The organism is Clostridium fungisolvens (assembly GCF_014193895.1).
Classification (GTDB): Bacteria; Bacillota; Clostridia; order Clostridiales; family Clostridiaceae; genus Clostridium_AR; species Clostridium_AR fungisolvens.
Window position 1 is genome coordinate 2133841 of record NZ_BLZR01000001.1, and the last position, 57671, is coordinate 2191511.

The window sequence follows — 57671 nt, forward strand, 5'->3', positions numbered from 1 at the left end:
TACTGTAGAATAAATTATAAAATTTTCAAGGTAGCTAAACCTAGATATTTCAATGCTTTTAGAAGCTGTTTAGAGTTAACAGTAAAAAATAAAACTTATTCGTCTGCCAAATTTTCCTCATATTCATTCGGAAAGGCAGATGCGTTAAAAAGCTCACTGAAGAAGGTCGCTTCAGCGACTTTTTTACTGTATAGAAAAGTATAATTTTTTTGTTAGCTAAACCTAGCAATATCAAATGCTTAGAACAGCTGTTTAGAGTTAACAGTAAAAAATAAAACTTATTCGCCTGCCAGATTTTCCTCATGTTCATTCGGAAAGGCAGATGCGTTAAAAAGCTCACTGAAGAAGGTCGCTTCAGCGACTTTTTATAAGAGTAAGATGAATTCTGCAAGTCAATGTAAAGGAGGTATTTAAGTGGATAATTCAGATAAAGTATTAATAGAAGTAAAGGAAGTAAAAAAATATTTTCCTGTTAAAAATAGATTAATAGGAAGTGAAAAGAAGTTTGTAAAAGCTGTAGATGGGGTCTCCTTTGATATAAAGAAAGGTGAAACCTTTGGTCTTGTAGGTGAATCAGGCTGCGGTAAATCTACTCTTGGAAGGTCAATTACTAGACTTTACGATATAACTTCAGGTGATATATTTTTTGATGGAACAAATATCGCAAAATTTAATAAAAAAGAGTTAAAACAATATAATAAAAGGATGCAAATCATCTTTCAAGACCCATATTCATCTCTTAATCCTAATATGAATGTGGAAGAGCTAATCAGTGAACCTCTTGTGCTTCATACAAATCTTTCTAAAAATGAGAGAACTAATAAAATCCATAGTTTGCTTGAAGTGGTTGGACTTAAGAAAACAGACATGGAAAAGTTCCCTCATGAATTTAGTGGAGGACAGTGTCAAAGAATTGGAATTGCAAGAGCTATATCAACTAATCCTGAGTTCATATTATGTGATGAACCCATATCAGCCTTAGATGTATCTATTCAAGCACAAGTGGTAAATATGTTAGAGGATTTACAAAAGGAACTTGGACTAACTTATCTTTTTGTTGCTCATGATCTTTCAATGGTAAGACATATATCAGACAGAATCGGTGTAATGTATTTAGGTAACATTATTGAGATTTCAGAAAGTAATGATTTATATAATAATCCTCTGCATCCATATACAAAGGCATTACTTTCAGCTATACCTATAGCTGATCCGCTAAAGGCAAAAGCATCTCAAAGACAAATAATTGAAGGAGACATACCAAGTCCAATTGATATTCCTTCTGGTTGTAGGTTTCACACAAGGTGTCCATATGCTAAACCAATATGCAAGGAAATAGCACCTCAAATGAAGGAAGTAGAAAGCGGACATTCTGTAGCATGTCACTTATATTAGAACAAACTAGTCTTATAATGAACTATTCCTTGTAAAGTAGACAAGGAATAGTTCAGAGAGGCTAGTTTTTTTATTTATTAAGAGATAAATGAAATGTAATATTTATATAAAAAAATGGGTGAACCCCCTTAAACGTTAAAACTGCACTCGTATATTATTAGGTAAAGATTTATGAGTAGGACAATGGATTTAAAATAGGGGAGGGCAATAAGATTTAAATATGATAATTATGCGATGATATAATTATCTTTTATAAGATATGGATGTAAGGGTGCAAATACACAAGATAATAAGTAGTAGGAGAGATTTACATGGAAACAAAAACACTTAAAACTTTATATTGGAATTATTTTACGGCGATACCTAACTTTTTTGATTTTATCGATGCTGACGTTAGTGAAGTATTTGGTAAAAAGGGTAGTTTTATAGTTTTCAATATAGTTAGTTTAGGAAAAATTAATGAAAAGTATGGAAGAGATTTTGGTGATTTACATACAAAAGCTTTAATTAAAGCAATTATCAGTATTTCATCAAAGTATAAGAAATCATATTGCTTTAGATTTGGAAGTAATGATTTTGTAGTTATATTGCCTAATTATACTACAAAACAAATTAACGATATTTCACTTGAAATAAAAGAAGAATATAAAAATAATGTAAGTTCTTTAGGTCTTAATAGATCGCAGTTAAATAAATTTATAATTGAATATAGAAAAGAAATTACTTCAATAGAAGATTTTATGAAAAGTTATTTAACTTTGCCAAGGTACTTTGAATCGCAAAAGGGAGTAACAGGAATATAATGACTAATTATATGATAGATTGTTTAATTATAAATTACTTAGTTCATTTAGGTAATTTATATAATATCTATATTAAAAGAAGTAAATTAAGCAAGCTTTTGAGTATACTTAAATAATTAGGAGGTTTTGAATGGAAATAAAGGCATTTGATAATGTTTACGGTAATTATTCTTCATTACGCCCCAATTTCTTTGATTTTCTTGAAGCTGATGTAAGCAAAATATTTGGGAAAAAAGGTGCATTTATAGTTTTTAATATTTCTAATTCTAAAAAAGAAGAAGATGAATTATACATAGAAAATATTTTCAAGTTAATTAGGAACGTAATTTCCACATATTCAAATATATATGGCTTTATAATAGGGATAAATGACATAATAATTACCTTTCCAAACTATAATTTCGCTGATATCGAAAGAATATCTTTTAAAGTGGAAGCTAGCTTAAATAATATAATGAATACTCAAGAAAACTCACATATGAATTTAAATAAATTTGTTCTGCAATATAATCAAGAGATAACATCTGTAGAAGATTTTTATGAATTACTATTTAATAATGCGATAAAGCTAGAAGAAAATAAAGAAGTTTCTAGAAAGAAAATAAAACGCATAATACATATGTTAACAAATAATATAAGAAATACAGTTCATTCTTATAAATATGCAAACGAACTTGCATTTATAGATGATGTATCAGGTGTCTCAAATCATCGAGCTGGAAAGTTATTTTTATCGAAGTTAATTGAAGAATATATAGAGAGTAGAAAAGGTTTTGGAATAATGTTTATAGATGGAGATAATCTGAAACGTTATAATAATGTAAGTTATGAAGCTGGAAATCAGATGATTAGAAATCTTAGTACTATAATAAAAAGCTCTATAAGAAGCGAAGATAAGGTGTTTAGATGGTTGTCAGGGGATGAATTTGTGGTGATACTGAGGGAAATAGATGAACAAAATACTTTAAAGTTGGCTGAAAGAGTAAGAAGAGCTGTTGAAGTTCAAACTAAGAATTATATATATCCTACAACTATTTCAGTAGGAGTAGCACACTATCCAAGTGATGGAAAGACCTTAAGTGACCTTTTAAATAGAGCTGAAAAAGCAAATTCTTATGCAAAATCCATTGGGAAAAATCGTGTGATAAAGTGGAATAATTCAATGGTTGATTAAATATATAAAATACTTTTGAACATAAAAATCGCTGAAGAAAGCTCACTTCAGCGATTTTTTATTGTTTTTTAATTATAAAAATAGATTTTACAAATTACTCTGTTTTGAAGTTCTTTACTGCAGCTGATAAATTAGTTGAAAGACTTTTTAATTCTTTCATATTTTCCATAATATCATTAATATTTTTATTTTGAATTTCTGTTAATGCGGTAACCTCTTCAGAACTTGCGGAAGTTTCCTCACTTACTGCTGAAATGCCCTCTATTACACTAACGGTTACAGATGTACTAGCTTCAATTTCACTGATTTGATCTGAAAGGAACTCAATATTTTGGAACATTTCTGAAGTAGCATTTTCTATAGAGATAAATACCTTTTCTGCATCTTTTACTGCTCTTGTCTGATCTGATATCACATTTCGTGTCATATCAACATTATTGGCTATATTGTCTATATTTTTCTGGATATCATTTATTACTTCTGATATAGCCTTAGTTTGTTCTGAAGACTGTTCAGATAATTTTTTTATCTCTTGCGCCACCACTGAAAACCCTTTTCCCGCTTCACCAGCTCTAGATGCTTCTATTGAAGCATTAAGAGAGAGAAGGTTTGTTTGGTTAGAAATTGCTCTTATTATATTTGTAACTTGATTTATTTTTTCCGATTGCTCCTTGAGAGCTTTAACATCTTCTACAACTTTTGTGAAATCCTTATGAGTAGTTTCTGAAGTCTGTCCTAAAACAGTTGTTATTTGGCTACCTTTTTGGATTTCCTGTTGTGTGCTAGCTGCTATTTTTTGTATGGCCTTAGCAGAGTTATTTGTATTGTTAGCTGAAGTATATATTTGTTTAATTGAAGTACTTCCTTTATCTATATCTTGTGCAAGTGATTGATTAGAAATAGCTATTTCATTTATTGCTGTAGATATATCATTATATGAAGTCTTACTTTCATTCACTTCTTTAGATGTTTCTTGTAGTGATTTGTCAAGAATAACAGCACTCTTCTTTATATTAGTAGTTAGTTCCTTAAGGTTTGATAGCATGTTATTAAATCCATTAGCAAGAGATGCAATCTCATCTTCACTTTGAACTATAACAGGATTTATTACTAGGTTTCCATTTTCAACTTCTTCCATGGCTTTAGCAATATTTATTATTGGTTTAGTAGATCTTCTAACTACAAGTAAAACTATTAATATTGATAGTATCAATGTTATAGCTCCAACCTCAAATAATACCTGCATTGCTTTTACTTTTGCTCCTTGGAATTCAGCTGTGTTTCCATTTAAAGCAATGATCATATCCCATGGTTTATAGTATGTATAGTATGCAAATTTAGATTTTCCATCTTGAGTATATGATACTTGTTTAACCTGAGACATCCCATATTCTTGCATTGTAAAGTTGGATATATTATCAACCATTTCTTTAATTTGAGATTGACCAAGGAGGTTTGTGCCTACGAGGCTTTTGTCATTGTTATAAACAACAACACCTTTTGAATTTACAACAAAGCCATTACCGTTTTGGCCAACTGTACGACTTACAATATATTTATTGAATGCATCTTTTGCGCTTTCTTGATCAGTTGCAGTTTTATCTAATCCAGAGGCAACATCCCAAGCGCACATAACTCTCTCCATCATTTGTTCAGATAATACTTTGTTAGATTCACCGACAATTACAAAGTAGCTTGGTACCCCAATTGCAACTAAGGTTGTAACAATTAATCCTATTACAATTAATACTAATTTAGTGCTAATGTGTTTTCTCATATTTCCTCCGTTGTAAATGATAATTATTATTATGTAACTAATTATATCAAGTATATTTTTATTATACAATGTAATTTAATTGGTATTATTGCCTTGCGTTTGAGTAGAGGTGAACTAAAAAAACGCTAAGAGGAGTTCTTTAGCGTTTGTACTATTTACCAAAATATTAACTTTTATTCTTGCCTAATTTAGCCAGTAAACTCACTTTGATAGTGATGTAATAAAATCATCTATCATAAGTTTGAAACTATCATTCACGTCTACAGCACCTTGAAAATACCCAAGAGAATGTGAAGAAACAAAACCATGTAATAAACTTCTTAATGCCCTGCTTTTATGAACTATAATTGTTTCATCTTTAATATAATGAACTAAAATCTGATGAATAATAGCTGTTGTGTCCTTAGCTAAGCGTGTTAATTCTTCATCAGCTGTACTAGGGATATTCATGAATAGCCAATAACCTGTTCTATTTTCAAAAGCGAAATCTCTATATACATAGGCAAACTTTCTAATAGCATCTTCACCGCTTTTACCTATCAATGTTTGCATAAGTTTTAAGTTTAATCTATTTAAAAGATATACAGTCATTTCTTTTCTTAAGTTATCCATATTAGCAAAATGATTATATAATGAGGGGTACTTTATACCCAGTTTTTCAGCAATTTTTTGAAAAGTAACTTGATTTAGTCCAATTTCATCTGCTAATGAAAAAGCAACTTCAATTATTTTCTCTTTGGTTAAATTTCTTTTTTGCATTTGATTATCACTCCTTTTGGATAAGTTTCAATAGGAAGTAGTTTATCTATATATTAATAGTTTAACATTATATAATATTTAAATCAAACTATGGAGTATAGTTACTAAACTATAAAATAGAGTTTGATATTAATTTGTGAAAAATTAATAATATTATATGGAGAAAACTTAAATTGTATTACGTGACTCACTCTTATATAGTAGCATATACAGTAGCTAGATCATCTTAAAATTAGAAAAATTTAATAATAAAAAGTAGTGGTACCCCCATAAAATAGAGAATAGATACGTATAAAATACTAGGCGAAACTTTGAAACATCAGTAAATGGGGGTAACTATGCTTGAAGTTGGACATATTTTAGATGAAAAATATGAAGTTATAAAAATAATTGGTTCTGGAGGTATGGGCACGGTTTATTTATGCAAAAACATACGTCTGGACAACTTTTGGGCGATCAAAGAAACAGAAAAATGTGATGAGCTAAATATAGATATTTTATCAGAGTGTAATATACTAAAGAACCTGAATCATCCTGGAATTCCTAGGATAATTGATATATTTTATGAAAGGAACTATTTTTATTTAGTAGAAGATTATGTAGAAGGAAAAACTTTATTTGAATATATAAAGGATAATCAAGATATTAAACTAGAAACCGTTAAAATTATTATTCTTGAAATTAGTGAAATAATAGATTATTTGCATAGTCTTAATCCACCAATAATTTATAGAGATTTGAAACCATCTAATATAATAATAAATCCAACAGGAAAAGTTTTTCTTGTGGATTTTGGTATATCAAAAATTTATAAAGTAGATAGCGATAGTGATACAATATGTATGGGATCAAGTGGATATGCTGCACCAGAGCAACATGGATTGGCACAATCCTGCAGACAAACAGATATTTATGGCATGGGGATGGTTATGTATTTTATGCTTACGGGTAAAGTTCCGTTTAGTGGTGCAGAACCATTATTTGATGAAAATTACGATAAGTGTATAGATAAAGATGTTATAAGAATAATAAAGAAATGTGTACAGCCTGAAATTAAAGATAGATATTCTTCTGTTTGTGATCTAAAAAAAGAAATTATTGAATTATCAAATCATGAAGAATATGAAAAGACAGTTCTTTTAAATAGTTCAAAGGGAAAAATCAAAAAGGTAAAGAAAAGATTTAAGATAAAAAAGATTTTTTTAATTATACCTTTCTTATTAATTTTATTATTTGCTTCAATGTATCTTTTAAGAGAAAGTGGTGCAGGTAATAATGGTGATAATGGAATAAATAAATCTAGTGTTGAAAATGCAGTGCAAAGTGTACCTGAAGAGACAAAAGAAACTAATGATCAAGTACAAAATGATAATTCAGGAGATACAACTAATGATAACAAACTGCAAAATCAAACAACTGATAATATTGTTAATAAGCAAACTCCAGATAGTCAACAAACTAATTATAATCAGCACAAAGGTAAAGGGAATGGTAAGAAGAAAAAATAATATAGCTTATATAAAATTAAAACTAAGTAATTTTTTATAGAAGTTGGAGAATTAAAAGCTCCAACTTTTTTCTATATACGAAAATATAAAGTTTTTCTAAATTAGAAAATGTAGTTAGAGAACTAACTATTTAATCAAACATAGTTGACACTTTAGAAGGAAGAACATATACTATAATAGTTATGAAAATATAACTATTATATAAACATAACTAATATTTAATTGTATCTTTTTTATGGAGGCATAAATGGATAAACAGATATATGATGAAATGATTGAAAATCTATATTGGGCATTTCCTTTGCTTAAAACTAAATTAGTGAAGCCTTTTGATAAAGAGGAAAAAGAAAAAGAAAATGACCTAACAGGAACTCATATGACTATACTTTTTATGGTAAAAGAAAAAGGAAGCATATGCATATCAGAAATTGGGAAACACTTGGGGATTTGTAAAGCAAATCTTACACCTCTTGTTCAAAAATTAATAGATAAAAGCTATATAGAAAGATTCGTTGATGACAAGGATAGAAGATACACTTTTATCAAACTTACAAGTGTCGGAGAAGATTTCCTGGATAACAAAAGATATAAAGTGCAAGAGTTTTTAAAACAAAAAGTATCAGATTTAAGCGAAGCAGATTTAATGACACTATCAGCTTCAGTTGCAGGATTAAGAGAGATTTTAATGAAAATAAAATAATTCGTAGAGGAGTGTAATTATGGACAAAACAAACAGATTAGGGGAAGAGAAAATTTCAAAACTCCTTGTTACTTTTTCAGCACCAGCTATTATAGGTATGCTTGTAAATGCAATGTACAATGTTATTGACAGAGCTGTAATAGGTCATGGGGTAAATGAGCTTGGAATCGCGGGAATAACAATTGGATTTCCTATTCAAATAATAATGATGGCTTTTGGTATGCTTATAGGAATTGGAGCAACTTCTTTAGTATCAATTCGTTTAGGGGAAGGAAAAAAAGAAGAAGCTGAAAAGATTATGGGTAATGCTGTTACTTTACTGGTTGTTATTTCTATTGTTTTAACAATTTTAGGATTGATATTTCTTGATCCTTTACTAAAGGCTTTTGGTGCAAGTGAAGCTGTATTACCATATGCAAGAGATTATGTTAAAGTAATTCTTGTAGGAATGATTTTTGGTACACTTGGCTTTGGTATGAATAACTTTATTCGAGCTGATGGAAATCCAAAGATAGCAATGCTTACAATGCTTATAAGTGCTTTAATTAATGCAATATTAGCACCGATATTTATATTTATATTCAGATGGGGAATGGTAGGAGCAGGTCTAGCTACTTCTTTAGCTCAAGTAGTGTCAAGTACTTGGATAATGTCATATTTTCTTATGGGAAAGAGTTCACTTAAACTTAGATCAAAAAACCTAAGGTTAGATTCGAGAATAGTAAGAAAAATTTTAACCATAGGTACACCACCTTTTGCAATGCAATTATCAAATAGCTTACTAAATGTTATTTTGAACAAAACTCTTATTGTATATGGTGGGGACTTAGCTATTTCTGGAATGGGAATTATTAATAGTATTCAAACTTTGATGTTAATGCCAGTAATAGGGGTTAGCCAAGGTTCTCAACCAATAATAGGATACAATTATGGAGCTAAAAAATATGATCGTATAAAAGAAACTTTGAAGTTAGCAATATCAGGAGCTACAATTATTGTAGTTATTGGTTTTGTATTAACTAGATTGTTTCCAAATCAATTTATTGGTATATTTGCTTCAGATGAAGAATTAATTAAGTTCGGAACACATGCACTATTTATATTCTTTTTATGTTTACCGGTTACTGGATTTCAGATTATTGGAGCTAATTACTTCCAAGCGGTTAGTAAGATGAAGCCTGCTATGTTTTTAACTTTATCTAGACAGGTACTGATACTTATACCAGCAATCTTAATATTATCTAAAATGTTTGGATTAGATGGAGTTCTTTATGCAGGACCTTTAGCTGATTTTTCTGCGGCAGTTTTAACTGGAATTTGGTTGTGGAAAGATTTAAAACATCTAAATAAAGATGAAGATGAGGATGAAGATTTATTGGTTCTAGAAGATTAATAATTTATATATAATATATTAAAAAATAAAAGAAGCTGTATCAAAAATTTTGGTGCAGCTTTTTGATATGCAAGAAGCATAAGTATATTTTAAGCAAAGATAGATAACTTAAAATTAAAAGCTCATTCTATAATGTTTTATCGTATAATGAAGTATCATAGTAAATTATATAGTTACATCCTTTGGAGGAATTAATAGTATGAAGAAAAAATATGGATTAATAATTATTTCTATTTTTCTTGTATTGTTAATGATAGGTGATATCTTTGTAAGTTCATTTTTTTATGATTTAGCAATAGCAAGAAATAATAAGGCTTTTTTATCAACAAGTGAAGATATGCCAGTATCAAATACTGATACTAAACCTAAAGTTAGTGGAAGTGAAAGATGGATAAATGAAATTGGTTATGAAACAGTAAGTATAAAGAGCTTTGATGGTCTTAAACTTGTTGGTTATTATATTAAGGCTAAGAATAAGACTAGCAAAACTGCAATTCTAGCTCATGGTTATGGTGGGAGAGGTAAATCAATGGGGGACTTTGCAAAGATTTACTATGATCTAGGCTACAATGTGTTAATGCCGGATGATCGTGGACACGGGGTTAGCGAAGGTAACTATATTGGCTTTGGATGGGTGGATCGGTTGGATTATTTGAAATGGACTGATTTTGTATTGGAGGAAGTAGGAAAAGATGCCCAGATTGTTCTTCATGGTGTGTCCATGGGTGGCGCTACTGTTATGATGGTAAGTGGTGAAGAATTACCTAAACAGGTTAAAGTCATTGTAGAGGATTGCGGATACACATCTGTGGAAGATGAATTAGCTTATCAACTTAAAAGAATGTATGACTTGCCAGAGTTTCCTATTATTCAATCCACAAGCTTACTAACTCAGATTAAAGCTGGGTATAACTTTAGTGAAGCATCGGCTCTAAAGCAAGTTGAAAAGACCCAAATACCTATGCTTTTTATTCATGGTTCTGATGACGTTTTTGTACCTACAAGTATGGTGTACAGTTTATATAATGCTTGTAAAAGTGATAAAGACATACTGGTTGTTGAAGGTGCAGAGCATGGTTTATCCTTAACTAAAGCTCCGGATGCATATAAGAATAAAGTTAAAGAGTTTGTTGGAAAATATATAAAATGATAGTGAAACTTAAATTTAAACCTACTTGATTGACTTTTTTATTGACATAAATGGAAAGCATAATTATGATTAATTTAATTAGAAGTATAACCAAATTTAGGAGAGTTTAAATGGACATTTTAGAAGCAATAGAAAAAAGAAAATCTCGTAGAAGTTATTTGTCTACACCAATAGCAAAGGATAAGATTGAAAAAATCGAAAGTCTTATATCTAAATATAATGAAGAAGGCAGTATATCAATACAATTAATTGAAGATGGAAGTCAGGCATTCAATGGATTAAGAAAGAGCTATGGAATGTTTTCAGGTGTTAAGAGTATATTGGCTCTGATTGGGAAAGTCGATGACCCTCATTTAAGTGAGAAGTTAGGATATTATGGTGAACTTTTAGTGCTTGAGGCAACTAAATTAGATTTAGGAACTTGTTGGGTTGGGGGTTCTTTCGATAAGAAAACTCCAATTGGTAAACTGAGAAATGATGAAATTTTAGTTTGCGTTATACCAATCGGAAATGTTGAAGAAACCCAAACTATAAAGGAAAAACTCATATATAAAGCAGCACATGGAAAAACAAAAGCAGTAGAGGAATTTTACACAGCAGTTGGAGAAGTTCCTAAGTGGTTTTCAGAAGGAATAAAAGCTGTGCAGAAAGCACCTTCTGCTAAGAACACTCAAAAGGTTAGGTTTAATTATAATGAAGGTAATATAACAGCTGGCATTGAGAATACTTACGTCTTTGATTTAATTGATTTAGGAATAGCAAAGGCACATTTTGCAATAGTAGCAGATGGGTATTTTGAGTTTGGTAATCCAGGAAAGTTTTATAAAAATGAAAAATAGAATTAGAAATTAATGAAAAAACCTCTGAAGACATGTTAGATAAGTCTTTAGGGGTTTTATAACATTCAAAACCTTATTAAAGTATACTAACTAGAGTAAATTACATGGTTATTAACATAATAGTATATTGTGTTGTAATTATATGAAAAATATACAATTAAATGTCGGAAAGAAGAGGGATTTCATAAAGTATGAAGAATTATAGTAAAATATGAAAATTTTTCTATCATGTGGAGGAACTGGTCGGATGTTTGAAACAACAGCTGTTGACAATATTAAATTTGAGGACGAAGAAAAAAGTAATAAAATATTAGATTTCGATTTTAATAGTTTTAATTATATACCTAGTGCAATTATAGTTCAAAAGAATAATAAGATAGTTTACGTTAACGAACCACTGCTTGAAATAATAGAGTGTGATTATGATTGGATATTGGGAACATCAATCAATGAATTGATTGGAAAAGAAAATAACAAAGTATCTATTAATCAGATGAAAAAACGTTTAACTATAGAAGATGGTGAATACAAAATCAAAAGTCCTAGAGGAAATGAAATTTATATAGAACTAAAATGTAAAGCTGAAAGATTTGAAGATAGTACTTTTCTATTTGTAGATATAAGGGACGTAAGTAAAGAGAAAAGAAAATATGAAGCCATTAAAAATCGTGGTGAAAGATATAATGATATTCTTGAAAATCTCCCTGTTAGCATATATATAACGGTTGATGGAAAATTTGAGAAGGTCAATAAAGAAGGCTTAAGATTGTTAGGTGTTGAAGATTTTGAAGATATAAAAGGTAAAAGTATGATGCCTTATACTCACCCTGATGATGTTTATCATATTAAGAATAGAAAAGATATACTATACAATAAATTGAAATCAGTATATTTTGAAGAGCAAAAAGTTATTAGAAAAGATAATGAGGTACTGATAGTGGAAGCAGCTTCATTCCCTTATACTGTAAAAGGATCAAAAGGAGTTGTGACCACTATTAGAGATATATCAGAGAGAAAACGATTGGAAGTTGAACTTCATGAAAGCAGAGAACTGTATAAAAATTTGATTGATATATTACCTATAGGAATAAGCATACATGATGCAAAAAGATTTTCTTTTGTCAGCGATTCTTATGTTAAAATACTGGGTTATGACAGTGCAAATGAATTGGTCGGGCAGAAATTAAGTAAAGTTGCAAGTAAAGAGTTTCAAGAGGTTGTTACTGAAAGATTAAATTCTCTTTTAGCTTGCAATATGGTGTTGCCACCAATTGAATATAAATTTATTACAAAGCAAGGTGATTTAATTGATGTTGAGGTTATATCAGTGAGATTTTCACACAATCAAAAAGTAAATATTATTTCTACCGTTAGAGATATTACAGAGAAAAAGAAAGCTGAAGAAAACAAATTGCTATTAGAGAAAACTTTAGAGTATGACAGATTAAAAACTGAGTTTTTTTCGAATATTTCTCACGAATTGAGAACTCCCTTAAATATATTACTAAGTTCTTTACAGCTTATAGAATTATATGTTGTTGATGATACAAATCCTAAAATAATGGATATAAAGAAATATTCTAATGTTATGAAGCAAAACTGCTACAGATTGCTAAGACTTATAAATAATTTATTGGATATAACGAAAATAGATTCTGGATATTATGGGTTAAATTTTCACAACCACAATATTGTAAAAATAGTTGAAGATATAACACAATCTGTTGCGTGTTATATGAAAGAAAAAAACATCCAAATCATATTTGATACTGATATTGAAGAAAAGATAATTGGGTGTGATGATGATAAGATAGAGAAAGTAGTGTTAAGCTTACTTTCAAATGCTGTAAAATTTACTAAACCTGGAGGGAAAATAGATGTAGGAGTCCACGACCTTGGGGATAGAGTGAAAATAAGCGTAAGGGATACAGGGATTGGTATTCCAAAAGACAAACTAGGTTTAATCTTTGAGAGATTTATTCAAGTGGACAAGTCACTATCTAGAATAAGCGAAGGTGCAGGAATTGGATTGTCTCTAGCTAGGGCTTTGATAAAGATGCATGGTGGAACAATTAGTGTTACAAGTGAATATGGAAAGTTTACACAATTCGATATTATACTTCCTCTAAAAAATATTGAAAATGAAAACGTAATATTAAATTCAGATGAATATTTGGATATATGGATAGCGAATAAAGATAAAGCTGAGAGGGTTAACATAGAATTTTCTGATATTTATATCTGACTTAAAGGGGGGATATAGTTGTGTTGAACAATAAATACGAGTTAGTCAATAAGGATACTAATCAGAAAATAAGTATAAATATAATAATTACATTTATAGTTGTATTATTTATATCCCTTATTATATCTATAGGGATATTCTATAAATTTTGGTCATGGGATAAAGAATTGGTACATACGACTCTTGAATTATTAAGTGTTTTTATGGGAGTATCTACTTTTTTAATAATATGGAACAGACATAGTTCGGAAGAAAGTATAAACTATATATTAGGTTTTGGATACTTGATAGTTTCAATAATGGATGTGGTTCATACTTATTTTTATAAATATATGATTTTACAAAATGTTGCCAATAGTGATGCGTCTTTAAAATATTGGTTGATAGCAAGAATTATAGAAGTAATTACTTTATTGATATTTTCATATGTACCATATAAGAAAAATGGTAATAAATATATCGCTATGCTTAAAACCTTAGTAATTATATTTTTTCTATTTTATATATTGCAGATAAATAAAGGATTTATACCTTCATTCTATACTATAAATGGAATTACACTTTTAAAAATAATTATAGAGTATTTTGTAATTTTAGTAGCTGCGTTAACTTTATATAGATTGAAAAATAATCTCGTTACAAAGCAATTGATTAATTTTAAGTTTCTTTATATATCAATACTTTTGATAATTCCTTCAGAGGTGTGTTTTACACTTTTCAAAAGTCCTGATTCTATTTGGGTGGTATATGGTCATGTTTTGAAGATATGTAGCTATTATTATCTTTATAAGGCAGTGTTTCAAAGTTTGATTAATTATCCTTATGATAAAATAAATGAAAATAATCAAAGATTATCCGATATTCTTAATGCAATACCAATACCTATTCATACTTATAATTTAAATAATAAAATTGATTTTGTTAATAAAAAATTTGAGGAACTTTTCAAATATTCAAAAGAAAATATTATAGGTTTGGGTGATGAAGAAATATCAAAGATTTTACGTAAGGTAGGAAATAATTATGAAAATTCCTTACCATATCGAGTAAATAATAATGAAGAGAATACTAAAAATATAATTAGAACTTATTTAGATTCACATAACAAAGAAATAAAAGTTCTAATTAATGCTCATAAGATTAAAGGCGGAGTTCTTGTTATTACAAATGATATAAAACAAGAACAACAAATCGAAAATCTGAATTTGCAGGCACAAACTATATTAAATTCTATATCAGTACCTACAATGATAATTGATTATAATGGAGATATAATTGCATGCAATAATTATTTTGCTGATTTAGTAGAAGTTGAGTATGAGGATATAAATAAAATGAACATATATGCACTGAATAATATTCTTAAATTGAATAATAATGAATTTCGCAAAATATTTTGTCCAATTAATTTTAAAGCTGACAAAATCGACTGTATTATTGTGACTCCAAAAGGAAATGAAAAAAATATACAGATAAATACTTCAATAATAAAGAATATTTATAATGAGATTATTGGACTAATGATAGTTGTACAAGATGTATCTAAGATGAAAGAGAATCAAATAAAATTGATAAATCAAGAAAAATTGGCGTTGCTAGGGCAGATGGGAGCTACCATTGTTCATGAAACAAGAAATTTTTTGACCACTATAAAAGGAAATAGCCAATTGATACAGTTATATACTGATAACGAAAGAATCAAAAGGTTTGCTAATAAGATAAATTCGGATACTGATGAGGTAAACAGAATTATAAGTGACTTTTTAAACTTATCAAAACCAAGAGAAACTGAATTAGAAGAAGTAGCATTTTATGATTTGATTTCATCAATGAAAAGCACTATAGAAACTTCATCATTAATGAGTAAAGTGCAAGTGTCTTTGAAGCTAGATTATGACGAGAGGTATATATTGTGCGATGAAACACAAATCAAACAAGTAATACTGAATATTTGCAAGAATGCAGTTGAGGCTTTGGAACAGGTCTCAAATCCTAAATTACTTATAAGTACAGGATATAATGAACAAGCTAAGGAAGTATATATAAAAATAGAGGATAATGGCAAAGGTATGAGTGAAGATATAATTAAAAAGATAGGAACACCTTTCTTCACAACTAAGAAAACAGGCACTGGTCTTGGTCTTAATGCATGCTATCAAATTATTAAAGAACATAAAGGAAGGATTCAAATAGAGAGTAAGGTTGGTATGGGAACTATTTTTACAATAATTATTCCATATTTGGATGAGGATTAAATTTAAAAAGACTATAATTTCTAATATTTAAGTAGAAATTATAGTCTTTTTAATGTTAAACTTTTTAGACACTAAAGTCAAAATTGTTACCAGATCCCTGACCTTTATTATTTGATAAAGATTCAATATTAGAATACAAATTATATGGATTAGAAGATAAAATAGTTGAAGTATTCGAGGTATACGTTCCATTTTCAATTCCATTATACTGATTCAAGATATTAATAGTCGATAATTCTGAGGTAGAGTCACCAGTTTCTAGAAGAGGTAAGATATTTGAATTAGTATCAGCCGGGATATTATTTAAAGAGTTAGTATCAGTTGGTATTGATAAGTTACCAGAACTATCATAGCTTAAAGGAATTCCGTAAGTTGGTTCAACTTTTTTATAAAGATCATCTAATTGTGAAGTGGGACTTTTTCCCGAATACGTAGATTCTTCATAATTTCCTTTAACTGCAGAATCCACATTACTGATGAGCATGCTACTGCTTTCATACATTGAATCACTTGAATTTATTGAATTCCATAAGGAAGACATATTATATGTACTCATAATACTACTGACATCCATATACTTTCACCTACTTTCAATTTTATTTAATATTATTTTCGTATTGTAAACACTATTGTTGAGCAGAAAATGTGGAAATTCATAAAATGTTAACCAAATTTTTTAGATTCAATACTTATTGTAGAGAAAACCAGTTCGAGATATAATAGAAAAATAAAAAAGAAGAATATTATCTACCTTTAATCATATGCATTTGGAAAGGCAGATAAACGAAAGGTTCACTGAAGAAGATCGCTTCAGCTACTTTTTTAAAGTTTACTAATGAAAATCGAGGAGAAAGTATGTATCCTTTTAGTATATTAAATAACGTAGTATTTTTAGATATTGAGACAACTGGACTCAATCCATTAGAAGATAGAATAATAGAAATTGGTGCAGTTAAAATAAAAGATAATATTGTTACTAAGTTTAGTAGTTTAGTAGATCCAAAAATGGAAGTTCCATTAAATATTCTTGATTTGTGTACTGGAATAAATCAAGAAGCATTGGAGAGTGCACCTGAATTGGATGAAGTTATGAACAATTTGGTTGACTTTATTGAAGAATTTCCGATAATTTGTCATAACGCAGCTTTTGAAAAGAGTTTTCTTAAAGTAGAAAATAAGTTTTTGGATTCATTGGAGCTTATAGCTATTCTTTTTCCTGAGTTTCATGAATTTAATCTCCAATATTTGATGAAAAAACTTTTACCTAAGAATAGGATAGAAATACATAGAGGACTTAGTGATTCAGAAGATACTATTGAAGTCGTTAATTATGCCATAAGTATGTTTTACTTTGATAATGGTTTTACAATCCCAATGAGTATCACAGAGCTAGAAGCATGGGATTGGTATAGGTTTATAACAAACATAAATATGGATGATGTTAAGAATTTTATTTCCAATATCCCCCAGAAAACTAAAGTGGAAAATCAAAAAAAATATACTGTCTTTGCTCTTAAAGACTATGAAAAACTTTTCGAAAATGAAGATATATGGAAAAGAAATAGAAGTGGCTATAAGCTTAGGCCTCAGCAAAGAGATGCATCTAGGTTCATAAAAGAAGGGTTAGAAGGAAACAAGTTTACTATTATGGAAGCTCCTACTGGACTTGGAAAAAGTATGGCGTATTTATTGCCTGCTTCTATTTATACTCATCTAGAAGAGGAAAAAGTTATTGTTTCTACAAATACAAAAGGACTTCAGAATCAATTGGTTGATAAGGATATTCCAAACCTTTTAGAGGCTTTGAACTTGAAAAATGATATTAGCTATACATTAATAAAAGGGAAAAGTAATTATTTATGCTATTATAGATTTGAAGATATAGAGTATCCAAAAGATATGAAAAACCTCATAGGTTATATCTATTTAAAGAGATTAATTACAGAAAAAAGCTTTGGTGATATAGAAGAAATTAATTATCTAATAAAAGAGAAGTTTAATTTAAGTGGCTTACTAGAGCAGTGTTTTTGTGATTCAGAGCTTTGTGATGTAGATAGCTGCAAATATCGAGATATGTGTTATTATGCTTCTAAGGTGGAAGCGTTAAAAGAAGCTCAATTAATAGTAGTGAATCATTCTTTATTAGTTAAGTGGCCATATCAGAGTGTAGCTCCACTTGAAAACATCGTAATTGATGAAGCACATAATCTTGTACAGGAAGCTTATGAGGCTTTTGAGGAGACACTTGTATCTTATGAATTTTATAAGTTTTTAACAGAGATATATGATGAGGAAGGGAAAAATGGCTTCTTATATTACCTATCACTCAGAGCAAAAAATAATAATTTGCCTTTAAAAAATATACAAATAGGAATAAATCATTGCCTAGAACAAATAGAAAATGTAGGATTAGCTTTTGATAGCTATATAAATTCTAACTTAATAAATAGAGATTATAATATAAAAGAACACTTAAACAAAAATAATCCAAATATGACGGGGATTATAAAATGTTTACAATATTTAAAAGAAGATATTGCAGACTTAAATTTAAATATTGATAAAGCTGTTAATGTTTTGAAAGAGATAACTGCTCTAGAAAAAGATAAACGGCTAAAGATAATGATTGAAAAAGTTGAAGTAATAAGCGGATATATTAAGCTGATTGAAAATGTAATTGAACAAAGTAAAAATGACCACTGTTTTTATTTTGAAGTTGAAAAAAATCTTAAGTGGTGGAAAATTTCAAGCATTCCTTTAGATGTATCAAGTGATTTTTATGAAAAAGTGTTGAAAGGTACTAAAAGTTGTTTATTTATATCTGCTACATTAAGCACAGATAATGGATACAATAATTTGAAAAATAATTTAGGAATAAGCATAGCTAAATCACAGCATAAAGAAATAATAGAGGTACCTCCTATAGAACCGGTTTTTGATTATAAAGGAAGAAGCGCAATATACAGCTTTGATAGCATGGACCCAAATGATATTGGCGCTTTCTCAGAAGAAATGAAAAGTTTTGTTTTAGAGCTTTTAAATAATATTGAAGGAAATATAATTATTCTCTTTACAAGTAAAAAAAGATTACAAGCTTTTAAATCTGCTGCTGCATTGGAACTTAAAAATTTAGATGTAAGAATTGTAGAAGGAAAAAAAGACATAGAAAAGCTTAAATCCAGAGAAAAAAGGTTTATACTATTGGGTTCAAAAGGCTTTTTTGAAGGAATAGATATTCCAGGAGACACTATGACTAATGTAATCTTAGATAAGGTTCCCAATATTAATAGTAAAGAACCACTATATAAATCTTTAGTAGAAAAGGGGCTTGAAAGAGGAAAAGATTATTGGCAATCTTATGCTAATGTTAATTTTCCAATTGTATCTATTGACCTAAAACAGATTTATGGAAGAATTATAAGAACAGAATATGATTATGGAGCACTTTTTATTATGAGCAAGTTTGATAGGAATAACTCAACAATTAGGAAGCTCGAAAAACAGTTGCATGGTGTTCCTATAGTAAGAAAAGAACAAGAAGAAATTTTTAAAGATTTGAAACTAAGAACATTAAGATGGAAACAAATGAATCTTTACAAAATAATGAAGGAAGTTAAAAATACTTTATTTGAAGAATTAAAAAGAAAAAAACAGGAAAATAACAGTTCATCTATTAAAGATGTTGAGAGTTACGTGAATAATTTTATGCTAGAAGAATATGAAAAAAGAAATTTGAAGTATGATGTACATATTTATTTCACTGAGCAATTAATGATATATATAAACGGAATAAAAATAAATCTAGGGAACAATAAAAAAGCAATAACACAGTACTTTGAAGATATTTTATGTTTTTAAGTTTGTTTTAAATTAAAGGTGTCTTGCAATACCAATTGCAGATGCCTTTAAAATTTAAATTAAGATTTTTATGTAATTGTATACATTCTTCGACACATATTGACAAAAGAATTATAAAGTTTTATTATAATAATATGTTTAAGAGATTAAACCAATAAACGGTTGGAGGTTAGTATGGATAATAAGCCAAATAAGGAACAAATTATAGATATATTTAGGCAATGCATTCCTTTTTTTAATGTTTTAGCTGATGAAAACAGACAAAATATAATTATGCTTTTAGCAGAAGAAGAAGAAGGACTTAATGTAAATAAGATTACTGAAGGAATTTCACTTTCTAGACCTGCTATTTCACATCATCTAAAGATATTAAAACAGGCAGGTTTTGTAGGAATAAAAAAAGTAGGTACTGAAAATTTTTATTTTCTTACGTTAAAAAGCCCAATAGAAAAAATTAAGCTACTTATGAGTTTTATAGAGGGCACTTGTCATTTTAGATAAATTTTTTTGCGTCGTTGGTTTAATTGATTAAACGAATAAACATAAATAATATTATCCATTTTAACCTCCGTGTTAAAAAACTTATCTTATATGATAAGAAAAATAGTAATACAAGTTAAGGGAGGTAAAAGAATGAACGGAAAAAATAAGACAAGCAGTAAAAAAACGCTAATTATCATTTTAAGCATAGCATTAGCAGCAGTAATGTTCATACCAATGCTTTATTCTTCTATTTACCTTGGAGCATTCTGGGATCCATATGGTAGGCTTGACAATGTACCAGTAGCCTTTGTAAATATGGATAAGTCAGTTACTAAGGATGGCAAGGAGTACGCAGTAGGAAAGGAACTTGAGAAGAATCTAAAAACAAATGATAAAGTAGCTTGGAAGTTTGTGAGCTATGAAGATGCTCAAAAAGGCGTTAAAGGCACTGACTATTATGCGATGATAGAAATACCTGAAGATTTTTCTCAAAAAATTGCTGCTTCACAGGATGGAACATTTAATACTCCTGAGGTAATTTATGAAGGAAATAAAGGAAGAAACTTTGTATTTTCTCAAATATCAGAAAAGGTAGCAGAAAGTATTAAGACTGAAGTAAGTTCAAGTATTCAGAAAGAGATCTCTAAAGCATTAATTGACAGTTTGTATGATGTTAAGGTTTCTATCAAAGATGCTGGTGACGGTGCATCACAGTTACAAGATGGTACTCAGAAGCTTTTAGATGGTAGTAAAACCTTAGCTGATGGACTTGGGACTGCTGCAAGTGGATCAGGACAATTAAAAGATGGTTTAATGCAAGCGAGTAACGGAGCTGCAACTCTTGAAAATGGAACAAAGCAATTATTAGATGGAAGTAATACTTTATCAAGTGGACTTAATCAAGCTTCTAATGGATCAGCAGGTTTAATATCAGGATTAAATACACTTGCTAATGGAGAAGCTCAAGTTGTAGATGGTTCTGGAAAATTAATAGATGGATTAAATACATTTAAGCAAAACTTAACAGCTAGCAATGATCAGATACCTAAACTTGTCGGTGGTGCTAAAGCCCTTAGTGATGGAACTGCTGCATTAAAGGCTGGGGCAAAAGATTTAACTTATGACAATGTTAAAGCATTAGCAGATGGGATTAATTTAGAAAGTGGTGCTATTAGCAATGCAAATAGTAAGATTGATCCAAGCCTTCTAAATGATATAAATAATTCTAGTTTAACAGATATTGATAAGCAAAAAATAGCTTTGTTAATCGGAACTATTAAAAGTTTAAATACTGCTAACCAAAATAACAACATAGGTGGACACCTTTCAGATTTAGCTGAAGCAGTAAAACCGCTACCTGATACTTTACAACAGTTAAGTGACGGTTCTAAGAATCTTTATTCTGGGATAAATCAATTAGTGAGCGGTCTATCAGAAACTCAAAACAAAGCAGCAGTCGGTGTAGATCAGCTTATAGCTGGAGCAAAAGCAATTCAAAATGGTAGCTCAGCTTTGCAAGCAGGTTTAAATACAGCAACTGAAAAAACTGGTGAGTTATCTAGTGGTTTGAATCAATTGAGTATTGGCTCAACTTCTTTAAGAGATGGCTTACAATCTGCCAGTGCTGGAACTACTAGTTTAAAAGACGGGTTAAATACAGCGGCAGTAAAAACAGGAGAATTAACAGATGGACTTAATAAATTAAGCAGCGGTTCAGTAGCGCTGAAGAATGGATTAAATGATGCTAATGATGGAGCTGCTAAACTTAAAGATGGACTAATTAGTGGTTTTGATAAAATGAATGAAAACTTGAAGTTTAACTCTGATAATATGTCTAAGTTTGTATCAGCACCAGTTACCCTTAAGGATAACTCAATAAATGATATTAAGTATTATGGAGAAGGACTTGCACCATACTTTGTATGTCTTTCTTTATGGTTAGGCTCTATGTTCATAAACCTTGTATTATCAATAGCAAAGAAGCTTAATGTGACTGAGAATAGGTTTATTAGGAGCTTTGGTGGTAAATTTGCATTTGGTGCAATAATGGCAACTTTACAAGCCTTGATTTTAAGCTTTGCGTTAGTTAAGGGATTAAACATTGATGCTACAAACATAACAAGTTTTTATGTAAGTAATATCTTTATTGCAATTGTGTTCTTTAGTGTAATGTATGGAGTATCTCATGCTATTGGGGTAATAGGTACGCCAATAATGTTCATTATATTCCTTTTACAACTATCATCTTCAGGTGGAACTTTCCCAATAGAGACAGCTCCTACTTTTTATAGAGTTGTTGGACAAATCTTCCCGATGACCTATGCGATAAATACACTTAGAATGATTATCGGCGGAGTAAATACTGCAGTTCTACATAAAGACATAATTATACTTCTAACATTTATGATTGCTTTCTTAGGCGGTGGCTTTACTTTAAGAGTAATACTTAACCTGTTTAAGAGCAAAGATAACGATGATGATGCTCAAGAGTTAAATGCAGCATAGATAAATAAAATAATTTAATGATATATAGAAAAAAGGTAGTTCAAATCGAACTGCCTTTTTTGCATTTCAATTTATTATTTTAAAACTAATTTGCTAATTCATACTACTCAGTCTATTTATTTTAATATTGTATAGAAGAAAGAACTTTGTTTTATCATAATCTCAATTAAATGTAGTTATATACAGCAGAAAATACATATAATTATAATTTTTTAAAAGTGAAAATACTATCTGATAATAGTGTGTAATTGAGTCTTATTAAGTAATTAACATGGATTTATAATTTACTTTATTGGATGTTAACCAGCTAATTATAAAATTATAAATTGACATACTATTTTATAATAATGTAAAATAGTTTATATAAGTATGAAATGTTTATTATCTAAAATAGTATGAAAGGGGTTATTATATGAGACAGTACAATGATAAGATTAATTATAGTGATAAAATGATTGCGCATTATAAATTTGATGATTTAAACCATGTAGGCAAAGATAGTTCGAATAATGGAAACCATGGAGAAGTATTAGGAGAAGCAAAGCCAATTATTAAAACAGTTGCTGGTAAAATCGCTGCAAAGTTTCAAGGAGGGAAACATAAAACCTCCTACATAAGTCTACCTTCCAATTTACTCAAAGATGTAAATGATAACACAGGATTAACAATATCAACATGGGTATATTTAGATAAAGGATTAAGTGTGTGGGAGAGAATTTTTGATTTCGGAAAAGGACCAGCAGGCCCATATTTATTCTTAACTCGTAATTTACGTGGAGTATTAAATGCAGGAGCTGATATTGTTGCTGATGCTGGACAAACTTATCCAATTGGAGAGTGGCTACATGTTGCATATACGATTTTTGGCACTGAGGGAGGAACTTTAAGTAATGCTGGCCCAATCGTATACGTTAATGGCAGGGTAGTAGCTAACGGATTAATAAGTCAAACCTCTAGCGGAACTTATGCAAAGCTTAGAGAATGGTTTGATACCTTTAATAAAGAAGAAAATTATAGCAGTAATAGCATAGGTAAATCTCAACATGAAGTGGATGTTGATTTCTGTGGTTCACTTACAGATTTTCGTGTTTATAAAGCAGCTTTAAGTGAAGATGAAGTGATTGAGGTTATGTGTGAAGCTCTGACTGATGAAGGAATAGTAAATTTAGCAAAAGATAAGTACTTATCATTTCCAGCTTCAATTTTGTCTAATGATGTAACTTTACCTACAGCTCTTATGGGTGGAAAAGTAAATGTTTACTGGGAATCAAGTAATAAGGATGTTTTAACCGATGAAGGTGTAGTAAAGTCTATAGAGAAACCTCAAGGAATAACAATTACTGCTAAGTTGCAAAAGGGGAGTTATTCCACAGAAAAGTCTTTTGAAATATCTGTTCTTCCAAAAGATCTGCCACAATATATGCTAACAATTGACGGAAGCAAGGAAGTTGTTGATATAAGCGAAACTTTATATGGTCTATTTTATGAAGATATAAATAATGCTGCAGATGGTGGAATTTATGCAGAACTCGTAAGAAACCGTTCCTTTGAAGCTTTTTCTTTTGACACTTATTCCATAGAGTCGGGAGAAAATGCAGTATCTACTGGAAGAAATCATACTCCATTAGAAGCTTGGTACGGAGATTTAGATAAGGTTAAAGTTAAAAATGAAGGGGGATTAAATGATTTCTTTAAAATAGAAGATAAAGAAATTAACTCTTATTATGTTACAGTTGCTAGCGGCGCAACTATATATAATAGAGGTTTTTCAGATACAAATAACTATTGCTCTATGTTCATAAGAAACGACGCAAAATATGACTTTACAATTTGGGCAAAGGCAGAGAAAGAATCTACTATAACACTTGAATTAAAAGATAGTGATAATAATGCAATTAGTGATGTGGCGGTAGTTAAGGTAGAAGGAAATAATACTTGGAAAAAGTATGGTGTAGAAACTAAAGTTGTATTAACTGGCTCTAAGTCAGTACTTGGTCAGCTTGTGTTAAGCTTTGAAGGTGAAGTATCAATTGATATGGTATCTTTAGTTCCTGAGGATGTTTGGGGGGTGTCTGAAGAAAAATCCTCAAAGACTGCTCACTTTAACTATAATGGGAATCCAAATTATAGATTGAGAAGAGATTTGGTTGAGTCCTTAGTAAAGCTTCACCCAACCTTCTTACGTTTTCCAGGAGGATGTATTTCTGAAGGGTCTTTTATATGGGACAATGTTTATGATTGGAAGGATTCTGTAGATGATGTTGAGTTACGTAAGGAAAACTTTAATGTATGGGGATATGGTATGACTATGGGTCTTGGCTATATGGAATACTTCCAATTAGCTGAAGATCTAAATGCAACACCACTTCCTGTAATGGCTTGTGGTGTTTTATGTCAGGCTCGTTCAGATTATGCTAACCCAGCAGGAGGAGCACTTAGAGATAGATATATCAATAACTTTACTGACCTTATAGACTTTGCAATAAGTACTGACTTTGAAAATAATAAATGGGCAAAGCTACGTAAAAAAATGGGGCATGAAGCACCTTTTGATCTTCATTATTTAGGAGTTGGTAATGAAAACTGGGGGACTGAATTCTTTGCTAGTTTTGAAATTTTTAAGGCAGCAATTGATGAGTATATGGAAAAGAATTATCCTGGTTATGTGTTATATATTATATCAACTGTGGGAGCTCAAGCAGATGATGATGCGTATCAAAATGGATGGAAGTTCTTAAGTGGTAATTTAACCGGAACTACAAAGGTAAGCTTTACTGATGGAAAGATAAGTACTGAAGAAGAAGTTTCTTGGTATAAGAAACAAAGTCATTACATGGAGACAATAGCAGATGAACATTATTATCGTTCAAACCAATATCTTTTAAATAATGTTGATAGATACAACTATTATTATAGAGCCTACAATTCTGATGGCAGCTTAAATGAAAAAGAAACTTCAAAGGTTTTTGTTGGAGAATATGCTTCAACAGATAAGAATACATTATCAGGAGCAATAGCTGAAGCAGCAGTAATGACTGGGTTTGAAAACAATTCAGATGTAGTAAGGCTTGCGGCAACAGCACCGCTATTTAACAAAGTTTTGACTGACGATGTTTACAGATGGACACCAGATTGTATTTGGTTCGATGATGAAACAGTATGGCACACACCAAACTATTATGTACAACAATTATTTGCTAAATATATAGGAATGAAGACATTAAAAACGTCTTTCTCTAGTTATCAAAAAGGTGAAAAGAAAGAACTAGTTTCATGTGGAGGTATTGAAATTGCCACTGGAAATGCAGAAATTGCTATAAAAAATGTGAAAATTCTTTGTAATGAAAGTGGAAAAATAATTTTTGAACAAGATTTTACAAAGGAATTAAGTGAGATTTGGAATGTGATTCCTGGATCTGCAGGTTATACAATTGATTCAACAAAAGGTCTAGTTCTTAAAGCTCAAGCATCGGGACTTAATGGATTATATATAATGAATGATAAATGGAAAAACTATAAAGTAGAAGTCCTAGCCTCTAAAATTCAAGGTATTGACGGATTCTATGTTGGAGTAGGACTAACAAACGTTGAACTTGAAAGTAAAAATGTATTAGAGTACGCAATTGCTTACGGTGGTAATGCAACTGGTGTGAAGGTGTTTAAAAATGGGGTAGAAGGTTATACTTTAGGTGATTATTCATCCAGTACAGCGTCAGGGAATTTAAGAGCTGCAACATATGAGGAAATAAAGAACGGTATAGAATATTCTATTACTGTAAATTATGGTGGGGTTCACGGTAGTAATTTAATTTGCTCGTATAACGATGGTGTCAATTTTAGTAAAGTATTAGATTACAAGCTGGAAGCTTATAATAATCAAGTATTTAATTCAGTAACACGAGATTCTGAACATGTTTATATTAAACTTGTAAATGCAGACAATTTCCAGAAAAAAATAAATGTAGATATTAAAGACATTTATTTATCTGATAGAGCTAAGGCAATTGTATTAACAGGAGAAGAAGATATTGCCCATCTACCTAATGTAAATAAGAAGAATGATGAAAAGATAATTCCAGTAGAACTAGATATAAAATTAATAAACAATAGTGTAACATTGGATTTGCCATCAAACTCTGTGAATGTATTGGTTTTTGATATAATATAAGGCTTTGTGTTGAAATTATAGAAGTAAAATTAGTGGCAGGTAGTAAATCAAAACTACCTGCCCTTGTTATTCTGTTAAATGTAACAAAACAAAATCTATGAATACTTAAATTTTCGTATAAGAAAAAAGTTGTAATTATGCTTTGTTATAAAGATTTATGGATACTTATTAATAGTGAAAAAAATTATATAAAATTAAGTTTTTCTTAAGGTTCAAAGTAGAGTTCTATAGTTTACTTTAAGTTTAATGGGGAGTATCATATATTTATAAGTTATGCAAATTTATGTAAATAATGGTTATGGGAGGGCGAGGAAAGTGTTTTTTTTACCACAAGTTTTACCAACAATTTTCGTTGTAAATAAAACTGACCAAGATCTAGAAAATATATTTTTTACTATAGATGATTACAAGGCAAAGGATCCTAAAATAAAAAGAATAAAATGTGGAGAGACGAAGACCACAAGTATATATAACAAAGGATATGCTGGAACGAAAGCATTATATTTATATCATTATGACAAAAATAACGTGAAGCATCAGTATATAATATATGATCAAATAACCGCTAGTTATTGTAATAATATACGAGTACTAATCACAAGTATAGATAAGACAGGCTCTTTACATTTCAGTGTCACCTTAGATTATGACAATATTAGAACTCATTAATATTAGAACTCATTAATATTAGTACAGTTTAAAGTAACATAATTAGTAATGAGTAAAGAGGTATATTATGGGGGGTTATAAAAAATAAGAGGAGGAATTAACATGCCAGGATTTTCTGGAACAATGATAATGCAATCATGGCCTAATATTTATGTGGCTAATAAGACTGGAAAGCAGCTAAATGATATCTATTTTACTATGGATGGATATACAAAGCCAGATGTTAAAGTTAAAAAAGTGAAGAGTGGAGCAACTACGATAACTGCAATATATAATAAAGGATATGTTGGAACAAGAACACTCTACTTATATCACTATGATGAAAGTAATTATAAGTGCCAGTATGCAATTTATGATAAATTAGTTGCTAATTATTCAAACAATATAAAAGTAACTATAAAGGATATAAAGGAAGATGGCACATTAGTATTAGATGTAATAATCGATTATGATCCATTGAAGACTCACTAATGAATGAAAGAATAGAATAAGGTTCCTGTAAGTTACCTAATATACAACTATAGTTGAACCACTTCGTGATTAGATTTATATTTTCAAATTATCCGTTTATAATGCATAGGGCTTTGAAAATAGATTTCGAATTGAAGTGTTTCATCTTTATAAAATAAATAGTTGTAATTGTGGTTGTTACAGGAACCTTATATTCATTACTAGAACATTCTATTAGTTTATCATCTAAATAAAAGTTTTTCAGAAGTTCCTTTGAGCTTTAAAGCAGTATCTGTACTTTGCATATCTATTTTAAATTGTTCAGAGATATCATAAGCATTGTAATAACCTTTATTTAACATATAATTAAAAATCTTTTCATGTGTAGAAATAGCTGCATTCAAGTGATTTCTTAAAGTTAGCCTAAGTTCAGGGGTGGTTGCTTCAGTTAATGCAATGGAATAACTTCTCACAGCACTTTTTGCTGAAAGTAAAAAATCTGTTGCAATAAGTTGATCACTCATCTTGTTTAGACCAGTAAGATTTTCTATTACCGAATTCATAAAATCACCTCCTTAAAAACTTGCTTATTTTAGTAGATTTCTTTTGATTTATATAAAAAAAACATTTTGTTGAAATAAAATGTTTGCTTTAAAAATATTGAAAAATCGTTTCTGTATTTTTTTATTGATTGTACTTAGCTACATAAGATTGTTCCATATATGCTCTTAATTCTCCAATCTGAATTTGTTCAGCAGAAACGCTTTCCTTCATAATTGATTTTAGTTCGTTATCTTCTACTAAAGGCGACATAGTAATTGCCTTTGTTAAACTAAGATTCTTTAGCGTTAATAGTTCATGCAATTGTAAAGTTTCATGAGGTGTAATAAATTGCTCATTCATATAGTAACCTCCTTCTTTAGATAACAATTTATGGTTTTAAAATAACCTTAATACAATCTTCAGTTTTTGTATCGAAAGCTTTATATCCATGAGGAGCATCATCAAGCGGAAGCCTATGAGTGATAATATCACTTGGATCGATTTTTCCCTCATTAAGGAGATTGTAAAGTATTGGCATGTAAGGAATTACAGGTGCTTGGCCTGTTCTTATATTTATATTACGGTTTATTAAGTCTCCAAGAGGAAAAGCATTGTACCTTCCACCGTATACGCCTGTAACTTGTATCATTCCACCTTTTCTGACTGCTTGAGTTGCTATATTAAAGCCTCCAAGAGCACCGCTTTGAAGTTTTAAGCCTGATCCAACAAATTCCATTGGCGTCATTTTTCCATCCATTCCTACGCAATCAATAACAACATCCGCACCTCCGTGAGTTATTTCCTTTAAATATTCACCGGTATTGTCATGTTGTTCAAAGTTGACAGTTTCTACTAAGTTATACTTTTCAGCATGTTTCAAACGATAATCTATGTAATCAACTGCAATAACTCTTTCTGCACCGTGTAACCATGCAAACTTTTGGGCTAATAAACCTACGGGTCCACAGCCTAAAATAACTACAGTATTGCCAGGTTTAACTCCAGCATTTTCAACACTCCAATATGCTGTGCCCATGGCATCTGACATAAGAAGTAAACTTTCGTCTTTTACTTCGCAGTCTTCAGGTATGCGGAAAGGGGTAAAGTTTCCATAAGGAACTCTTAAGTACTCAGCTTGACCGCCAGGATAACCTCCAAAGGTTTCTGAATATCCGAAAAACCCACCATTTTCACCATGAGGGTTTGAATTATCGCACATACAAGTTAAATCATGTTTGCAGTAATAACATTCTCCGCAGCTTACATTAAAAGGTACAACAACTTTATCACCTTTTTTTAACTTGGTTACATCTGGACCAACTTCTTCTACAATACCCATTGGTTCATGGCCTATTATATAATCTTGATACATATTAGGGACCATATCATGAATAAGATGTAAATCTGATCCGCAAATAGCTGTATTTGTGATTCTTACAATTATATCATCAGCTTTTTGTATTGATGGTGCTGGTACATCCTTTACCTGTACGTTTTTAATACCTTGAAATGTTACAGCTTTCATAAATTTTTACCTCCTTCTTAAACATATGGAGTTGCGAAATCCCCAAGTCTGCTCGTATCACCAGGGAAAAGATTTAAGCTTGCAATTTGTACTGCATTTCTTGAAGATTCCATATCCATTTGAAATTGCTTTTCCAAATCAACTGGGTGAAACCAACCTTTTCTAATCATGAGAGCGGTTAATTCTTCATGTAAGTTTATTGCATCATTTAATTGAGCATTCAGAGCGACCCTTACCTCTGGGGTAGCAGCTTCTGTTAAAGCAATAGCATAGTTTCTTACTCCGTTTTTGGCATTTAATAAGAAAGCGAGGGCCATAGTTTCATCTACCATCTTCGGCATTCCTTCTGCATTTCTTACTTCCAAATAATCATTAATCATATTTTGATTACACCTCCTATCTCAATTTTGGGGCTTTTCCGAGTAGACCTTGTAAGTCATTTATAGCTGGAATTGACAATCTAACATCTTTCTCTAATAAAGCCTTTAATTCTTGATCAAAAACTACACCTTCCATCATTTTAGATGTTGTCATACAAATAGTTTTGAAGTTGAGTAGTTCATGTAATTGCATAGTTTCTGCTGGTGCAAAAGTTTGTTGTTCCAAAAGATTCACCTCCTATGTTTGTAACAGATTTATTATTCCACTTACGAAAATTCGTTATACTTAAACAGAATGAACATTGATAATGAAATATATAATAAAATAGGTATTTTTATGGCGACACGTTATTGCATTTATTTTCCATTTAATATTAATTGTGTTAAAATTATTTTATGGGTTCAATTAAAGATACTCACTTCAAACTGAAACTTATTTTTAAAATTATTGAGCGATCTCGTATGAGAATTTAAGAATATAGATTTTATTATGAAGTAGTTTATCTATAAAAGGTTTTAAAATAAAAATTATTAAATGAAGGTTAAAATCAATTTTAAAAAGAGGTGAAGTGGTATGAAATTTAATGAGAATGATCTAAAAGAATTATTAAGTGAATGGCAAGATGTTTTGAGATTAAGAGATTGGGATATTCAATATGAATTTGTTGAAAAGGATTGGAGAAAATCAGGTGATGTAAAGATAAATTCAGAAGATAAAAAAGCTATACTTTTAATAAATAATTTTAATCCTAAGGCAACAAATTTAGAGGAATTAGTAATACATGAACTTTTGCATATTAAATTATGGGGGATGGATCAAATGATAGAGGAACTTATTTATGAAGTTTTCGGAAAAGACATGCAGGATTCTAAACTTAATTTTGTATATACACAGTTTATGAAACTTCTAGAGAATACAACTGAAGATCTAACTAAAGGGTACGTTACATTGGGGGCAAAAAATAAGGAGCTATCTTTTGGTAAATTAAAGAAGGAAGTTGATGAAGAGGTTGGTATTTGAATGAATAATAAAGTCTAAACATAAATTGTTTGGAAGGATTTACATCTAATTAATATATTTTTCCCTATTGCTTGTATATGTTAAGATAAATTATAATTAAATTATAATAATTAATATAACCATAGGTAAATTTAAGCAATTTATGCTGAAATTTATAGTTGTAACTCAAATTAATTCTGTTTATACTATAAATTCAATGTTTTAGCTAAATAAGTTTTGTTTAAATTTAGAATTGAATCGTTTGAAGGGAAGGTATACATGATTAAATTTATTAAACGGTTACTTTATATTTCTCCTATCGTATTGTTATTTGCACTTATATACATTCACCCAGTGAATGCCTTAGCTGTTGATAACACTGGTGAAACAATAAGTGTTAAATATTCGTCCCATGTTCAAAATGTAGGATGGCAAAATAGTGTTTTTGATGGACAAACTTCTGGAACAGTTGGATTATCTTATAGACTTGAAGGCATAAAAGTATCTATTGAAAATCCCATATCTGGAATGAAGATAAAATATCAAACCCACGTTCAAAATGTAGGATGGCAAGATTGGGTATACGATGGACAGTTTTCTGGGACCTCTGGTAAAAGCTTAGCTCTAGAAGGTATAAAGATAATGTTAGAAGGGGCACCTGTTGGCTATCATATTCAATACCAAGCTTATGTGCAAAGTATAGGATGGCAGAATTGGGTACAAGATGGCCAGCTTGGAGGTACAGAAGGTAGAGCTTTAAGACTTGAAGCGATGAAAATAAGAATAGTTAAAGAAGATTCATCTCTTTATGGTAAATTAGGGCTTACATATAGGACGCATGTTCAAAATGTTGGCTGGCAAGATTATGTTTACGATGGACAATTTAGTGGAACAGAAGGACTTTCTTACAGACTGGAAGGGATAAATATAGCATTACAAAATCCAACCTCTGGAATGAAAATTAAGTATCAAACTCACGTTCAAAATATAGGATGGCAAGGTTGGATGTATGATGGACAGATGTCTGGAACCTCAGGACAAAGCTTAAGACTTGAAGCTATAAAGATTGCATTGGAAGGAGCTCCAGCGTGGTTACATGTAAAGTATCAGGTTCATGTTCAAAATATAGGATGGCAGGATTGGGTTAAAGATGGACAAGCTGCTGGAACTGAGGGACAAGGATTAAGACTGGAAGGAATTAGAATATTAATAGTAGATGAGAAGGAAGTTGTTTACTCAAGCTACAACATATCGCTTTCAAGTATGCTAGATAAGCAAATGGCTGATGAACCTGCAGTTGATGTAGTAAATAGTACCACAAAGCAATGGGAATGGAGATATGCGCAAATTCAAAACGGCATTCAAGGATATTATTTGTGGCAGCCGCAGCAAAATTCTGATGGAAGTACAACTAATATTCAAAAATGGACCAATTCTCCTGATGGATACCAGTACATAAAACAAACTGTACAAAAGAACATAGACCCAAGTTACATAATAAATGACCCTACATATATATATCAATTTATAAAGTTAAGCTATGTTGATGGAACAACCGCTAGTGACCTTAATAAATTATTTAGATCAGATGGCGTTCTTGCGAATAAAGGCCAGGTTTTTATTGATGCAGCTAAGGCTAATAATATTAATCCTATTTATTTAGCAGCACATGCTATTCTTGAAACTGGAAACGGAACATCAGATTTAGCTAAAGGTACTGATATAAATGGTTCAGATGGAGTTAAAAAAGTTTATAATTTATTTGGTATACTAGCTTTCGATGGAAATGAAATAAATGGAGCATATTATGCATATAGTCAAGGGTGGACAAGCATTGATAAAGCAATATACGGAGGCGCCAATTGGATTGCAAAAGGATACATAAACAATGCCACCTACAAGCAGGATACTATCTATAAGATGAGATGGAATCCTCAAAATACCGGAACCCATCAATATGCTACAGATGCAGAGTGGGCCAGAAAACAAACAATTTATATAAAAAAATGCTTTGATATGGTACCAAATGCAAAAATAATATTTGATGTACCAGTTTATAAATAATCCTTCATTATAGGTGTAAAATTATAAAGATATGCTATATTACACTAGTTATCATATTTGTGTAGTATAGTATATTTTTTTGTTGTAAGAAAAGGTGTAAAAATTTAAAGTTACCTAAACCTACATATTTGTTTCGTTTTAAAGTTCTTTATGGCAATACAGTAAAAAAATAAGTTTATTCACTTGCCAAGTTTTAAACATATGCGTAGTGGTAATCAGATACATAAAAAAACGCTAAGATATAACTTAGCGTTTTTTTAGTTACAGATTTATCATGTTATAAACTTAATTATTATTTATAATTCTTATTCTAAGGCCTTCAATTGGAAGCGCCAAACCTGTGGTTCCAGCTGTTTCCCCATTCTTGACCCAATCCATCCAACCTATATTACTAACATGAGCCTGATATTGAATTGTATAGTTTGATGGTGAGTTTTCAAGCCATATTCTTATTGCTTCAATTCTAAGACCTTTACCCACGGTACCGGCAATAGTGCCATCGTAAGCAATATCTTGCCATCCAATATTTTGGATATGCGCTTGATATTTTATCTTCATGCCAGCAGGAGGTGCTGGTAAACTAAGCTTTACTGCTTCTAACCTAAGAGACTTACCAACTGTACCTACAAGATTGGTAGGATCTGCATCTGTTTGCCAACCTATGTTTTGTATATTTGATTGGCTATTTATTTTAATTATATCACTGTCTTTTACCAGTTTTATTCTTATTGCTTCTACTCTTAGCCCTCGCCCAGAAGTTCCAGACATCTCCCCATCTTGGACCCAATTTTGCCATCCAATATTCTCAACATGAGCTTGATACAGTACATGATAACCGCTTGGTGCATTTTCTAAACTTATTCTAAAGGCTTCCATTCTTAATCCAAGTCCTGAAGTGCCTGCTAAACTTCCGTTATACACCCAGGGCTGCCAACCAATATTTTGTATATGGGTCTGATATTTTATTTTCATATTACTTGGTGCGTTACTAAGGTATATATTCATAGCTTCAAGCCTTAGTGATTGTCCACTTGTTCCTGAAATTGAACCATTAGAAACATAATTTTGCCAACCGATATTTTGTACGTGAGTTAGGTAATTTATACTTATAGATGTATCGGGCAAGGTTGTAGTATTAAAACTAAAATTAGTTGTCCACTTATTTAAAGAACCTGAGTCATCATATACTTTAACATATAAATATGAATTTGTCCCTTTTGATAATGTATAGTCGCTACCAGAGAAATAGTTGCTTTGTAATTCAGTAATAGAATTTAGTGAACTATCAAAAATGTCGGCTTTGAGATTCGTTGGATTTTGAGAAATAAATTTTAATTTTACTTGAGTACTGTTACTATTAAATGAAAGTTTGTACCAAGTTGAATCAAAAGGTACCACTATATTACCACTAAGCTGCTTACTTGAATTAACATCAATTGCATTTGTATATGTATTGTCATCACCAGTACTATTGTACACTGGTTTTAAAGTTGTTGCTTGTCCGTCTATAGCCTTAGTAACATCTATTATTCCTGCTCCATAAGATTTATCAATTGTATTATTTGAATAGGAATAGTTTTTTAAATTAGTCTTTATAGATGATACTGTTAGGTTTGGATTATTTGATGCTAAAATAGCTAATTGACCAGATGCTACTGCTGTGGCCATTGAAGTTCCTGACATATATTCGTAATTGTTGCTGAATGAAGGCACTGTAGAGAGAATATTTACTCCTGGAGCTACTAAATCAATCTTATCACCGAAGTTAGAGAAACTGGCTAATTCATTAGCTTCATTTGTTGCTCCCACAGAAAGCACATTATCATAAGCTGCAGGATAACAAATACTTTTTAAACCGTCATTTCCAGCGGCTGCAACTAAGATAACTCCTTTATTACTTGCATAATCAATAGCATTCTTTAAAATTTGGTCTGAACTTGAACTTCCTAGGCTAAGATTTATAATTTTGGCACCATGATCAGCAGCCCATATTATTCCTTGAGAGATTGATAGAGTATCTCCCTCGCCATTTGCATCTAGAACTTTAACAGCTAGAAGTTTAGTTGATGGAGCAATACCTGTAATACCTTTACCATTATTACTTATTGCTGCAATAGTACCTGCAACATGTGTACCATGACCTTCATTATCATTATAAGAACCAGTTCCAGTATAATCTATTCCACCAATAACTTTGTTGGCAAGATCCTCGTGATTGTAATCTATTCCTGTATCTACAACCGCAACGGTAATATTAGAACCTGAATTATATTGTAAGGCGTTCAATATATTTAAGTCGTTTATATACCATTGATTTGCCAAATAACTATCATTTGCTGATATATTTTTAATCTGATATTTAACATTGTTTAAATCTGATTTCTTATATTTTATATTTGGTTGCACAATTTCGATGGTTGAATCATTTTTTAATTTCTTAAGCAAATAATCATAATCTGCTTTTGAGGAGGCTGTAAACTTTTTTAAATTAGGCTTAATAGATTGAGTTTGAGATTGTCCAGAAACTGTTGTTTTGTACTTAACTATTAAATCATAATTTTTGCTTGTTTCATTTATACTTAAAGCCTTAACTGTAGTTTTATTCATGACTAAGCTTGATATCAAGGCAATAAGCATGAAGAATATAAAAAATTTTTTTAACATAAAAATCACCTTTCATTAAGTATAAACTTGGAATTTAAATTATGGAATAAAGTTTTATTTTTTGATTTTATCAGGTTAACAAATCATTGGCTGAACTAAATTTTTGCTTTTAAAAGAAATCATATACTTTAATTATCGATGAAAAATTAAAGTATATTATATATAAATAAGGAATATCTAGTTCCAATAATGGATATCTAAGGGAGTACAATAGTGTTTATCAGTTGAGAATAAGTGTATGTCGAAAATATGCACATTTATATTGTTTAGGCATAAAATACATTATATTAATTGATAATAGAGGTAATTATGGAACGAACAAAAGTAGGATTGAGCAATGAAGAAGTAATGCATTATAAACAAAAATATGGTTTAAATGAGTTGTTTAAAAAAGAGGATACTGGAATTTTAAAAAAATTTATAGATGTCCTTAAAGAGCCAATGCTTTTATTGCTTTTATGTACTACAATTATATATTTTATGCTTGGAGAGTTTCAGGAAGGCATTGTTATGCTTATATTTGTCCTGTTCGTTTGCTCTATAACCTTCTTTCAGCAATGGAAAACTGATAGGACAATGAATGCCTTGAAAAACTTAGTTTCTCCAGAGATACAAGTACTTAGAGATGCAAAGAAAATTATAATTAAAAGTTCCGAATTAGTTCCAAATGATATTATTTATATCTCCCAAGGAGAAAGAATTCCTGCTGATTGTGAAGTAGTTGAAGTATCTAATTTATATGTTGATGAGGCTATTCTAACAGGTGAATCAGAGCCAGCTTATAAACAATGTAAAAAGCAGTGTAATGGAATAGATGATTATTGGAAGGAATATATGCTTTATGCAGGGACATTAGTAGTTTCTGGAACATGTGTTGCTATTGTTAGAAAAATCGGAACAAGTACAGAGTATGGAAAAATAGGTAAATCCATATATGAAGCAAAGGAAGAAGATACTCCATTACAAAAAAAGGTTGGGAATCTTGTTAAAATATTAGCAGTTATTGGAGCAGTATTATGCATTGCAGTAATATCGTTATCTTATATTAACACACAAAATCTTATTAAAAGTATATTGTCAGGAATAACTTTAGCCATGGCAATAATACCAGAGGAATTTCCTGTTGTGCTAGCTGTTTTTCTTTCAATGGGTGCATTTAGACTTGCTAAGAAAAATGTAATTATGAGAAAAATTTCAGCAGTGGAAACCTTAGGTTCTACTACAGTTCTTTGTGTAGACAAAACGGGGACAATTACTGAGAATAAGATGAAAGTAAGTAAAGTTTTTTATAATAAAAAATTATTCGATGATGTGAATTATCTAAGTAAAGAACTTTCAATGGTTAGTATATTAGCTTGTCAACGGGATTCAACTGATCCACTTGAGAAAGCAATTATTGAAGTTGCAAAGAAAAACATAGCAGTTTATGAATTGGAAAATCTCGAAATATGCAAAAAGTTTGATTTCAATTCTAATACTAAGAGAATGGCAAATGTTTATATTATGGATGATAATTATTATATATCAGCTAAAGGTTCTCCAGAGGCTATAATTAGACTTTGCAAATTTAATAAAGAGGAATTAGGGGAGATTAAGCGGGAAGTAGATTTTTTTGCATCAAAAGGACTTAGAGTAATAGCACTAGCCGATGGGACAAGTGAAAAACTTTTTGAGGAATTAGAAGATTATACTTTGAGTTTTAAAGGAATTTATGGTCTTCAAGACGCACCAAGAGAAGGAGTTCTTGAAGCAATAAAAAGTTGCAATACTGCTGGTATTAGAGTTGTTATGATAACTGGTGATTACTATAAAACTGCGGTAGCTATTGGTGAAGAGATTGGATTGAAGTTTTCAAATAGTTCAATAACTGGAGAAGAAATTGATCACATGACTGATGTTGAACTAATGAATGCAGTCAAAGAGTGCGATATATTTTCAAGAGTCATTCCAGAGCACAAGATGAGGATTATAAAAGCACTTAGGGACAACGGTGAAATAGTTGCTATGACAGGTGACGGAGTAAACGATGCTCCTGCTTTAAAGAAAGCGGATATTGGAATTGCTATGGGTGGTAGGGGTACTGAAGTAGCAAAAGAGGCTGCTGATATGATTTTACTTGATGATAACTTTACTACAATCGTAGATTCAGTTAGAGATGGAAGAAGAATATTTGATAATATAAGAAAAGCAATGATATATATATTTATAATTCACATTCCTATAATAACTCTTGCTCTTTTTTCACCAGTTTTTGCACTACCTCAAATTTTACTCCCAATGCACATAATGCTTTTAGAATTAATTATAGATCCAACCTGTTCAATAATTTTTGAAATAGAACCTGAGGAGCCTTATATTATGAATCAGCCACCTAGATCGCCCAAAGAACCTTTATTAACACAGGGAATGGTTAAGAAAGTGCTAATGCAGGGGACAACTTTGTTTTTAGCAGCATTTTTACCTTTTCACTACTTAGTGGATAGCGGAGTTACTGTAGAATATGCAAGAAGTTTCTCGCTTACAACATTGATAGTAGGTAATATAATATTGGTTTTGGTTAATAGTTCTAATACTAAACCAATTACTGAAGTACTATTGGATAATCGAAATAAATCAAGAATTCTGATAAATATAATATCAGTTGTAGTTTTAATCTGTATTATATATATGCCAATGCTACAATCGTTATTTAAAACATCGTCCTTAGCTTTAAAAACGTTTACAGAAGCGCTTGTTCTAGGGGGTATCTCAACAGGTTGGTGGGAGATCGTAAAACTTTTTCATAGAATTAGAAAGTTATGATGAATTCAAATCCTTAATTAATAAGAAAACTATTTCTACACAGTAGGCCAAAAGTAAAATTATATGTAAGTTGTAGCACTGATTAAATGTTGGTGCTATAATTTACATATTAGTTTTTATATGGAAGATAAAATGTATTATAAGCATTTTATTATAGGAGGGTTTATGGAGTTTAGCAAAAGCTTACAGGAATATAGTTTTGAAAGAGTGAATCAAGAAACCATTAATTCATTGGTTGACTTAGAATTAGAACTTTGGCCAGATAATGAAAGAGAAAGTTTGTTAAGAGATACTTTTGTTCTACTTGATAATTCAGATAATAATATTTTTTTGGTTTGTAGAAAATCTAATCAAAATGTAGGTTTTATTCATGTTTCATTAAGACATGATTATGTTGAGGGAGCTGATTTTAGTCCAACTGGTTTTATTGAGGGGATTTACGTTGAAGAAAGTTTTAGAGGTATAGGTATTGCGAGAAAGTTAGTTGAATGCGGAGAAGTATGGTGCCGTGAAAAAGGTTGCAGACAGCTTGCTTCTGATATTGAATTGAATAATAAAGGGAGCTTTGATTTTCACAATAGTATTGGTTTTGAGGAAACAAATAGGATAATATGTTTTTTAAAAAATATTTAAAGAATCCTAAATTTGATTAACATACGTTAATGGCTATTATAAAAAGAGATCACTGAAGAAGGATGCTTAAGTGATCTCTTTGTTGCAGTATAGAAAACATAAAATTTTATGTCGTTTAAACCCAGAGCTTTCAATACTTTTAGAAGCTTTTTATGATGCAATTTCTATACATTCGAAGTTGATTTTGCCTGTTCCTATATCATAAAGTAATCCAGAGATTGCCCCTAAATCCTTTGCTAGCAATGGGAAAATTGAATAATTAGCTTTTACAATTATTTCCCGCATTTGAAGGTAATCTGTCCAAGAACCTAATTTCTTATTTTCTGAAAACAATAAATTAAATCCATTAACTATAGCAGTATTAAATGGAGGTATGATTGTAGGGTGTATAAAGTATAGTATATTTGCCACAGCAGGTCCTAATCCTTTTATTTTAAGTTTGTCCAATTTTACTATTTCTTCTATTATTTCATCTTCACGAGATGATAAAAGACAAGTTTCTAAAAAATTAGCAAAAATTTGTTTGTTTTGTTCATTTTCATAAATATCAGGTATACCTAACTTAGGCTTCCAATAGAAAGGGTGAGCAGCTCCTTTAAATATTTCTTTTTGCTCAGTGATATAGCCTAAAATAAATTCCAGGGGTGATCCCTTGAAGTTATTACCAAAAGAATGACTTCTTGTCGAATGAATAAGGTCCAAAACTCCATTTTTTATGGAAGGAAATGCTTTTATCCTTACTTCATTACTAATAAACCAAGTGTTGTAGGTTGATTGTTGATTTTCTTTATAGTACTTCACTATTTTAGCCAAATTATTATGATACATATTTGTCCTCCTATCTTGTCAAAAAACTGTAAATATATTAAGTACATACATAATAATACCATTTATTGTAAAACAAGTGAATAACTAATTACCAAAATAATACAGAATTATAATTATAGATATGATTAGTAATATATTTAATCTGATATGGGAACAATTTTTTTAGATTATAAAGTATTATATTGAAATTAAATAAAAATGTTATTTTTTTAATAGAATAGAAGGAAAAATATATGTATATGAAGGTGAAAGAATGAAATTAAGACCATTACATATTGTAATTTTATCAATCCAATCTATTGCAATGCTTTTAAACTTATATTCAATTTTTATTAAAAAAGTTCAAGATTATAACGGACATATAATAGCTTTTCTATTGATTGCGTTTATAATGATCTTAAGTTTGAAATCTTGGTCCTTATCTGAGCAGAATAAAAATAAAGTATAGAAATTTAAATTTTATAATCACAGAACATGACATAACAGTGTCATGTTCTGTTGTTTATAATAGAATTAAGGATATAAATTTAAGTAAGTTGTATTCTATGAAATAATGTATACTTATTTATGATTAGTAGAAAGGGTAGTGTATTATGGCAGAACTTTTAAAGGATGTATACAACGAAAGTTTTTTAAGATGTTTTGGAGAAAAAGTTAAAGGTTCATATGTAGATTTTAATATAGAAATGTTTGTTTCTGAAGTATTGAAGGAGAATTGGGATGAACTTGCTTTAAAACAGAGAATGCGGAGAATAACAGAAATTCTTGGTGCAGGGTTGCCTAGCAGTTACTATGAAGCACTTAAAATAATGTTTTCAATAGATGAAGAATGTGTAGGTTTCCCTTATCTATTTTTCCCAGATTTCGTAGAAGTTTTTGGACAAGATGAACAAAATTTAGAATTATCTATTAAAGCATTGGAACGATTTACGATAAGATCCTCATCAGAATTTGCAGTAAGACATTTTTTAATAAAGTATCCTGAAAGAATGCTTTTTCAGATGCAACTATGGGCGAAAAGTGATAACGAACATATAAGAAGACTTGCAAGTGAAGGATGTAGACCAAGACTTCCATGGGGCATTGCTTTATCGATGTTTAAGAAAGATCCAACTCCTGTTTTATCAATTTTAGAGATATTAAAGAAAGATTCATCATTGTATGTTAGAAAGAGCGTAGCTAATAACTTAAACGATATATCTAAGGATAACCCTTTTTTAGTAATAAAAACTGTGAAGCGTTGGAAAAGTGATGATTCCAATACTGATTGGATTATTAGACATGGGTGTAGAAGCTTGATAAAAAAAGCAGTTCCAGATGTAATGGATCTGTTTGGATATACAAAAGTCTATGGTGAACAAAAGCTTGTAGAAAAATCTTCGATAGTTGTAGAACCTAAGACTGTAAATATAGGTGAGATCAGTGAAATTACATACTCATTATCTATAAGGGAAGGACAAAATGCAAAGGTAAGAATAGAGTATAGTATATATTTTGTTAAGGCTAGAGGGAAAATTTCAAGAAAAACCTTTTTGATATCAGATAAGGTTGTAGTAGGTGGTTCCTTTGTTTGTGGTACAAAAAAGCATAGCTGGGCTGATTTAACCACACGTCGTCACTACACAGGAAAACATAGGATTTCACTTTTAGTAAATGGAGTTGAAGTGGCTGAAACAGAAATTTTATTGCGAAGTAATGTATCTACAGATATTCCGATTACTAATAAAATATAAATTTCTAATGTAATTACAATTAATAGCTAACATAGATTTTTTCAAAGCTTCATTAACGGAACAGAGCTATTTATCTGTATTTGAACTTAATTTATATTAGGTAAAGTCAGTAACATTTATATTAATTTAAATGTTACTGACTTTTTATTTTCTGTTTAAGGAAATTACCTTTAAATGTAATAACACTTGTTATTTTGTGGTAGTATTAATTAAAGCTATAAATGTATTTAAAAACAGAGGGGGATATAAATTTTGGCTACGTTTTTTCTTATAATAATTTATTTTGCTTTTATAAGTTTAGGATTGCCAGACTCTTTACTTGGTGTTGCTTGGCCAGTTATGCATATTGACCTTGGAGCACAGTTTCAGTCTGCAGGTCTTATTTCTATGTCTATTGCAGGAGGCACAATCTTATCAAGTTTAGCTAGTGGGTTTGTTCTAGGAAAGCTCGGAACTGGTAAAGTAACTCTAATTAGTTGTTTCATGACAGCGGTTGCTTTACTAGGCTTTTCTTTTTCACCATCATTCATTTGGCTTATAGTTTTAGCAATTCCACTGGGTCTTGGAGCTGGATCAGTAGACGCTGGATTAAATAATTATGTGGCAAATCATTATAAAGCACATCATATGAGTTGGCTACATTGTTTTTGGGGTGTAGGTGCTACTTTAGGTCCAATTATTATGTCTAGATTTATAGGTGGAAATAGTTCCTGGAGATATGGATATAGGACCGTTTCTTTTATACAGTTTTCATTGGTATTATTACTTTTCTTCACTTTGCCTTTATGGGAGAAGGTAGGCAAGGAGAGAATTAAAAATAGTGACCAAATTGATGGTGAAGGAAATGAATCTAGTACAGAAATAATTTCAGAGCACAATACGGGAGGGGGAAATGTAGTAACACTCCCTGGAGTAAAGTTTGCATTAGCAGCTTTTCTTTTTTACTGTGCAGGTGAATCAACTATAGGATTATGGGGAAGTAGTTTTCTTGTAAACACAAAGAGGTTTTCACCAGTAACTGCAGCTAGCTGGGTATCTTTATATTATGGTGGAATTACTGTAGGTAGGTTTATTACAGGATTTGTGACTATGAAATTAAGCAATAAAGCCTTAATTAGATTAGGGCAAATAATATCCTTAATAGGTATTTTTTTATTGATATTACCACTGCCACAAATTCTTTCATTTCTTGGATTTATGTTAGTTGGATTGGGGTTTGCCCCTATATTCCCATGCATGATTCATGAAACACCAGTACGTTTTGGTAAAATAAATTCTCAAAAAATAATAGGGTATCAAATGGCTTGCGGTTATATTGGCGCTACATTCTTGCCACCACTTTTAGGCTTTATAGCTGCTAAAACCTCAATTAGTATTATGCCATTTTTTGTTTTAATATATATAGTGACAATGTTATTGGGTTCAGAAAGAATAAATTTGCTTATGAAAAGCTTACACATAAAAAATAATAATCTAAAGTGTTAATTTACATTGTTGCTGAGATAATCTTAATAAAAGCTTGGATTTAGAACTTTTATTTCCATTTTTGTATTATAATTAAAGGTAAATAATTTGATTTAGTTATAATGTAAAGGAGTAGAAAGTTATTTATGAATTTAAACTTAATAGAAGAAGCTAAAAATTATTTAGAAGCATTTATGAAAGACAAAGTAGTAGAATATGAAGTTATACATCCTTGGAGAAGAGATTCAAAATATATTGTTAGGCATTGTTATAGGGTATGCTCAATAGCAATGGAAATAATAAACAATTATGAAACTGAGTTATCTTCGAAAGATATAGAGCTAATTCAAGTTGCAGCCATATTGCATGATTTAGGCAAAGTTTATTCTAGAGGTGAGCATGCTGAGAAAAGCGGGGAAATTGTAGAACATTGGCTGGAACTTAATCCAAATATCGACGAATTGGTTGAAGATAAAAAAAGATTAATAAGTATTATCAAAGATCATTCAAATAAGGGAATAAAAGATGATGATTTACTTTCCTCAATTCTTAAGGATGCAGATTTACTAGATGAAATTGGGGCAATGTCTATTTTCATGGCTTCTAATAAATTAAATAGACAAACACCTTATTTTTTTGATGAGCTATATAAAATCCTAAAAGAAGATGAATTAAATTATTGTTACAAGGAGCTCAGTAAGTTACAAACAGAAGCTGCAAAGAAAATATTAATGAGGAAGATAGAATTTATTAATAGTTTTGTTACAGAACTAGAGTATGAGTTAAGAGAATTTTAAATACAATGAGTGTATTGTGGATGTACCACTTCGTGATAAAATTTATATTTTAAAATTCTCTCGCCTGAAACTTAAGTTATAAATATGAAATTTTGCAGGTAATTTGTGTTACAATATATAAATAGAGATGTACAGATAAAGATAAGGTTCAATAGATATGTTACAATTTATAAGACCATATCTATAAATAATCAACATTATGTAAGTGATTATAATAAAATGCTAAGGAGTAAGTATGGAAAATAATTTTGCATTAACAAAAGAAGAACTGGAACAACTAACTGCAGTTGAGGCCTGGGAGAAATTATATAACAAGGAGCTAAACTCAAAGAAGAATATCCTTGAATATGTTGAGATAACAAGAATATTTAAAAAGTTAGAAGTAAATCCAGAAAAGATTCAAGACACATATAGCTATATTTATGGAAAAATAGAAGACTTAAAAGAAAAAATAAAACCTAACACAATGATGTTTTTAAAAAATAATCTAAAATCACAACTTGGAAAATATGTTGTTGAAAAAGATCCAAAGCCAATAAATCACTTTATAGAGTTTTTCAAAGAAGCATATCCTGAAAATAATAGAAGAAAAGATTTTACATGGGTAATAATGGATGTGAATAAAATCTCAGAAGAGCAGCTTTGGACTACTTTAACTTATATAAATAAAGAGTGCATGAATCATGACCTTAGACTAAGTTTAAGTGAAAAAAGAAATATTATAGAGGTAATTGAGTTAGTTGTTAAAAGAAATAATTCCAAATTTATAAGTAATCTTAGAAATCTAAAATCCTTAACAGATGTGTTAAACATAAAAATTGTTAGCGTAGGTGAAATCTTTAAGGTTAAGAAGTTTTGATGATTAATAGCCCTATGTATCCTAAGGAGGTATATAATGTTTGCAACGTCACTTGCATCCATGGCAGTAATAGCTTTTTTAATAGCAAATGTGCAAAAATATAAAATTAAAAAAGACGGAAAAACTTCAGAAAATGTGCCTATATCTAAGATTTATGGTTATATATTAGCTCTTGCAGCAGGAGCGGTTACTTCAAATGGCCTATTTCATTTCTTACATGGAATTTTAGGTTACGGTGAATTTCCTGCTCCTTTTGCAAAAGTGTTGGGACGTGGAATTCCAGCAGATATTTCCAATATTTTATGGGGATTATTTAACTTTATTGCTGCATTTGTTTTAATATCTAGATGTAAAAAGTCCGAAAATAAATATATTATTGCGCTTTCATTCATAATAGGTGCGACATTGATGAGTTTCTTATTGAAATTTGTATTTCTTTTGGGCTATTTTAAATCACATGCATTTTGATAATAAAGCCCTCGATCACTTTTGTGGTCGAGGGTCTTTTATTTTTGAAATACTAGATTCATTTTTATAAAGATCAAAAAATTCGTTCTATATAATGTTAACAAATCAGATGTCCATAATAGGTTGATATACATATAATTCGCAGTAGTTATCCTTAGACATGGAGTTATCGATATATTCGAACCTAAAAGTATCAGCAAATTTATAACCAGATTTAAATATCCACCTAGAGTACATTTGCACTAATATACGTCCTACATGTCTTCCGTTTATATCATCTGGTCTAAAAAAGCCAACAAATTTGAATACTACATACTTATGACTGGGAATTGAGAGTCCAGTCATCCCATCAGGAATATTATCTAAACTGCTTACCTGCGTGCTTGGAATATAATAGATAATGCCTTTATCATTTTCGCTCCAATCAGTATAACCAAAGTATACTTCAGAATTTACAATGTTTTTAATTTTACTTTTTTGGTTATAAAAAAATTCCCGCCCAAAAGCATTAGCAGTTCTATCACCAGATTTGCTTAATATTTTATGTTTTATTCCTATTAGATTGAATTTTTGTTTAAATACAAACTGAGGATTATAGGTAATGGAATTTTCGAAGGAGAGGATATCATTTGTATTAATTTTTTCCTTAATTATTAAGCTTAAGGACACCTTATCCGATCTAAGTTTTAGGGGAGTGTGCCCGAAAAACTTCCTAAAAGCTCTTATATAAGATTGCTCGTAGTCAAATCCATAATTAAGCGCTATATCGATAATTCTCATATTAGTATTTAAAAGTTCATTGATACTTGACGTTAGCTTTCGACCTTGAGCATAGTCTATAATTGACTCTCCGGTTAGAGATTTAAAAATTCTATGAAGATAATATTTTGATACTCCAGTGTAATCAGCTAGATCATCCAAAGTGATTTTTTTATAAAGGTTCTTTTCGATATATTCTATAGCAGAAACAATAGCTTCTTTCAAATCTTTCATATTTTAACACCTTTTCTCTTTATAAGTTTCTATATTAAAAAGCAATATTTGTTCATTTTAACAAAAGTGAATCTATTAAAATAATACCAAAAGGTGATGTAAAGCAAGTTCAATTTATTATATCTGTAAACATATGAAAAGTAAATATATTAAAGGTTTAACATTTTATGTAGAGCGGTAAGTCATAATTTTTACACAGAGGTATTATTTTTTACATCTATATAATTATATTTAAAAAGCTAATTCAGGAGGTTTTTTATGAATAGAAGAGTTGTTATTACTGGTATGGGAGTAGTCACTTCAGTAGGAATAGGGGTTAATAATTTCTGGAAAGGAATTAAATCAGGAAAAAGTGGAATAAGCATGATTGAAAGGGTAGATGTTTCAGAAATGCCTACAAAAGTTGGAGCTGAGATAAAAGATTTTGATCCAAATAATTTTATGGATAGAAAAGAAGTAAAAAGAACAGATAGATTTTCTCAGTTTGCTCTTGCAGCAACAAAAATGGCAATAGAAGATTCTAAAATCGACTTAGATAAAATAGAAAAAGAAAGAATGGGAGTAATTATTGGTACAGGTATCGGTGGAATAGAAACTACTTTAGCACAGTATAATGTATTTTTAGAAAAGGGGCCAAACAGAGTAAGTCCGTTTTTAGTTCCGATGATGATACCTAATATGGCATCAGGACTTGTTGCGATAAAATACGGTGCAAAAGGCTTTAATGAATGTACTGTGACAGCTTGTGCAACTTCAACAAATTCAATTGGTGATGCTTTCAAAGCAATTCAAAGAGATGATGCAGATATTATGATAACAGGAGGATCAGAAGCTCCTATAACTGGACTTACTTTAGCAGGATTTTGTGCAAGTAAAGCAATGTCAACTAATCATGACCCTGCTTCTGCAAGCAGACCTTTCGATGTTGAAAGAGATGGTTTTGTGTTAGGAGAAGGTGCCGGTGTAATAATACTTGAAGAGCTTGAACACGCATTAAATAGAGGTGCAGATATAATCGCAGAAGTAGTAGGATATGGGTGTACTAATGATGCATATCATATAACTTCACCATCAGAAGGTGGCGAAGGAGCTGCAAGATGTATGACAAGAGCTATTAAAGATGCAGGAATAAATCCACAAGAGGTTGGATACATAAATGCTCATGGAACTTCTACTAATGCAGGTGATAAGTGTGAAACCTCTGCAATTAAAACTGTTTTTGGTGAACATGCTTACAAACTTTTAGTTAGTTCAACTAAATCAATGACTGGGCATTTACTTGGTGCTACTGGAGCAATAGAGGCTATTATAACTGCAGAGGCATTAAAAGAAGGATTTGCTCCTCCAACTATAAACTTAAATACACCTGATTCAGAATGTGATTTAAATTATGTTGCAAATAAGGGAGTAAGTGCCGATCTTAAATATGCTTTAAGTAATTCCTTTGGATTTGGTGGACATAATGCAACCTTAGTATTGAAGTCATATAAATAGTTGAATTTAATTATTTCTATATTTCATTTTTTACAGCTGTGGGAGTCGGTACAACTGCAGTTGTTTCTAGGAATATAGGGTTAAAAAATATAGGTAAAGCTTCTGAAGCAGTAAAACAATCAATATTACTTACAATTATTATCAGACTTATAATAGGATTTATTAGTTTTATTTTTGCAATTGTATTTAAATTTGGTCTTATAGGAATATGGTTAGCCTATTCCCTTGATATAACTATACGAGGTATAATACTATTATTAAGATTTTTAAAAGGAAGCTGGAAGGATATAAAGATTGATTAACATCTTAATAAAATCATAATTATTAAAGTTTTAGGGAGTACTACCAATGGAAAATCATAACCACAATCATCCAAGTCAAAAACAAGTAATTAATAGACTATCAAGGATAATTGGTCACGCTGAGGCAATTAAAAGAATGTGTGTTGAAGAAAAAGATTGCAGTGAAATATTAATTCAGATTGCTGCTGTTAAGTCTGCCTTAAACAATGTAGGCAAAATAATTTTGCAGGATCACATAAATCATTGCATAATTGATGCCGCTAAAAATGATGATGAAGAAGCCTTAGTAAAACTAAATAATGCAATTGAGAAATTTTTAAAGTGAGATAACAAAGAACATTTCACGACATTCAGTGATTTGTAGAGTTGGTATATTTAAAAATAGAAACATAAAAAAGAAGCGAACAAATTCGCTTCTTTTTTATTGGTGTGGATTAAAAACTTTAACTTTTGAGAAGTCAGCTTTATTAAATTGTATTACGCAAAGTATGAAGAAAATTAAACCCATACCTAATATAATAAATAGACCAAAGTAAGGTCTGATAATAAATCCATTCACATCAAAGGCAACACCTGCTTTAATTAAAGCATCGGTTGAGAAGTTATCCATTTTTAAGCTTATATATCTAAAGATTGAGGTTGTATAAGTGAGTGGATTTAAGTATACAAGAGGACGTAAAAGCTTAGGCATAACAGTAGTTGGGATATATGCACCGGATAAAAAAGTCAGAGGCATCGTAAATAGAGTAATTATAACTTGGAATGCAGCTGAATTTTTTGCAATAGAGGCTAAGTAAAGTCCTATGGAACCAAAGGTTACACCAACTGCAATCATCACACCTGTCATTTCTAAAAATTGAAGTGCATTAATTTTTAGTCCCATAAAGAGGGCGAAGATAATTACAAGTATTCCTTGAAGCACAGCTATTATTGCAGAAGAAAACACTTGTCCAATTGAAATCTGCCATCTTGCAACTGGTGAGACAATTATCTCTTTCATAAATCCCATGGATATGTCTTCAATTATATTTGTTGAATTGCTTAGTGCTGATTGAAAAACAGTCATTATTATTATTCCAGAAATAAGATAGTTTAGAGGTTGTTCAACTCCTGTAGTTGATGATTTCATTACGAATGAGAAGATAAATAAGAAAAATCCTGACATAAAAATTGAAGCGAATAATCTTATTTTATCTCTAGTAAAGTTAGTTAGGTTTCTTTGAATTATAGCAATCATTCCGCGCATTATAGTCTAATCTCCTTCCCAGTTATAGCTAAGAATACATCGTTTAATGTTCCTTTTTTTGTTTCAAAATCTATAATTTCATTTTTAAAACTTGAAGTCATTTCTAATATAGTTTCTAATTTACTAGAGTGAATGGTAAATACATCATCATCAAAATCATAATCTATTGAATTGTCCTTTAGGTGCTCAATAAGTTCTGCTATTTTTGAAGTTTTAATTTTAGTTATGTTAGAAGTATATTCTTTTTTTAGATTATACGGAGTATCAAAAGCTACTATTTTACCATGATCCATTATCGCCACTTTATCACATATCTCTGCTTCATCCATATAATGAGTAGTCAAAAATATAGTTATGTTTTTTTGTTTTTGAAGTTTATAAATGTATTCCCATATATTAGCTCTTGTTTGAGGATCCAGTCCAGTTGTAGGTTCATCTAAAAATAAAACCTTAGGATAGTGAACAAGTCCTCTAGCTATTTCTACTCTTCGCTTCATACCTCCTGAAAGACTTTGTACTGGAGCTTTTCGCCATTCTACTAGATCAACTAAATCTAGAACGAAATCGATTCTGTTTTTTATATCTTTTTTAGGAACATTGTAAAATTCACAATGAAACTTTAAATTTTCTTCAACAGTGAGTTTTCCATCTAGAGTACTATCTTGAAAAACAATACCTATACTATTTCTTACTTTGCTCTTATTATCAGAAACTTCATAACCGTTTATTTTTAAAACTCCTTCAGTTTTATCAATTATAGTGCAAAGTGTATTTATGGTTGTACTCTTGCCAGCTCCATTTGGTCCAAGGAAAGCAAATATTGATCCTTCTGCTACTTCGAAGGAGATATTATCTACTGCTTTAAAATCACCATATTGTTTAGTGAAATTTTTTACTTCTATTATATTACTCATATTTATAGCCTCCTGATTAAGTTTTGTTCATGAGGATATATTAAATCTTAATTTTAAACTTATACTAAAGCATTTTTAAAGATTTTATAAAGAATTTTAAAATCTTCTTAAAATATGGCGCAGTACAATAAAAAGCTATTATTATTTAAGCTTTGCAAGTATAATCTTAGTGAATACTTAAGTGTAAAATACATTCTACTAATAAAGAAGTAAGAGATCTAAATTAGTTTTATGTTTAAATTAACTTTATAAAATCTTTATAATTAGTTTAAAGTATTTTTAATAATAACTTTTACAATGATTTTATAAAATAAAAATTAGCAGGTGAGTATAATGAAAAATAATAGACGGTTTAAGAATACAATCTACAGAATAAGTAAACGGATTATAGCACACAAAGAAATGCATGAGAAGCAGCATCAGTTACATATGGAATACCAAAAAAGGATTCATGATATGAATAATTTTTATAGGCATAGTAATGAATTTCAAAGGTATAGAAATCATATAAGATACACAAGGCCTTTTATAGTAGTTTTTAACTTAATCATATGGTTTTTAATATTTCGTTTTTTAGGAATTAAGACCTTAAGTGTCATATTTGCATTACTAGTTAGTATTGGAGGAGTAGTTGAGTTTTTCTTTCTTGCTAACTTGGAAAAGAGAATATTTAAACCAATAAATCAGCTTAAAGGCGGAGTAGAAGAAGTAGCTAAAGGCAATTACGATATAAAGGTTGATTGTGAGATTGAAAACGAGATTGGCGTTTTAGTAAAATCATTTAATGAAATGGTTAATAAGTTAAAAGAAGGTGAAGTGCTAAAACAACAATATGAAGAGAATAGGAAATCTCTCATTGCAAATATTTCTCATGATTTAAAAACTCCAATTACATCAATTCAAGGTTATATTGAAACTATGGCTGATAGAAATGATATTCCGTTAGAAACAGTAAATAAGTATCATCAGATTATATATAATAATGCAGCCTATATGAATAAACTTATAGATGATTTGTTTCTATTTTCAAAATTAGATATGCAAAAACTGGAGTTTGATTTTCAAGAAATAAGTATTAAAGATTTTATGGCAGATTTGATGGAAGAGTTTAATTTTGAACTTGAAGATAGGTCAATAGCCTTTGATTATATAGATATGTTAACAAGGAAACTAAAAGTGAAGATAGACTTAAAAAGAATTCACCAAGTGTTCAAAAATATAATCGGAAACGCTATTAAATATGGCAATGAAAAAGATATACAAATAAATGTAAAGTTATACGAGAGTGGAAATTTTATACAAATTGATATTATGGATAATGGCCCAGGTATACCGGAAGATAAATTACCGTATATCTTTGATAGGTTTTATAGAATAGATTATGCTAGAACAAAAAACTTGATGAGTACGGGGCTGGGACTTGCAATTTCTAAAGAGCTGGTTGAAGCACATGGCGGAAAAATTAAAGTAAGCAGTAGACAAGATGAAGGAACCTGCTTCACTATAATACTTCCTGCAAAAGAACATATGAAGGGAGAATAAAGTTATGAAGATTTTAATTATAGAAGATGATTTAAATATTGCAGAGATGGAAAGAGATTTTTTACAATTAAATGGATATAGCACTGAAATTGTTCAGGATGGAACAGAAGGGTTAAAGATGGCTTTAACAGGACATTATGAAGTTGTTATAGTTGATTTGATGCTTCCTGGTAAGAGTGGATATGAGATAACTAAAGAGATAAGAAAAAGTCTCGAAATCCCTATTATAGTAGTTTCTGCTAGAACTGAAGATATTGATAAGATACGAGTTTTAGACTTTGGAGCAGATGATTATATGACTAAACCATTTAGTCCAGCAGAATTGACAGCTAGAATTAAATCTCATATAAATAGATATAATAGGCTTAAAGGGAACATGGAAGCTAAGGAAATTATAATTAGAGGTGGTCTTGAAATAAATACTTCATCTCATAGGGTTTCTGTATATAGCAAGGAAATTCAGCTTACGTCAAAAGAATATTCAATATTGTTATTGCTTGCGTCTAACCCTAATATCGTTTTTACTAAAGAACATATCTTTGATAAAATTTGGGGAGATGAGTTTTTTGGAGATACAGCAACAGTACCTGTTCATATTCAGAAGATAAGAAAAAAGATCGAAAAGGATCCATCTAATCCAGAATTTATTGAAACTTTATGGGGAACCGGTTATAGATTTAAACAAAGCAAGTAGAAACAAACTGAAATAATAAAGATTATTTACATAGATATTAAAGATAGAAGATGAGGAAAAGATGAAATTTGATTTTAGAATACCAAAAGAAGAAGATTCATTACAAATAGCAACTTGGAAATATGAGGATGAGTATTCTTTCTATAGCAATGATAAAACAAAGGAAAAGCAAGAATGGGCATTAAATATTCATACTGAAGAAGATGCTTTCACAATTTTTGATGAAAGTAATAAACTTGTTGGACATTGTAGTTTTGATGATGAAGAAGGTGAAATAATTCTGGGACTGCAAATGGAACCAGGTTTTACAGGCCAAGGCAACGGCTATGAATTTGTTAAAGCAATTTTAGATTTTGGAAAAAAGAAATATGGCTATGATAAAATTTCACTTTATGTTGCTAAGTTTAACAAAAGAGCAATTAGAGTTTATGGAAAACTTGGATTTCATAAAATAGATGATTTTACATGGGAAATATATAATGAAAAAGTAGAGTTTTTTGTCATGGAAAAGTGTTATTGAAGTGGCTTATCTACAAGTATATAACAAATAAATAAAGTTAATTTGAAAATCGCCATTAATATGGTGATTTTTTTGCTGTTTAAAAGATTGTAAAATTTGATAATCAATTATATTGACAATGAAATAACCTTATGATAGTATAATAACAATAATTCGATAGATATCGAAATATAAAACGATCAGGAGAAAATCTGCATGAAACTTGATGATAATACAATTGGACAGGCAGTTAAAGTTTATAAGGCTTTAGGAGAACCAACAAGAATAAGAATTATTAAAATTTTATATAGAATTGATGAATTGAATTGTAATGAAATTGAAGACAAAGCTTGTATATGTGCAAAATCAACATTATCACATCATATGAAACAGCTAGCAGATTGCGGATTGATTGAACTACGTAAGGATGGTATATATCATTATTACAGTTTAAACAGAGAGGTATTAAAGAATTTTGTTTCACTAGATTGGGATGACTAGCATAAAAGCTAATTTGGACAAGATATATTTTTTATCATATAGTTCTATAAATATAGAACTATGAAAGTATTCTGATAAGAGAACAAATTAATGACTGTCATAGTCAAAATAATGGAGATGAATAAAAATGAATAATTTAGATATAAAAAAGGAATTACCTTTAATAATTATACCTAATACAGTGCTTTTACCTGGTAAGAGTATTACAGTGAAAACAAGTAAAGAAGTAGGTGACAGCTTCTATAACAGAGTTGTGGCAGAAGATAACTATGGTATTGTTTTAGCTATAAAAGATGGAAAGCAACTAGAAGCATATGAAGAAAATGACTTTTATACCATAGGAACGTTAATAAAGTTAGAGGAAAGAAAACCAATTAAGGATGGATATCACTTTGTTATTGATGTACTTGAAAGAGTAGCAGCAGATGAATTTATTAGAGATGGTGAGGATTTTAGAGTAACTTTCAACTATGTACCAGATGTTATAGATTTAGATCTTAATAATCAAAATGAGATGATGTCACATATTAAGACCTTGGTAGGTGAGATAAGTGGTCATTTTAAGGGTTCAGAAGCATATGTTGATTACATTAAGAAATTGGATGATATTACTGCTACAATAGCTTATTTATTCCCATTTATGAATATAAACTTTGAAGCTAGACAAGCTTTCCTGGAGATTCGCTCTCTAAGAGAGAAGAGTTTGAGATTTTTAGATATTTTGATAGAACAACGTGAAGCCATAAAGTTTCAAGTAGAGATATCAGAGAAATACAATAGCAAGGTTAATAAAAATTATAGAGAGCAAATGCTTAGACAACAGCTTAAAGCTATTCAAGAAGAGCTAAACGAAACTGATGATAGTAAGAGTAAAGGTAAAAAAGATTATAAAGAATTAATTGAAACTGCAAATATGCCTGAAGATGTTAAAGAAGTTGCTCTTAATGAGCTTGATAAATTAGAGAGACAAAGCCAAAATAGCACTGAAGGAAATGTTATCAGAAATTATCTAGATTTACTTACAAGTTTACCTTGGGGGAAAAGTGAAGTAAGAGATATTGATATAGCTGCAGCAAGAGACTTACTGAACAGTAAACATTACGGACTTGATAAGGTTAAAGATAGAATAATCCAACACCTTACAATAATGAAATTAAAACAAAATAAACAAGGTTCGATTTTACTTCTTGTAGGGCCTCCAGGGACAGGTAAAACAAGTTTAGGTAAAAGTATTGCAGAAGCTTTAAATCGCAAATATGTAAGAGCTAGTCTTGGTGGCGTTAGGGATGAATCTGAGATAAGAGGACATAGAAGAACTTATGTTGGAGCACTACCAGGAAGAATAATTCAAGGTATGAAGAAGGCAGGAGAAAAGAATCCAGTTTTCATATTAGATGAAATTGATAAATTAAGTGCATCAGCAAACGGAGACCCATCTAGTGCACTACTAGAAGTTTTAGATCCAGAGCAAAACAATAGCTTCTCAGACCATTATCTAGAGGTTCCATATGATTTGTCAGAGGTTTTCTTTATAGCAACTGCAAACTCATTAAGGGATATTCCAGGGCCATTGAGAGATAGAATGGAAATCATTGATATAAGCAGTTATACAAGCCATGAAAAGTTTTATATAGCAAAAGAGCATTTAGTCAAAGCTGTGCTTGAAGATCATGGATTAAGCAGTGAACAACTAGTAATTGAAGATGATGCATTAAAGGTAATTATAGAGAAATATACAAGAGAGGCCGGTGTAAGAGGTTTAAAGAGACAATTATCAAAAGTTGCTAGAGTTTCTGCAGAAAAAATAGTTACTGGCGGTATTGATTTACCTTATACAATTAAGGCTGAAATGCTTACAGATATTTTAGGACATAATGCAATTCAGTATGATAGAGCTAACGAAAAGAATGCTCCAGGAGTTGTAACTGGACTTGCTTGGACGCCAGTTGGTGGAGATATATTATTCATTGAAGGTGTATATATGCCGGGAAATGGACAACTCATTCTTACTGGGCAACTTGGAGATGTAATGAAGGAATCTGCAAAGATTTCACAAAGTCTTATACGTTCAAGACTTGCTTTAAGCCTAAAGAACTTTGAGTTCAATAAAAATGATTTGCATATCCATGTACCAGCAGGAGCTACTCCAAAAGACGGTCCTTCAGCAGGAGTTGCATTGTTCACAACTATAGCTTCTTTAATAACTGGTCGTGAAGTAGATCCAAAGCTGGCTATGACAGGAGAAATATCCTTAAGAGGTGCTGTGCTTCCAGTTGGTGGTATTAAGGAAAAAGTGCTTGCAGCACATCGTGCAGGTATAAAGAGAGTAATTCTTCCAAAAGGAAATGAAAAAGATATTGATGACATTCCAGTTGAAGTAAGAAATGATTTGAAGTTTATTCTTGTTGAAACAATTGAAGATGTATTAAGAGAAACAATTAATATGAATTTGCCAAATCCTAATGTTCTTAATATAGCAGAAGAAATAGAACAATTAATCACGATATAACTTAACTGCGGAAAATAATTAAGATGATTATTACATTATAATTTATAAAAAATATCCTATAGGTAGATTTTAAACAAATGCTACTCTATAGGGTATTTTTGTATTAAAATATTACACTGTTAAATTGCAGTGCTGAAATTAAGTGGTTATGCATCCAATGCGTTATATCTACTTAATTTCAATAATACTTTTATATATAGCCTAAATAATAACCAATAAGATATAACTATCTGAAACTTATATAAAATTTGAATCTTGAGATAGAAGTTATTATTGCGGATTAAGAGAGTATATGATAAGATATGGTGAAAATCAAAAAAATAACTAATAAATCACGGTGGATTTGATTTGAAATTACAAAATAATATATATTTATAGGAAGTGAGGATTTAGTGATGCTGTACCACAATATACAGTTAATCATTAACTAAAATTTATGACAAATGATGAAATATATAAGCGTATAATGGTCATGACTAGTGTTAAAAGTGCAATTGCCTTTATAAAAACTAGTGAAATAAATAAAGCTGATTTAGTTAAACTATGTAAGAGATATAATATAAATATTATAGAAGGAAAAGCTACTAAGGAAGAAATCATTGATAGATTTGTAAAAGAAACACTTGGCGTTAAGTTAAGAAAAAAGGCTGTTCATAGATATAATACGAAATAATGGTGAAGGTAAATTCCTTATTGTTGGAAGTTACCTTCTTTTTAAATTTAAAAGATAATAGTATTTTATTAAATAGAATAGTTCCTTTAACTTGTGAATAAGAAGCTGATAAAATGATAATGACTAAAGTTAGTAATTTTTATGAAAGGATTAAGAACAAATATGGACTATGTAAAATACATACGTGAAAAAGTAAAACATGACGCAATAAATCTTACAGGTGTAAATGTTTTGATAATAAATGATAAAAACGAGGTGTTGCTTCAAAAAAGAGGGACATATCCTTTTAAATGGGGACTTATAGGTGGGATAACTGAACTTGGTGAATCTCTCGAAGAAACAGCAATTAGAGAGGCAAAAGAAGAAACTGGTCTGGATATTCAAGAACTAGAGCTACTTGGAACTACTTCAGG

Annotated in this window: 49 protein-coding genes (2 of these 49 only partly in view); 36 read left to right on the plus strand and 13 right to left on the minus strand. The window is 30.2% G+C overall.

Annotation, left to right across the window (positions count from 1 at the left end; translation table 11 throughout):
- The 4 genes from bsdtw1_RS09030 to bsdtw1_RS09045 form a co-directional block, all read left to right on the plus strand.
- On the plus strand, nt 1-13 hold the 3' portion of the coding sequence (locus bsdtw1_RS09030; protein WP_183277247.1) for an ABC transporter ATP-binding protein. It extends 962 nt beyond the left edge of the window; the window shows 13 of its 975 coding nt (coding positions 963-975); the start codon falls outside the window, past its left edge; its stop codon occupies nt 11-13.
- A 401-nt stretch (nt 14-414) separates the two neighbouring features.
- Nucleotides 415-1395 (plus strand): ABC transporter ATP-binding protein, encoded by a 981-nt coding sequence (locus tag bsdtw1_RS09035; RefSeq protein ID WP_183277248.1) that lies wholly within the window; start codon nt 415-417, stop codon nt 1393-1395.
- 311 nt (nt 1396-1706) lie between these two features.
- Entirely contained in the window at nt 1707-2198 is a 492-nt protein-coding gene (locus bsdtw1_RS09040) for a diguanylate cyclase domain-containing protein (protein WP_183277249.1), read from the plus strand.
- A gap of 130 nt (nt 2199-2328) precedes the next feature.
- Complete coding sequence (locus tag bsdtw1_RS09045) at nt 2329-3372, plus strand: GGDEF domain-containing protein (RefSeq protein ID WP_183277250.1); 1044 nt, start codon at nt 2329-2331, stop codon at nt 3370-3372.
- 94 nt (nt 3373-3466) lie between these two features.
- Here the strand turns inward: bsdtw1_RS09045 and bsdtw1_RS09050 are convergent, their stop codons facing one another.
- Both bsdtw1_RS09050 and bsdtw1_RS09055 read right to left on the minus strand, forming a co-directional pair.
- Nucleotides 3467-5149, minus strand: coding sequence for a methyl-accepting chemotaxis protein (locus tag bsdtw1_RS09050; RefSeq protein ID WP_183277251.1), 1683 nt, complete (start codon nt 5147-5149; stop codon nt 3467-3469).
- Between the two features lie 201 nt (nt 5150-5350).
- Nucleotides 5351-5908, minus strand: coding sequence for a TetR/AcrR family transcriptional regulator (locus bsdtw1_RS09055; protein ID WP_183277252.1), 558 nt, complete (start codon nt 5906-5908; stop codon nt 5351-5353).
- 338 nt (nt 5909-6246) lie between these two features.
- On the opposite strand from bsdtw1_RS09055, the gene bsdtw1_RS09060 reads away from it, so the two are divergent.
- The 7 genes from bsdtw1_RS09060 to bsdtw1_RS09090 all read left to right on the plus strand — a co-directional run bounded on the left by bsdtw1_RS09060 (nt 6247) and on the right by bsdtw1_RS09090 (nt 15998).
- Nucleotides 6247-7416, plus strand: coding sequence for a serine/threonine-protein kinase (locus bsdtw1_RS09060; protein ID WP_183277253.1), 1170 nt, complete (start codon nt 6247-6249; stop codon nt 7414-7416).
- A gap of 247 nt (nt 7417-7663) precedes the next feature.
- Nucleotides 7664-8116: a MarR family winged helix-turn-helix transcriptional regulator gene (locus bsdtw1_RS09065; RefSeq protein WP_183277254.1), complete on the plus strand. Its 453-nt coding sequence runs from the start codon at nt 7664-7666 to the stop codon at nt 8114-8116.
- Between the two features lie 19 nt (nt 8117-8135).
- Entirely contained in the window at nt 8136-9509 is a 1374-nt protein-coding gene (locus bsdtw1_RS09070) for an MATE family efflux transporter (protein ID WP_183277255.1), read from the plus strand.
- 199 nt (nt 9510-9708) lie between these two features.
- Nucleotides 9709-10659 carry an alpha/beta hydrolase gene (locus bsdtw1_RS09075; RefSeq protein ID WP_183277256.1) on the plus strand — a complete coding sequence of 317 codons (951 nt, stop codon included), beginning with the start codon at nt 9709-9711 and terminating at the stop codon, nt 10657-10659.
- 110 nt (nt 10660-10769) lie between these two features.
- A complete protein-coding gene (locus bsdtw1_RS09080; RefSeq protein WP_183277257.1) occupies nt 10770-11498 on the plus strand; it encodes a nitroreductase family protein in 729 nt (242 codons plus the stop codon).
- A gap of 247 nt (nt 11499-11745) precedes the next feature.
- Nucleotides 11746-13743: a PAS domain-containing sensor histidine kinase gene (locus bsdtw1_RS09085; protein WP_183277258.1), complete on the plus strand. Its 1998-nt coding sequence runs from the start codon at nt 11746-11748 to the stop codon at nt 13741-13743.
- A gap of 20 nt (nt 13744-13763) precedes the next feature.
- Nucleotides 13764-15998, plus strand: coding sequence for an MASE3 domain-containing protein (locus bsdtw1_RS09090; RefSeq protein WP_183277259.1), 2235 nt, complete (start codon nt 13764-13766; stop codon nt 15996-15998).
- A 64-nt stretch (nt 15999-16062) separates the two neighbouring features.
- Here bsdtw1_RS09090 and bsdtw1_RS09095 read toward each other — a convergent pair whose 3' ends face one another.
- Nucleotides 16063-16572, minus strand: a complete 510-nt coding sequence (locus bsdtw1_RS09095) for a hypothetical protein (protein WP_183277260.1) — start codon at nt 16570-16572, stop codon at nt 16063-16065.
- A gap of 281 nt (nt 16573-16853) precedes the next feature.
- Here bsdtw1_RS09095 and bsdtw1_RS09100 point away from each other — a divergent pair, with 281 nt between their 5' ends.
- The 6 genes from bsdtw1_RS09100 (at nt 16854) to bsdtw1_RS09125 (ending at nt 28152) form a co-directional block, all read left to right on the plus strand.
- Nucleotides 16854-19856, plus strand: a complete 3003-nt coding sequence (locus tag bsdtw1_RS09100) for an exonuclease domain-containing protein (RefSeq protein ID WP_183277261.1) — start codon at nt 16854-16856, stop codon at nt 19854-19856.
- A 174-nt stretch (nt 19857-20030) separates the two neighbouring features.
- Nucleotides 20031-20357 carry an ArsR/SmtB family transcription factor gene (locus tag bsdtw1_RS09105; protein WP_183277262.1) on the plus strand — a complete coding sequence of 109 codons (327 nt, stop codon included), beginning with the start codon at nt 20031-20033 and terminating at the stop codon, nt 20355-20357.
- Between the two features lie 132 nt (nt 20358-20489).
- Entirely contained in the window at nt 20490-22844 is a 2355-nt protein-coding gene (locus tag bsdtw1_RS09110) for a YhgE/Pip family protein (RefSeq protein ID WP_183277263.1), read from the plus strand.
- Nucleotides 22845-23256: 412 nt separating this feature from the next.
- On the plus strand, nt 23257-27012 hold the full coding sequence (locus tag bsdtw1_RS09115) for an alpha-L-arabinofuranosidase family protein (RefSeq protein WP_183277264.1): 3756 nt from the start codon (nt 23257-23259) through the stop codon (nt 27010-27012).
- Between the two features lie 315 nt (nt 27013-27327).
- Nucleotides 27328-27681, plus strand: coding sequence for a hypothetical protein (locus bsdtw1_RS09120; protein WP_183277265.1), 354 nt, complete (start codon nt 27328-27330; stop codon nt 27679-27681).
- 102 nt (nt 27682-27783) lie between these two features.
- Complete coding sequence (locus tag bsdtw1_RS09125) at nt 27784-28152, plus strand: hypothetical protein (RefSeq protein WP_183277266.1); 369 nt, start codon at nt 27784-27786, stop codon at nt 28150-28152.
- A gap of 221 nt (nt 28153-28373) precedes the next feature.
- On the opposite strand, the gene bsdtw1_RS09130 is transcribed toward bsdtw1_RS09125, so the two are convergent.
- From bsdtw1_RS09130 to bsdtw1_RS09150, 5 genes are all read right to left on the minus strand, one after another.
- Nucleotides 28374-28694: a spore coat protein gene (locus bsdtw1_RS09130; RefSeq protein WP_183277267.1), complete on the minus strand. Its 321-nt coding sequence runs from the start codon at nt 28692-28694 to the stop codon at nt 28374-28376.
- A gap of 121 nt (nt 28695-28815) precedes the next feature.
- Entirely contained in the window at nt 28816-29034 is a 219-nt protein-coding gene (locus bsdtw1_RS09135) for a spore coat protein (protein ID WP_183277268.1), read from the minus strand.
- Nucleotides 29035-29062: 28 nt separating this feature from the next.
- Nucleotides 29063-30199 (minus strand): zinc-dependent alcohol dehydrogenase, encoded by a 1137-nt coding sequence (locus tag bsdtw1_RS09140; protein ID WP_183277269.1) that lies wholly within the window; start codon nt 30197-30199, stop codon nt 29063-29065.
- Nucleotides 30200-30216: 17 nt separating this feature from the next.
- Nucleotides 30217-30579, minus strand: coding sequence for a spore coat protein (locus bsdtw1_RS09145; protein WP_183277270.1), 363 nt, complete (start codon nt 30577-30579; stop codon nt 30217-30219).
- Between the two features lie 16 nt (nt 30580-30595).
- A complete protein-coding gene (locus tag bsdtw1_RS09150) occupies nt 30596-30814 on the minus strand; it encodes a spore coat protein (protein WP_371874672.1) in 219 nt (72 codons plus the stop codon).
- A gap of 339 nt (nt 30815-31153) precedes the next feature.
- Between bsdtw1_RS09150 and bsdtw1_RS09155 the strand changes: the two genes are divergently transcribed.
- Nucleotides 31154-31600: a hypothetical protein gene (locus tag bsdtw1_RS09155; protein ID WP_183277272.1), complete on the plus strand. Its 447-nt coding sequence runs from the start codon at nt 31154-31156 to the stop codon at nt 31598-31600.
- Between the two features lie 258 nt (nt 31601-31858).
- Nucleotides 31859-33643, plus strand: coding sequence for a glucosaminidase domain-containing protein (locus bsdtw1_RS09160; protein WP_183277273.1), 1785 nt, complete (start codon nt 31859-31861; stop codon nt 33641-33643).
- A gap of 285 nt (nt 33644-33928) precedes the next feature.
- Here the strand turns inward: bsdtw1_RS09160 and bsdtw1_RS09165 are convergent, their stop codons facing one another.
- Complete coding sequence (locus bsdtw1_RS09165; protein WP_183277274.1) at nt 33929-36307, minus strand: S8 family serine peptidase; 2379 nt, start codon at nt 36305-36307, stop codon at nt 33929-33931.
- A 309-nt stretch (nt 36308-36616) separates the two neighbouring features.
- On the opposite strand from bsdtw1_RS09165, the gene bsdtw1_RS09170 reads away from it, so the two are divergent.
- Together bsdtw1_RS09170 and aac(6') are read left to right on the plus strand one after the other, a co-directional pair.
- Complete coding sequence (locus bsdtw1_RS09170; RefSeq protein WP_183277275.1) at nt 36617-39109, plus strand: cation-translocating P-type ATPase; 2493 nt, start codon at nt 36617-36619, stop codon at nt 39107-39109.
- Nucleotides 39110-39274: 165 nt separating this feature from the next.
- Nucleotides 39275-39742 (plus strand): aminoglycoside 6'-N-acetyltransferase, encoded by a 468-nt coding sequence (aac(6'), locus tag bsdtw1_RS09175; protein ID WP_183277276.1) that lies wholly within the window; start codon nt 39275-39277, stop codon nt 39740-39742.
- Between the two features lie 150 nt (nt 39743-39892).
- Here aac(6') and bsdtw1_RS09180 read toward each other — a convergent pair whose 3' ends face one another.
- Nucleotides 39893-40570 carry a hypothetical protein gene (locus bsdtw1_RS09180; protein WP_183277277.1) on the minus strand — a complete coding sequence of 226 codons (678 nt, stop codon included), beginning with the start codon at nt 40568-40570 and terminating at the stop codon, nt 39893-39895.
- Nucleotides 40571-41163: 593 nt separating this feature from the next.
- Between bsdtw1_RS09180 and bsdtw1_RS09185 the strand changes: the two genes are divergently transcribed.
- The 5 genes from bsdtw1_RS09185 to bsdtw1_RS09205 all read left to right on the plus strand — a co-directional run bounded on the left by bsdtw1_RS09185 (nt 41164) and on the right by bsdtw1_RS09205 (nt 45891).
- The gene (locus bsdtw1_RS09185; RefSeq protein ID WP_183277278.1) at nt 41164-42303 is read left to right on the plus strand and encodes a DNA alkylation repair protein; all 1140 of its coding nucleotides are present in this window, start codon (nt 41164-41166) and stop codon (nt 42301-42303) included.
- A 252-nt stretch (nt 42304-42555) separates the two neighbouring features.
- The gene (locus tag bsdtw1_RS09190) at nt 42556-43788 is read left to right on the plus strand and encodes an MFS transporter (protein ID WP_183277279.1); all 1233 of its coding nucleotides are present in this window, start codon (nt 42556-42558) and stop codon (nt 43786-43788) included.
- Nucleotides 43789-43913: 125 nt separating this feature from the next.
- A complete protein-coding gene (locus bsdtw1_RS09195; RefSeq protein ID WP_183277280.1) occupies nt 43914-44564 on the plus strand; it encodes an HD domain-containing protein in 651 nt (216 codons plus the stop codon).
- Nucleotides 44565-44799: 235 nt separating this feature from the next.
- A complete protein-coding gene (locus bsdtw1_RS09200) occupies nt 44800-45423 on the plus strand; it encodes a hypothetical protein (RefSeq protein ID WP_183277281.1) in 624 nt (207 codons plus the stop codon).
- 36 nt (nt 45424-45459) lie between these two features.
- Nucleotides 45460-45891, plus strand: a complete 432-nt coding sequence (locus bsdtw1_RS09205; protein WP_183277282.1) for a hypothetical protein — start codon at nt 45460-45462, stop codon at nt 45889-45891.
- 105 nt (nt 45892-45996) lie between these two features.
- Here bsdtw1_RS09205 and bsdtw1_RS09210 read toward each other — a convergent pair whose 3' ends face one another.
- A complete protein-coding gene (locus bsdtw1_RS09210; RefSeq protein WP_183277283.1) occupies nt 45997-46884 on the minus strand; it encodes an AraC family transcriptional regulator in 888 nt (295 codons plus the stop codon).
- Nucleotides 46885-47142: 258 nt separating this feature from the next.
- Here bsdtw1_RS09210 and fabF point away from each other — a divergent pair, with 258 nt between their 5' ends.
- The 3 genes from fabF to bsdtw1_RS09225 are packed head-to-tail and all read left to right on the plus strand — an operon-like array spanning nt 47143 to nt 49005.
- On the plus strand, nt 47143-48378 hold the full coding sequence (fabF, locus tag bsdtw1_RS09215; RefSeq protein WP_183277284.1) for a beta-ketoacyl-ACP synthase II: 1236 nt from the start codon (nt 47143-47145) through the stop codon (nt 48376-48378).
- Nucleotides 48375-48680 carry an MATE family efflux transporter gene (locus bsdtw1_RS23730; RefSeq protein ID WP_371874751.1) on the plus strand — a complete coding sequence of 102 codons (306 nt, stop codon included), beginning with the start codon at nt 48375-48377 and terminating at the stop codon, nt 48678-48680. The genes fabF and bsdtw1_RS23730 overlap by 4 nt, the downstream gene beginning before the upstream one ends.
- A gap of 46 nt (nt 48681-48726) precedes the next feature.
- Nucleotides 48727-49005 carry a metal-sensing transcriptional repressor gene (locus bsdtw1_RS09225; RefSeq protein ID WP_183277286.1) on the plus strand — a complete coding sequence of 93 codons (279 nt, stop codon included), beginning with the start codon at nt 48727-48729 and terminating at the stop codon, nt 49003-49005.
- Between the two features lie 96 nt (nt 49006-49101).
- Here the strand turns inward: bsdtw1_RS09225 and bsdtw1_RS09230 are convergent, their stop codons facing one another.
- Together bsdtw1_RS09230 and bsdtw1_RS09235 are read right to left on the minus strand one after the other, a co-directional pair.
- Nucleotides 49102-49926: an ABC transporter permease gene (locus tag bsdtw1_RS09230; protein WP_183277287.1), complete on the minus strand. Its 825-nt coding sequence runs from the start codon at nt 49924-49926 to the stop codon at nt 49102-49104.
- On the minus strand, nt 49926-50840 hold the full coding sequence (locus bsdtw1_RS09235) for an ABC transporter ATP-binding protein (RefSeq protein ID WP_183277288.1): 915 nt from the start codon (nt 50838-50840) through the stop codon (nt 49926-49928). Before bsdtw1_RS09235 ends, bsdtw1_RS09230 begins: the two co-directional genes overlap by 1 nt.
- A 333-nt stretch (nt 50841-51173) precedes the next feature.
- Between bsdtw1_RS09235 and bsdtw1_RS09240 the strand changes: the two genes are divergently transcribed.
- The 7 genes from bsdtw1_RS09240 to bsdtw1_RS09270 all read left to right on the plus strand — a co-directional run.
- Nucleotides 51174-52382 carry a sensor histidine kinase gene (locus tag bsdtw1_RS09240; RefSeq protein WP_183277289.1) on the plus strand — a complete coding sequence of 403 codons (1209 nt, stop codon included), beginning with the start codon at nt 51174-51176 and terminating at the stop codon, nt 52380-52382.
- Between the two features lie 4 nt (nt 52383-52386).
- Entirely contained in the window at nt 52387-53076 is a 690-nt protein-coding gene (locus tag bsdtw1_RS09245) for a response regulator transcription factor (protein WP_183277290.1), read from the plus strand.
- A gap of 61 nt (nt 53077-53137) precedes the next feature.
- Entirely contained in the window at nt 53138-53596 is a 459-nt protein-coding gene (locus bsdtw1_RS09250; RefSeq protein WP_183277291.1) for a GNAT family N-acetyltransferase, read from the plus strand.
- A gap of 195 nt (nt 53597-53791) precedes the next feature.
- A complete protein-coding gene (locus bsdtw1_RS09255) occupies nt 53792-54076 on the plus strand; it encodes an ArsR/SmtB family transcription factor (protein WP_183277292.1) in 285 nt (94 codons plus the stop codon).
- 127 nt (nt 54077-54203) lie between these two features.
- On the plus strand, nt 54204-56585 hold the full coding sequence (gene lon / locus bsdtw1_RS09260; RefSeq protein WP_183277293.1) for an endopeptidase La: 2382 nt from the start codon (nt 54204-54206) through the stop codon (nt 56583-56585).
- Nucleotides 56586-57057: 472 nt separating this feature from the next.
- On the plus strand, nt 57058-57258 hold the full coding sequence (locus tag bsdtw1_RS09265) for a hypothetical protein (protein WP_183277294.1): 201 nt from the start codon (nt 57058-57060) through the stop codon (nt 57256-57258).
- A 162-nt stretch (nt 57259-57420) separates the two neighbouring features.
- Nucleotides 57421-57671, plus strand: the 5' portion of a protein-coding gene (locus bsdtw1_RS09270; protein WP_183277295.1) for an NUDIX hydrolase. The gene runs 196 nt beyond the window's last position; only the first 251 of its 447 coding nucleotides appear in the window; the start codon lies at nt 57421-57423; its stop codon lies beyond the right edge, outside the window.

Bases quoted from the DNA above. Each gene is read 5' to 3' on its own strand.
- bsdtw1_RS09040 (WP_183277249.1), top strand. From the start codon at position 1,707: ATGGAAACAAAAACACTTAAAACTTTATATTGGAATTATTTTACGGCG.
- bsdtw1_RS09045 (WP_183277250.1), top strand. From the start codon at position 2,329: ATGGAAATAAAGGCATTTGATAATGTTTACGGTAATTATTCTTCATTA.
- bsdtw1_RS09050 (WP_183277251.1), bottom strand. From the start codon at position 5,149: ATGAGAAAACACATTAGCACTAAATTAGTATTAATTGTAATAGGATTA.
- bsdtw1_RS09055 (WP_183277252.1), bottom strand. From the start codon at position 5,908: ATGCAAAAAAGAAATTTAACCAAAGAGAAAATAATTGAAGTTGCTTTT.
- bsdtw1_RS09060 (WP_183277253.1), top strand. From the start codon at position 6,247: ATGCTTGAAGTTGGACATATTTTAGATGAAAAATATGAAGTTATAAAA.
- bsdtw1_RS09065 (WP_183277254.1), top strand. From the start codon at position 7,664: ATGGATAAACAGATATATGATGAAATGATTGAAAATCTATATTGGGCA.
- bsdtw1_RS09070 (WP_183277255.1), top strand. From the start codon at position 8,136: ATGGACAAAACAAACAGATTAGGGGAAGAGAAAATTTCAAAACTCCTT.
- bsdtw1_RS09075 (WP_183277256.1), top strand. From the start codon at position 9,709: ATGAAGAAAAAATATGGATTAATAATTATTTCTATTTTTCTTGTATTG.
- bsdtw1_RS09080 (WP_183277257.1), top strand. From the start codon at position 10,770: ATGGACATTTTAGAAGCAATAGAAAAAAGAAAATCTCGTAGAAGTTAT.
- bsdtw1_RS09085 (WP_183277258.1), top strand. From the start codon at position 11,746: ATGTTTGAAACAACAGCTGTTGACAATATTAAATTTGAGGACGAAGAA.
- bsdtw1_RS09095 (WP_183277260.1), bottom strand. From the start codon at position 16,572: ATGGATGTCAGTAGTATTATGAGTACATATAATATGTCTTCCTTATGG.
- bsdtw1_RS09100 (WP_183277261.1), top strand. From the start codon at position 16,854: ATGTATCCTTTTAGTATATTAAATAACGTAGTATTTTTAGATATTGAG.
- bsdtw1_RS09105 (WP_183277262.1), top strand. From the start codon at position 20,031: ATGGATAATAAGCCAAATAAGGAACAAATTATAGATATATTTAGGCAA.
- bsdtw1_RS09110 (WP_183277263.1), top strand. From the start codon at position 20,490: ATGAACGGAAAAAATAAGACAAGCAGTAAAAAAACGCTAATTATCATT.
- bsdtw1_RS09115 (WP_183277264.1), top strand. From the start codon at position 23,257: ATGAGACAGTACAATGATAAGATTAATTATAGTGATAAAATGATTGCG.
- bsdtw1_RS09125 (WP_183277266.1), top strand. From the start codon at position 27,784: ATGCCAGGATTTTCTGGAACAATGATAATGCAATCATGGCCTAATATT.
- bsdtw1_RS09130 (WP_183277267.1), bottom strand. From the start codon at position 28,694: ATGAATTCGGTAATAGAAAATCTTACTGGTCTAAACAAGATGAGTGAT.
- bsdtw1_RS09135 (WP_183277268.1), bottom strand. From the start codon at position 29,034: ATGAATGAGCAATTTATTACACCTCATGAAACTTTACAATTGCATGAA.
- bsdtw1_RS09140 (WP_183277269.1), bottom strand. From the start codon at position 30,199: ATGAAAGCTGTAACATTTCAAGGTATTAAAAACGTACAGGTAAAGGAT.
- bsdtw1_RS09145 (WP_183277270.1), bottom strand. From the start codon at position 30,579: ATGATTAATGATTATTTGGAAGTAAGAAATGCAGAAGGAATGCCGAAG.
- bsdtw1_RS09155 (WP_183277272.1), top strand. From the start codon at position 31,154: ATGAAATTTAATGAGAATGATCTAAAAGAATTATTAAGTGAATGGCAA.
- bsdtw1_RS09160 (WP_183277273.1), top strand. From the start codon at position 31,859: ATGATTAAATTTATTAAACGGTTACTTTATATTTCTCCTATCGTATTG.
- bsdtw1_RS09165 (WP_183277274.1), bottom strand. From the start codon at position 36,307: ATGTTAAAAAAATTTTTTATATTCTTCATGCTTATTGCCTTGATATCA.
- bsdtw1_RS09170 (WP_183277275.1), top strand. From the start codon at position 36,617: ATGGAACGAACAAAAGTAGGATTGAGCAATGAAGAAGTAATGCATTAT.
- bsdtw1_RS09180 (WP_183277277.1), bottom strand. From the start codon at position 40,570: ATGTATCATAATAATTTGGCTAAAATAGTGAAGTACTATAAAGAAAAT.
- bsdtw1_RS09185 (WP_183277278.1), top strand. From the start codon at position 41,164: ATGGCAGAACTTTTAAAGGATGTATACAACGAAAGTTTTTTAAGATGT.
- bsdtw1_RS09195 (WP_183277280.1), top strand. From the start codon at position 43,914: ATGAATTTAAACTTAATAGAAGAAGCTAAAAATTATTTAGAAGCATTT.
- bsdtw1_RS09200 (WP_183277281.1), top strand. From the start codon at position 44,800: ATGGAAAATAATTTTGCATTAACAAAAGAAGAACTGGAACAACTAACT.
- bsdtw1_RS09205 (WP_183277282.1), top strand. From the start codon at position 45,460: ATGTTTGCAACGTCACTTGCATCCATGGCAGTAATAGCTTTTTTAATA.
- bsdtw1_RS09210 (WP_183277283.1), bottom strand. From the start codon at position 46,884: ATGAAAGATTTGAAAGAAGCTATTGTTTCTGCTATAGAATATATCGAA.
- fabF (WP_183277284.1), top strand. From the start codon at position 47,143: ATGAATAGAAGAGTTGTTATTACTGGTATGGGAGTAGTCACTTCAGTA.
- bsdtw1_RS09225 (WP_183277286.1), top strand. From the start codon at position 48,727: ATGGAAAATCATAACCACAATCATCCAAGTCAAAAACAAGTAATTAAT.
- bsdtw1_RS09230 (WP_183277287.1), bottom strand. From the start codon at position 49,926: ATGCGCGGAATGATTGCTATAATTCAAAGAAACCTAACTAACTTTACT.
- bsdtw1_RS09235 (WP_183277288.1), bottom strand. From the start codon at position 50,840: ATGAGTAATATAATAGAAGTAAAAAATTTCACTAAACAATATGGTGAT.
- bsdtw1_RS09240 (WP_183277289.1), top strand. From the start codon at position 51,174: ATGAAAAATAATAGACGGTTTAAGAATACAATCTACAGAATAAGTAAA.
- bsdtw1_RS09245 (WP_183277290.1), top strand. From the start codon at position 52,387: ATGAAGATTTTAATTATAGAAGATGATTTAAATATTGCAGAGATGGAA.
- bsdtw1_RS09250 (WP_183277291.1), top strand. From the start codon at position 53,138: ATGAAATTTGATTTTAGAATACCAAAAGAAGAAGATTCATTACAAATA.
- bsdtw1_RS09255 (WP_183277292.1), top strand. From the start codon at position 53,792: ATGAAACTTGATGATAATACAATTGGACAGGCAGTTAAAGTTTATAAG.
- lon (WP_183277293.1), top strand. From the start codon at position 54,204: ATGAATAATTTAGATATAAAAAAGGAATTACCTTTAATAATTATACCT.
- bsdtw1_RS09265 (WP_183277294.1), top strand. From the start codon at position 57,058: ATGACTAGTGTTAAAAGTGCAATTGCCTTTATAAAAACTAGTGAAATA.